Source organism: Bacteroidales bacterium (assembly GCA_031276035.1).
Classification (GTDB): Bacteria; Bacteroidota; Bacteroidia; order Bacteroidales; family BM520; genus RGIG7150.
This window is the reverse complement of the sequence record JAISNV010000010.1, coordinates 1-57671: the sequence shown is the minus strand read 5'-3', so window position 1 is coordinate 57671 and position 57671 is coordinate 1. Positions and strand designations below refer to the sequence as shown.

At 33.1% G+C, this 57671-nt stretch carries 41 protein-coding genes and 2 tRNA genes (1 of these 43 running past the window's edge); 31 read left to right on the top strand and 12 right to left on the bottom strand.

The features are described 5' to 3' along the window. From LBP67_02380 to LBP67_02320, 13 genes are all read left to right on the top strand, one after another. Window positions 1-282: the 3' end of a hypothetical protein gene (locus LBP67_02380; GenBank protein MDR2083826.1), read on the top strand. It extends 387 nt beyond the left edge of the window; 282 of the gene's 669 nt are visible here — the last part of the coding sequence; the start codon falls outside the window, past its left edge; its stop codon occupies window positions 280-282. Then, entirely contained in the window at window positions 275-1717 is a 1443-nt protein-coding gene (locus LBP67_02375; GenBank protein MDR2083825.1) for a phosphotransferase, read from the top strand. The genes LBP67_02380 and LBP67_02375 overlap by 8 nt, the downstream gene beginning before the upstream one ends. Continuing rightward, window positions 1711-2415: an NTP transferase domain-containing protein gene (locus LBP67_02370; protein MDR2083824.1), complete on the top strand. Its 705-nt coding sequence runs from the start codon at window positions 1711-1713 to the stop codon at window positions 2413-2415. Before LBP67_02375 ends, LBP67_02370 begins: the two co-directional genes overlap by 7 nt. Before the next feature lie 2 nt (window positions 2416-2417). Continuing rightward, entirely contained in the window at window positions 2418-5219 is a 2802-nt protein-coding gene (locus LBP67_02365) for a PD-(D/E)XK nuclease family protein (protein ID MDR2083823.1), read from the top strand. A gap of 61 nt (window positions 5220-5280) precedes the next feature. Then, window positions 5281-5355, top strand: a tRNA-Val gene (locus LBP67_02360). Window positions 5356-5796: 441 nt separating this feature from the next. After that, on the top strand, window positions 5797-6243 hold the full coding sequence (locus LBP67_02355; GenBank protein MDR2083822.1) for a hypothetical protein: 447 nt from the start codon (window positions 5797-5799) through the stop codon (window positions 6241-6243). Window positions 6244-6351: 108 nt separating this feature from the next. Continuing rightward, window positions 6352-6762, top strand: coding sequence for a hypothetical protein (locus LBP67_02350; GenBank protein MDR2083821.1), 411 nt, complete (start codon window positions 6352-6354; stop codon window positions 6760-6762). 132 nt (window positions 6763-6894) lie between these two features. Next, window positions 6895-7248, top strand: coding sequence for a hypothetical protein (locus LBP67_02345; GenBank protein MDR2083820.1), 354 nt, complete (start codon window positions 6895-6897; stop codon window positions 7246-7248). Window positions 7249-8061: 813 nt separating this feature from the next. Continuing rightward, a complete protein-coding gene (locus LBP67_02340) occupies window positions 8062-8904 on the top strand; it encodes an aldo/keto reductase (GenBank protein ID MDR2083819.1) in 843 nt (280 codons plus the stop codon). A gap of 19 nt (window positions 8905-8923) precedes the next feature. After that, on the top strand, window positions 8924-9457 hold the full coding sequence (locus tag LBP67_02335) for a flavodoxin family protein (protein MDR2083818.1): 534 nt from the start codon (window positions 8924-8926) through the stop codon (window positions 9455-9457). Window positions 9458-9474: 17 nt separating this feature from the next. Further along, window positions 9475-10017, top strand: a complete 543-nt coding sequence (locus tag LBP67_02330; protein MDR2083817.1) for an NAD(P)H-dependent oxidoreductase — start codon at window positions 9475-9477, stop codon at window positions 10015-10017. 113 nt (window positions 10018-10130) lie between these two features. Next, entirely contained in the window at window positions 10131-10970 is an 840-nt protein-coding gene (locus LBP67_02325) for an AraC family transcriptional regulator (protein MDR2083816.1), read from the top strand. Window positions 10971-11255: 285 nt separating this feature from the next. Then, on the top strand, window positions 11256-11603 hold the full coding sequence (locus LBP67_02320; GenBank protein MDR2083815.1) for a hypothetical protein: 348 nt from the start codon (window positions 11256-11258) through the stop codon (window positions 11601-11603). A gap of 378 nt (window positions 11604-11981) precedes the next feature. Here LBP67_02320 and LBP67_02315 read toward each other — a convergent pair whose 3' ends face one another. Beyond that, window positions 11982-15926: a C25 family cysteine peptidase gene (locus LBP67_02315; GenBank protein MDR2083814.1), complete on the bottom strand. Its 3945-nt coding sequence runs from the start codon at window positions 15924-15926 to the stop codon at window positions 11982-11984. 33 nt (window positions 15927-15959) lie between these two features. After that, on the bottom strand, window positions 15960-17480 hold the full coding sequence (locus tag LBP67_02310; protein MDR2083813.1) for a T9SS type A sorting domain-containing protein: 1521 nt from the start codon (window positions 17478-17480) through the stop codon (window positions 15960-15962). 178 nt (window positions 17481-17658) lie between these two features. Here LBP67_02310 and LBP67_02305 point away from each other — a divergent pair, with 178 nt between their 5' ends. The 11 genes from LBP67_02305 to LBP67_02255 all read left to right on the top strand — a co-directional run bounded on the left by LBP67_02305 (window position 17659) and on the right by LBP67_02255 (window position 32558). Further along, the gene (locus LBP67_02305; GenBank protein ID MDR2083812.1) at window positions 17659-20850 is read left to right on the top strand and encodes a UvrD-helicase domain-containing protein; all 3192 of its coding nucleotides are present in this window, start codon (window positions 17659-17661) and stop codon (window positions 20848-20850) included. A gap of 361 nt (window positions 20851-21211) precedes the next feature. Further along, on the top strand, window positions 21212-21814 hold the full coding sequence (locus LBP67_02300) for a V-type ATP synthase subunit E (protein ID MDR2083811.1): 603 nt from the start codon (window positions 21212-21214) through the stop codon (window positions 21812-21814). An 8-nt stretch (window positions 21815-21822) separates the two neighbouring features. After that, window positions 21823-22638, top strand: coding sequence for a DUF2764 domain-containing protein (locus tag LBP67_02295; GenBank protein MDR2083810.1), 816 nt, complete (start codon window positions 21823-21825; stop codon window positions 22636-22638). A gap of 10 nt (window positions 22639-22648) precedes the next feature. Beyond that, window positions 22649-24427, top strand: a complete 1779-nt coding sequence (locus tag LBP67_02290) for a V-type ATP synthase subunit A (GenBank protein MDR2083809.1) — start codon at window positions 22649-22651, stop codon at window positions 24425-24427. Beyond that, window positions 24417-25736 (top strand): V-type ATP synthase subunit B, encoded by a 1320-nt coding sequence (locus LBP67_02285; GenBank protein ID MDR2083808.1) that lies wholly within the window; start codon window positions 24417-24419, stop codon window positions 25734-25736. Before LBP67_02290 ends, LBP67_02285 begins: the two co-directional genes overlap by 11 nt. Window positions 25737-25738: 2 nt before the next feature. Next, window positions 25739-26344 carry a V-type ATP synthase subunit D gene (locus LBP67_02280; GenBank protein MDR2083807.1) on the top strand — a complete coding sequence of 202 codons (606 nt, stop codon included), beginning with the start codon at window positions 25739-25741 and terminating at the stop codon, window positions 26342-26344. Between the two features lie 8 nt (window positions 26345-26352). Continuing rightward, complete coding sequence (locus LBP67_02275) at window positions 26353-28158, top strand: ATPase (GenBank protein ID MDR2083806.1); 1806 nt, start codon at window positions 26353-26355, stop codon at window positions 28156-28158. A 31-nt stretch (window positions 28159-28189) separates the two neighbouring features. Next, entirely contained in the window at window positions 28190-28642 is a 453-nt protein-coding gene (locus LBP67_02270) for a V-type ATP synthase subunit K (GenBank protein MDR2083805.1), read from the top strand. A gap of 267 nt (window positions 28643-28909) precedes the next feature. Beyond that, the gene (locus LBP67_02265; protein MDR2083804.1) at window positions 28910-29782 is read left to right on the top strand and encodes an electron transfer flavoprotein subunit beta/FixA family protein; all 873 of its coding nucleotides are present in this window, start codon (window positions 28910-28912) and stop codon (window positions 29780-29782) included. 11 nt (window positions 29783-29793) lie between these two features. Continuing rightward, window positions 29794-30816, top strand: a complete 1023-nt coding sequence (locus LBP67_02260; protein ID MDR2083803.1) for an electron transfer flavoprotein subunit alpha/FixB family protein — start codon at window positions 29794-29796, stop codon at window positions 30814-30816. 44 nt (window positions 30817-30860) lie between these two features. Next, on the top strand, window positions 30861-32558 hold the full coding sequence (locus tag LBP67_02255; protein ID MDR2083802.1) for an acyl-CoA dehydrogenase family protein: 1698 nt from the start codon (window positions 30861-30863) through the stop codon (window positions 32556-32558). 457 nt (window positions 32559-33015) lie between these two features. Here the strand turns inward: LBP67_02255 and LBP67_02250 are convergent, their stop codons facing one another. Further along, entirely contained in the window at window positions 33016-33624 is a 609-nt protein-coding gene (locus LBP67_02250) for a DedA family protein (protein MDR2083801.1), read from the bottom strand. A gap of 292 nt (window positions 33625-33916) precedes the next feature. On the opposite strand from LBP67_02250, the gene LBP67_02245 reads away from it, so the two are divergent. Beyond that, window positions 33917-35362, top strand: a complete 1446-nt coding sequence (locus tag LBP67_02245; GenBank protein MDR2083800.1) for a mechanosensitive ion channel family protein — start codon at window positions 33917-33919, stop codon at window positions 35360-35362. 36 nt (window positions 35363-35398) lie between these two features. On the opposite strand, the gene LBP67_02240 is transcribed toward LBP67_02245, so the two are convergent. The 3 genes from LBP67_02240 to LBP67_02230 all read right to left on the bottom strand — a co-directional run bounded on the left by LBP67_02240 (window position 35399) and on the right by LBP67_02230 (window position 36723). After that, window positions 35399-36037, bottom strand: a complete 639-nt coding sequence (locus LBP67_02240) for a ribonuclease H family protein (protein MDR2083799.1) — start codon at window positions 36035-36037, stop codon at window positions 35399-35401. Window positions 36038-36039: 2 nt separating this feature from the next. Beyond that, complete coding sequence (locus LBP67_02235) at window positions 36040-36594, bottom strand: IPExxxVDY family protein (GenBank protein ID MDR2083798.1); 555 nt, start codon at window positions 36592-36594, stop codon at window positions 36040-36042. A gap of 56 nt (window positions 36595-36650) precedes the next feature. Then, a tRNA-Gln gene (locus LBP67_02230) sits at window positions 36651-36723 on the bottom strand. Between the two features lie 264 nt (window positions 36724-36987). Here LBP67_02230 and LBP67_02225 point away from each other — a divergent pair. The 3 genes from LBP67_02225 to LBP67_02215 all read left to right on the top strand — a co-directional run bounded on the left by LBP67_02225 (window position 36988) and on the right by LBP67_02215 (window position 42297). Beyond that, window positions 36988-37404: a hypothetical protein gene (locus LBP67_02225; GenBank protein MDR2083797.1), complete on the top strand. Its 417-nt coding sequence runs from the start codon at window positions 36988-36990 to the stop codon at window positions 37402-37404. Between the two features lie 88 nt (window positions 37405-37492). Next, on the top strand, window positions 37493-39046 hold the full coding sequence (locus tag LBP67_02220) for a T9SS type A sorting domain-containing protein (GenBank protein ID MDR2083796.1): 1554 nt from the start codon (window positions 37493-37495) through the stop codon (window positions 39044-39046). Window positions 39047-39177: 131 nt separating this feature from the next. Then, window positions 39178-42297, top strand: coding sequence for a DUF2723 domain-containing protein (locus LBP67_02215; protein ID MDR2083795.1), 3120 nt, complete (start codon window positions 39178-39180; stop codon window positions 42295-42297). 369 nt (window positions 42298-42666) lie between these two features. Here LBP67_02215 and dprA read toward each other — a convergent pair whose 3' ends face one another. Beyond that, a complete protein-coding gene (gene dprA, locus LBP67_02210) occupies window positions 42667-43767 on the bottom strand; it encodes a DNA-processing protein DprA (GenBank protein ID MDR2083794.1) in 1101 nt (366 codons plus the stop codon). 268 nt (window positions 43768-44035) lie between these two features. Here dprA and lgt point away from each other — a divergent pair, with 268 nt between their 5' ends. Further along, on the top strand, window positions 44036-44845 hold the full coding sequence (gene lgt / locus LBP67_02205; GenBank protein MDR2083793.1) for a prolipoprotein diacylglyceryl transferase: 810 nt from the start codon (window positions 44036-44038) through the stop codon (window positions 44843-44845). 200 nt (window positions 44846-45045) lie between these two features. On the opposite strand, the gene LBP67_02200 is transcribed toward lgt, so the two are convergent. The 4 genes from LBP67_02200 to LBP67_02185 all read right to left on the bottom strand — a co-directional run bounded on the left by LBP67_02200 (window position 45046) and on the right by LBP67_02185 (window position 51394). Beyond that, window positions 45046-46419 (bottom strand): dipeptidase, encoded by a 1374-nt coding sequence (locus LBP67_02200; GenBank protein ID MDR2083792.1) that lies wholly within the window; start codon window positions 46417-46419, stop codon window positions 45046-45048. A gap of 195 nt (window positions 46420-46614) precedes the next feature. After that, window positions 46615-47886, bottom strand: a complete 1272-nt coding sequence (locus LBP67_02195; GenBank protein ID MDR2083791.1) for a hemolysin family protein — start codon at window positions 47884-47886, stop codon at window positions 46615-46617. Between the two features lie 15 nt (window positions 47887-47901). After that, entirely contained in the window at window positions 47902-50043 is a 2142-nt protein-coding gene (locus LBP67_02190; GenBank protein ID MDR2083790.1) for a S9 family peptidase, read from the bottom strand. A 241-nt stretch (window positions 50044-50284) separates the two neighbouring features. After that, window positions 50285-51394, bottom strand: a complete 1110-nt coding sequence (locus LBP67_02185; protein ID MDR2083789.1) for a hypothetical protein — start codon at window positions 51392-51394, stop codon at window positions 50285-50287. A gap of 163 nt (window positions 51395-51557) precedes the next feature. On the opposite strand from LBP67_02185, the gene polA reads away from it, so the two are divergent. Further along, complete coding sequence (polA, locus tag LBP67_02180) at window positions 51558-54404, top strand: DNA polymerase I (protein MDR2083788.1); 2847 nt, start codon at window positions 51558-51560, stop codon at window positions 54402-54404. A 105-nt stretch (window positions 54405-54509) separates the two neighbouring features. After that, window positions 54510-56450 carry a DNA primase gene (gene dnaG / locus LBP67_02175; protein ID MDR2083787.1) on the top strand — a complete coding sequence of 647 codons (1941 nt, stop codon included), beginning with the start codon at window positions 54510-54512 and terminating at the stop codon, window positions 56448-56450. A 2-nt stretch (window positions 56451-56452) separates the two neighbouring features. On the opposite strand, the gene LBP67_02170 is transcribed toward dnaG, so the two are convergent. Further along, a complete protein-coding gene (locus tag LBP67_02170; GenBank protein ID MDR2083786.1) occupies window positions 56453-57406 on the bottom strand; it encodes an NAD-dependent epimerase/dehydratase family protein in 954 nt (317 codons plus the stop codon). Between the last annotated feature and the right edge of the window lie 265 nt (window positions 57407-57671).

Below are 57671 nucleotides of genomic sequence, written 5' to 3'. Positions count from 1 at the left end.
TTATTAGACATCGGCACTGCCAAAGATAATTTTGAAGCTATAGGAAGAGGAAAACTTAATATAGAATTTTTACCCGTTTACAGGGATACGGTAAGCGCAATAGGTAGTCCGACAAGCGATGAAGAAAGAACAAAAATTGATATCGGCACAAAAAATATATTAATCGTAATTAATGCTTATTCTGGAGAAAAAGGTTTAAGCATTGCCGTTGATTTAATGAAAGATATGTTGGAAAAATACTCTGACGCCAATAATTTTAAAATATGGAGAAGCAATGAATAGTAAACTCAAGGAATTTATTAGTAAATACTACAGAAATTGGGGAGCGGAAACCATCTCCAACTCAGGTTCTAATAGAGAATATTATAGAATTTCATATTCTAAAGATAAAACTCTAATAGCAGTGTATTCACCTAATAGTAACGAAACAAAAGCATTTTTGCACTTTACTAAAGTTCTGGAAAATGCCGAGGTAAATGTTCCCCAAATAATATATGCAAATAAAAATGATAATATTTATCTACTTAAAGACCTTGGTGAAATTTCATTATTCGATATAATTTCGACAAAAACAACAAAATATCTTACAAAACATATGCTTGATTTATGTAAGAAAGCCCTAAGCCAGTTAGTTTATATTCAATTCGAAGCCGCAAATAAAATAGATTATGATAAAGCTTATCCTACCAGTAGAATGGATATGCAATCAATTATGTGGGACTTGAATTATTTTAAATATAATTTTCTGAAATTAACCGGAATTGATTTTGATGAAAGAGCTCTCGAAAATGACTTTCTGAATTTTACGGGTATAATTATGCAAATCAAGCCCCAAACTTTCGTGTACAGAGATTTTCAAAGCAGGAATATTATTGTCAACAATGATGAATTGGGGTTTATTGATTATCAAGGAGGAAGAAAAGGCCCCAATGTTTATGATCTGGCATCATTTATCTATCAAGCCAAAGCCAAATTCTCCGATCAAGACAGGGCAAATTTAATTTCCCATTATTTTAATGAAGTAAAAAAATACATTAGCAACTATAATCGAAAAACTTTTAAAAGAGATCTTAAGTTCGTTCGATTATTGAGAGCAATGCAAACACTTGGTGCATACGGATATAGAGGAATAGTTGAAAACAAACCTCATTTCGTTCAAAGTTTGGATTTGGGAATTGAAAATTTTATTCAGGCATTGGATGATTGTAGAAACGAACTTCTGATATTTCCTGAAATGAATAAAATTGTTGATGAAATAAAAAATAAATACCGGACAAAAAACACAGAAACTGATACGGATAATGTAAATGTTGTTAGAGAAACCCCGCTTTTGCTTGAAATATATTCTTTCTCGTATTTAAAAGACGACATTCCCACGCATGAAAAACACGGCGGCGGTTTTGTTTTCGATTGTCGCTGTTTGCCAAATCCGTTCTGGAAAGAAGATCTGAAACATCTCTCAGGACTCGATAAAAACGTAAAATATTATCTGAATTCTAAACAAGAAGTAAATGAATTCGTTAATAATGTGAAAAACATTATTAATCAAGCTGTCAGCGACTACTACGATAGAGGGCATGAAAGTCTCATGATTTCATTCGGATGTACCGGCGGAAAACACAGATCGGTTTATTGTGCGGAAAGAATCGCTGAAATATATAAAAAGTCTGATAAAGTAAAAGTTGTAGTTAAACATCTACAAAGAAAAAGATGGTAATAAATTTATTTATTCCTGCAGCAGGATTAGGCACACGACTATATCCTCTAACCGCCGATAAACCCAAAGCTCTTGTAGAGGTTAACGGCAAACCAATGATTCAACACATATTGGATAAATTCGTAGAAAACAACACTTTTCAAATTAATAAAATAATCGTAAACGTTCATCATTTCGCGGAACAATTAATTGAATATTTACAGAATTATGAGAAATACGATATTGTTATTTCGGATGAAAGAGAAATGCTGCTCGATACCGGCGGCGGATTAAAACAAGTTCTTGAGATTCTTAATGACGAAAAACCTTTGTTAGTGCATAATACAGACATCGAAACAAATTTTGATTTTAAAAATTTATTTGACATTGAATTTGATGATTCGATATTATCAACTCTTGTGGTGAGCGAAAGAGAAACATCAAGATATTTACTTTTTAATGATGAATTGGAATTGTGCGGATGGAAAAATATTAAAACTAATGAAAGCATTATTGTAAATAATAAAGTTGAAATTGCTCACAATTATGCTTTTTCCGGAATTCAATTGGTTAATCCGCAAATCTTGGATTTTTTACCTGATAAAAAAGTTTTTCCGCTTATTCCCGAATATTTGTCTTTAGCAAAAAATCATACCTTTAAAGCTTACCCCGCTAATAATTATTATTTTAATGATCTCGGAAAAAATAATCTAAAATAATTATGTTCCTCAAAAACCTTACAAAAAATATACTTTCTAAGTCTAATGAAAATCTGATTGATATTTGTATTGTTGTTCCGAACAACAGGGCAATTGTACATCTGAGGGAGCAATTTAAAGATGAATTAAGCGACGCAAATTTTCTTCCCGAAATACTGTCTATCCAGGACTTTATACTAAAACTTGCGATTCTGCAGAAACCAACAACAATCTTAAATTCCGTAGATTTACTATTGGAACTTTATAACATTTATAAAACAAGTGAGATTACGCAAAGCGATTTTAAGAATTTTATTTCTTGGGCATCAACAGTTTTAAAAGATTTCAATGAAATTGATCTTTATTTAGCTAATGCCGACGACGTTTTTACATACATCTCCGAAGCACAGGCCATAAAATTTTGGGCTCCTCAATATAATTCCTTGTCCGAATATGAGAAAGATTACTTGAAATTTCTTGAATCTTTAAAAGATCTGTATCATAATTTTAATAAATATCTTAATGATAAAGGTTACTCTTACACGGGACAGCTTTATAAAACAGTCGCAAACAATATTGAAAGCATCTCTAAATCAATTCATTGGAGTAAAATATATTTCGCGGGTTTTAATGCTCTCAGCAAGTGTGAAATAAATATTTTTGATTATTTATACAGGAATAATTTTGCCGAAATTATCTGGGATGTTGATAAATATTATTTCAATGATATAAGGCAAGAATCCGGTATTTTTCTCAGAGAAATGTATAGTAAATGGCCGGAAACTTTTCCCGAAATTTATGAAGACAACTTCTTTTCGGAAAAAAATATTAATATTATTTGCGCCGGCGGAAATATACAACAAGCTAAAATTGTAGGAAATATATTAACAGACAACGATTTTAATCCAAACGAAACAGCAATTGTTCTCGCAGACGAAGGATTATTATTACCGGTATTAAGTTCAATCCCTGAAAAATTTGACAAATTTAATGTAACGATGGGCGTTCCGCTAAACGGAAATTCTATCGGCTCATTAATTACGGATTTATTTACTTTACATTCCAAGTCTGTAATTTCCAATTCCGGCGAAACGGCATTCAGAAACGAACCGTTCAGAAAAGTTGTATTAAATCCTGTTTTTGAAGTAATTTTCGGTGAATACACGCAAGAATATCTGAACTTATTAAATCAGGAATATATTTTTGCATCAACAATAAATAAAATAATTCTTAAAATCGACAAAGACTATTTTGAAAACATTTCTAAAATATTTTTACCTTGGAACAATAACTCTCAATTGGCTTTAGAATCAATATTAATTATTCTTAATAAACTGATTGACAAATTAATCTTTAACTCATATTTCAACTTAGAAAGTGAAATTGCATATGATTTAAGCAAAGTTATTGAACGAATAATACTTCAACTTGAAAAAAATGAAGTAATAAAAAACCTTGAAAATCTGAATTTATTATTAAAATTCTATTTTCAGGAGGTATCTGTAACTTTTTACGGAGAGCCTTTGGAAGGATTGCAAATTTTAGGCGTTCTCGAAACACGGTTGCTTGATTTCAAAAATGTAATTATTACTTCTATGAACGAAGGAATTCTACCTAAGATAATAACATTTTCGAGTTTCCTGACTGGAGAAATGGTTAGAGAATATCAATTGCCGACACCCAAAGCAAAGACAGCAGTTTTCGCATATCATTTTTACCGTCTTATCCAAAGGGCGCAAAATGTTTATTTAATCTACGATTCATCAGATTCTCCCTTAAGAACAAGTGAAAAAAGTAGATATATAATGCAAATTATTAATGAATTGCCTCAATACAATCCGAATATTAAAATTAATTCAGTTGTGTATCAAAGCTCAATCGTTAGCAATAAACAATTAATTCCGCATCCGGTACAAAAAACAGAATACGTTATATCGCGTATAAATGAAATACTTACGGAGAAGGGAATATCCGCTTCCGTATTAAATGAATATTTGATTTGTCAAGTTCGATTTTACTTCAAATATATTTTGAATATCAGCGATATGTATGATACCGAAAGTATTGATCAAAGATTTATCGGAATCATGACACACGAAATATTAAAATTGTTATATCAGGATTATATTGGAAAAACCATTACTCCCGAAAACATAAAAAATATTGAAAAAAATATCGATAATTCCATCAAAATTATTGAAACTGATTATAAAAAGAATAAAGGAATTTCCTTCGATGTAGGAAGAAACTTCTTATTGAGAAATATTGTGAAGAACTACGTAGAAAACGCAATTCAGTCAGATATTAATACCGTAAATAATCTTTCATCCAGCATAAAAATTAAATCTATTGAAGAAAGATATTCCTGCAATAAAGAGTTTCTAATCAATTCATTCGGTGATATTATTGTCAAGTTTAACGGAATTGTGGACAGATTTGATATTTGTGCAGGAAGATACAGGGTTATGGATTATAAAACCGGTAAATGTAAGAAATTACCTGCCGTTGATATTGATAAACTGCGCGATAAACATGACGATAAGCTATTTCAACTATTGATGTATGCCTTGTTGATTTTTAATAATTTCGACGAAATATTGGAGTTGGACGCTGGAATATATGCTTTAAAAGAAAAAGTTTCTAAATCTGAAGGGGCAAAACAGGCGATGATTCCCGACGGTATTGATAGAGAAAACTTATTATCGTTCGAATCTTATTTAAAAGAAATTTTTGACGAGATGTTGAATCCTGATATTGTTTTTACAATCGCAAAAGATGAAAAAACATGTAAGACATGTAGTTATAAGGATTTGTGTATGATTTAAAAAAATATTTTAATCAAATATTTGACATATCAAAAAAAGTATTATCTTTGCACCGCAAATTGGGAGTTTAGCTCAGTTGGTTCAGAGCACCTGCCTTACAAGCAGGGGGTCACTGGTTCGACCCCAGTAACTCCCACAACAAATTAAGCACTAAAAGACAGCAACTTACAAGTTTTTAACTTCAGGTTGCTGTTTTTTTTATGCCTTTATCACGAATATTCTCAAAAAATATGTATATTTGTGACACAAATTTTTACAATATTTTTACAAATTGAAATAGAAGATGCAAAAGTTAATGAAATTTTAAAAGTAATAAAGGATGAAAAATTATATTGTGTATTAAAAATGGAAGAGTAGATATTTAGATAATATAGAAAAAAATATACAAAATATGCAGAGTTTATGAAAAGTTTATTTTTAAGACCCATACACAGATGATATTATTGAAAGATTCGAATCAGAGGTGATGTTAAAAAGGAATATTTAATTCCAAAATATAAAACAGAACAATTCTTTTTACCTAATGAATTGTAAAAATAAATACTCAAAAAAAAACAAATTATAAAAATCAAGAACTATGAGACAATTAAAAGACGAAATTATTATAGATTCTATGGAATCTGTAAAATTAACCAATTATCGCATAGTACAAGAATATGGAAAGTCACATTTTCACTCTATATTTCTTGAAAATATAAGTTCTATACAAACACAATACAAGCACAAACCAATATTATTTTTTTTAGCTATATTGTGTGTAATTGGAGGGGTTGTGCTTTTCTATATATCTTATGAAGATTTTTCTTATCTATTAATATGCGGTCTTGGCCTTATTTTTATTATATGTTACTTTTTTTCACGTAAACATATGTTGTCTATCTCTCCTGATGGAGGTAAATCAATAGATATTACTTTTGGGCGCGTTTCTCACGAAAAATTGCATGATTTTATCACAAATGTACAGGATGCAAAACGTGAAAAAGTTGATGAACTGCGTATAACAACTTGTGATTCTCAAAACTAACTTATTTATCAAAAATATAAAAGATGCCGTGTTTTCGGCATAATAAAAATATTATTAATTTTAAAAAAAATGATTATGAAAAAAACATTTAAAAAATCTATCCTGTTAGTGATAGCATTCACTTTGACGAGTTTGTGCACTTTTGCACAAAGCACCAAAGAACAAAATTTTGATTACGCCTATATTCACTTTGAAAATATGGGCAGCATTCCTATGACTGAACCTGAAATCAGTGCGCAGTGGCTGCATACAGCAAACTACTACAATCCTACTAATTATTACACCTACTATACTTGGAATGCACTTAGTCCCAATGATTTCTATAGAGGAACATACCAGCCTAATTCTTGGATAATATGTAGGGTTACGGTAGTATTTCGTGTGCCCGGAAGCAGCGACGGCGCCTATAAGGCGTCCAAAGAATGGGACTTCACCATTACCGACCATGTAACATTTACAAGAAGCGACTTTACTTTTATCGGCAGTTCAACTTACGAGCCTAGACCTGATCAATATTAGATGATTGCTTTTTAAATAATAAACCGGAATACATAAAATCCGGTTTATTATTTTTCGATATAAATTAAAATATTATTAACTAAAAAAAGAATGATTATGAAAAATTTTAAACTATTAACAGCTTTATTTGTAATGCTGTTTGTATCAACAGCAGCCTTAAGCCAACTACCAGTTTCTTCAACTTTTGTTCGAGACTACCCTATTCAAGTCTCGGTTTATGATCTTAATAGCCCTGTTACTGTTACTCTACAATGGGTTGGTTCAAATGGTCTAATTATGGAAAGAAGCGTACTTTCCACCGTTGCCCAAGTAGGCTCTGGTGTACATGTGTATCAATATGAATTATTTCAATATTCTATTTACCCAATACAATCTACTATTATTACTGTTGTATATGGTAGTGAATATCATATAGGCAGATATAACGGTTTTGTAAGCAATGCAATACGCGCAAATGATCCGGGTAATTGGCAAGTGTATTTTTAGTTATTTTTATGGAACGAAAACGAAACAAACTGTAACAAAAAAAAGTTAAACAATTAATTAACAATAGAATAAAAAGATAAGACACGCCACTAAAAGTCAATGGTTCGCCCCCAGCAACTCCACAAGAGGCGAAGCGGTTATAACAAAAGTTATTAACCGCTTTTTTGTTTTAATACATACATTTTATATCTTTCTTGTCATTTGTAAAAAAATACATTAATAAGATAAACAATCATAAGGACTTCACTAAAGTTATTTACCATAAGGTCGTCTATTGAAAAACGATGAATAATTCAATATTCAGGATTGCTAAATCAAAAAGATGCATCCAATAAAGCATTGAAACAAAGGATAATCAAACTAAATCTTATACTTTCAATTCTTTTAAATCAGCATGTTCAATAGATCTACAAAAAATCGAACAAAAAATAAAAAAACCGATGTAAATTAATGGAAATTGATTTGTCCTAATAAAATTTTTATATGAAAATTATTTTAGATATTTTTAATTTTGGACTTTTCGACAAAACATTTTGAGCCGTAAGGCAAAATGGATTTAAAATTTATGTTTTACTTTTGCATTGTGAATTTTTATCTAAACCGAATAAAAAAGATAAATAGATTGATTTGATAATTCCGTTTTGTATGTAACTAATATTAACGGCATACAACTTAAAACAAAGAATACAATGAAAGTAAATAATTTTTTTCTAAAACGGGGCATTTGAATTTACCTGACGCATGGAGTTTATCCCTTTCGGTAAACCGGAAACATTTTTCACAGAATATTTACAAATAAAAATATAAAATAAGATGAAAACAGTAAAATTAAACAACGGTGTAGAAATGCCTATCCTCGGATTCGGTGTTTATCAGGTTGAACCTAATGAAACGGAAAAAGTAGTAACTGACGCCTTACAAATCGGATATCGCTCCATTGATACGGCAGCAGTTTATATGAATGAAGAAGGTGTTGGACACGCTATCAAACGCAGTGGAATTCCACGCGAAGAATTGTTTATTACAACTAAACTTTGGATTCAGGATGCTGGAGACAAAAATGCAAGGAAAGCTTTTGAAAAATCCATGCAGAAATTACAATTGGATTATTTGGATTTGTATTTGATTCATCAGCCTTTTGGCGATATATACGGTTCTTGGCGTGTAATGGAAGAACTGTACAAAGAAGGTCGAATACGTGCTATCGGAGTCAGTAATTTCTATCCGGACAGAATTCTGGATTTTATATTACATAATGAAATTGTTCCGACTGTAAATCAGATTGAAACACATCCTTTCAATCAACAAATCGCAACGCAAAAATTTCTCGAGAAAAACAAAGTTCAAATCGAATCGTGGGGACCCTTAGCCGAAGGAAAATTCGATATTTTCAACAATAAAATTTTAAAATCCATCGGTGAAAAACATGGAAAAACCATTGCACAAGTTATTATTCGCTGGATGGTACAACGTGATGTGGTAGTTATTCCAAAATCGGTTCGTAAAGAAAGAATGGTAGAAAATTTTGATATTTTTGATTTCGAATTATCTGCTAACGATATGGAAACAATCAAAACCCTTGATACAACACGAAACATTTTATTCGACCACCATGATTTGGAAATGGTAAAATGGCTGGGTACACATAAGTTTTAATATTTAATCGAAAAATTGTATGGACAAAAAAGTTTTAATTATATCGGCAAGTCCCCGCAAAGAAGGAAATTCCGATTATTTGTGCGATGAGTTTATCCGTGGTGCGACAGAAGCAGGCCACGAAACCGAAAAGATTTTCTTTCATAATAAAAAGATAAATTATTGTCTCGGTTGCGGAGCCTGCTACACTACTCATAAATGCGTGCAGAAAGATGATATGGCTGAAATATTGGATAAAATGGTTAATGCGGATGTATTGGTATTCGGCACACCGGTTTACTTTTACACAATGGATGCACAGCTTAAAACCCTTATCGACCGTACTGTTCCGCGTTATACTGAGTTAAAGGGCAAAGCTTATCTTATAGCTACTCTTGCAGATAAAGGCGAAGAAACAATAACGGGAACCATTGCCGCTTTCCGCGGATTTATGGATTGTCTCGACAATGTTGAAGAAGCTGAACATATTATCGGCTATGGAGCCTGGAACAAAGGCGATATTATCGGCAATCCTGCTGTCGAAAAAGCTTATGAAGCAGGAAAAAATGTATAACAATAAAATAAAGAAAAATGAAAACAATCGTTCTATCATTAATTATTATGACAACAGCTATTTCTGCGTTCGGGCAGAACAACAAAACATTGGTAGTGTATTATTCCCGTACAGGAAACACGGAAGCCATGGCTAAACAAATACAAACACTGACAAAAGCGGATATATTTCGCATTGAGACAGTTAATGCTTATCCGGAAGGTTATCATGAAACAACAGACGTTGCGAAAGAAGAAAAAAACAATAATGTTCGTCCCGAAATAAAAGGGAAAGTGGAAAATATAAATCAATACGATACGGTTTTTGTGGGTTTTCCTATCTGGTGGGGAACTTATCCGATGGCGATAGCGACTTTCTTGGATAATTATAATCTTGAAAACAAAACGATTATCCCATTCTGCACACATGGCGGAGGTGGTGTTGATCAAGGATTTATCGATGTTAATAAACTAACTCCGAAATCAAACCACAAAGACGGACTTAGCTTGAGCGGAAGTCGTGCAAACAATTCAAAATCCGAAATTGAAAAATGGCTTCGGGAAATAGAGGTTAATAAATAATTAGTTTTTTTGAGAATATAGGATGCGCCTCGACATTGCCCAAACGAGTTTGGCTTTGTTCTTGGCCTTCACTATATTCTAACAAAATGCTATCTTTGCTGAAAAATAAAGTTATGGAAGCTAAAAACGAGAAATACATTACGTTTAATTATTCGGACATTATTTATAGTTACTATTTCAGTGACGACTGTATGTGTACGAAGATGGTGCGCGACCATTTCCTAGTTTATGTTTATTCCGGTGAATATGTTCTGGAGGAAGGAAAAAAGAAAACTGTAGTTCGTCCGGGCGAATGTGTCTTCTTACGACGGGATAACCGCGTTGAAATGACAAAACAACCGAAGAACGGCGAACCATTTATGGGAATATTTATCTGTTATAAACGCGATTTTCTGCGTAAAGTTTTACAAAAATTCGAAAAAAGAGATTTATCCATCGAAACAACAAAGCACAAACAAAGTGTTATTAAGTTACCCGAAACCCCAGATATTAAAGGACTTTTCCTGTCGATTACTCCATATTTCGATTCATCGATAAAACCATCGGACGATATAATGTGTCTGAAAATGTTGGAAGGCGTCCACTCTTTGCTGAATATTGACGAACGGTTTTATGCTACACTTTTTGATTTTACCGAACCTTGGAAAATAGATATTATTGATTTTTTGGATGAGAATTACATGTATGAATTATCTATTGATGAGATAGCATCTTTTACAGGACGAAGCCTTTCTACATTTAAGCGGGATTTTAAAAAGATAAGCGAGTTGTCTCCGGAAAAATGGATAATTCAAAGGCGGCTCGAAGCAGCATACGAAAAATTGCAGGAAGTTGGGAAATCCGTTTCGGATGTATATATCGAAGTCGGGTTTAAAAATTTATCGCATTTTTCATCAGCATTCAAGAAACAATATGGAGTAACTCCAAGTAGTATGGGACAAATATATTATTAAAATTGTATTACAACGGAAGTAATTACTTTCTCTTCTTATTAATGTAGGCTTCTATGTTGTTATTCACAACATTTACTTCAGTCTAGTTTTCTCTAATAACAATGCCTTGTCCGTAATACTCATGCACAAAAGCACATAATCATTATCCTGTTTTACCAAGAACACAATGAATACCAATAAATTGAATATGGTAATCATAAAATTGCACATAATAAAATGATGTAAAAAATTTATTATATTTGCAGTGACATTATTAAAATTTTATTAACTAAAAAAGAAATGATTATGAAAAAATTGAAAGTACTATTAGTGTTTTTTTCACTATTTATGGTATCGGGCATGGTTTATGGACAGCACAAAGTACAAACAACTGTTGAAATTATTTGTCCGGAATCAACAGAGGTTACTATTACAGTTACATCTGTTGATTCTAATAACCATGTAATTGTTCAAGAAAAAACTATCAATCTGGTAAATGCATCTTTACTTCTTGGTGCTCATGTCGGTTCTGCTTTGTTTAGTATGGATAGCAGTACGAGGATGCTATATATTACCGCATCAACACTTTCCGGACGTTATGGAAGCCAAAGCTATAATCAACATGTAGGAAAAGTAACGTTTGATTTCAGGTAAATTTTAGAAAGGATTAGATTGATTGCTTTTGATAATAAACCGGAATACAAAAATATTCCGGTTTATTATTTTCAATAATTATTTTTCTATAAAAACATAATTTAAATACAGCAAAAAAACTAATAATCAATAAAATTATACGATTAAAAAATGAAATCAAAGTAGATCAGCGGTTCATGTACCGGAACTGAAAAATAACAAATCACTGTGAAAAAATAAAAAATAGCACTAATTAATTAACTATCGAAAAGAATATAAAACAAACTATAGCAACAACAGCTATTCAATTCTAAGAATTTTCAAATTTATGACAACTTTTTTATATCTGTAATCTTAGTTATTAATCTTTTATTACTTTTTTATTATCATTATCAGGTTTTACCTATTCACAACCAATTTTCTTGCATCTGCTTTTTCATTATTTATATACAATACGTAATAATAAATTCCGGTAGAAATATCTGATAATGAAATCTGTGTTTGATAATTTCCTTTATTGAGCTTTCCTTGAATAGAATTTTTTATCAATTGTCCTAACGTATTATAAATTCGAACTTCAACATTACCTTCGGTAAAGATTTCATAATTTATTATTGTACTTCCTGTAGCCGGATTAGGAATATTCTGACTCAAGATTCCTTTGGAGTTATTTTGTTTATTATAATTTTCTGTTTGAGTCTTCTCTATTTTAGGCAAACCGGCTAATAGCACCTCTGTTTTCTCTTTATGTGCTTGAATAGATTCAGGCTTGATTTCGGCTAAACGATAATTATAAATAGCATTTGACTTCAAGCCGGAAGTATCTTCTTCAATTTCCATAATCAAATGGATATCACCAAGGTCAATAACGGCAAAAATGCTGTCGGCATAGCTCGGCGGATTTTCAATTCTATCTTCATACCAATCTATTGCAAGTTGCCATGATTTTTCCTTTATATTGCAGCGTGTTGCCAAAAAATCCGCAACACTAAATAAAGAAGAATCAGAAGGAGATATAGAAGAAAAGTAATCATATAAATTATTATAATCTTTATTTGTTAATTGCTCTAATGCAAAAAGCTCATGCAAGGCGGCAACAGCAAACCGACTTTCCGGATAGCCTTCAATTAATTCCTTAAAGCTTGCTCCGGCATTACCATAATCTTCTATAGCAAAATAAGCTAAACCCGCTTCATAAAGAATTGCCGCTAAATCAGGTTCAGATGATGAAGATTTTCCCGGCTCCCAAATTAAATCGCAACTAAAAGATTTGAAAGGATAAAGATCTTCTTCTCTATCAAAATTCTCTCCCCAGTAATTATTATTAATATCTTGTGCATTTCCTAAGTATGGAGAAATAACATCCCAATAAATCAAGGGATCGTAATAATCATTACCGAGATTATCTTCATCTACTATTTGATTATATTGAAACATAACAGGAAAAGAGTTTGCCGAAGCATATAATTCGAAAGAACTGTTATCTTGGATAATCTGGGCGTTTTGCAGGTAATTATTGAATGTTGTATAACAGTTATTATAGAGTTGTATCCCGAAATTATTCTCGTAAATATTATTGGATCTAAAATCGCCAACAGAATTATAGAGTTCTATTCCGGTTTCACAGCCGGAGATATTATTTTTACGGATAATAACGGATACTCTAACGTTCTGCGACTCAGATAAAGTATTTCCACCGCAACCGCTCAATGAAATCCCGGTTTTATAGCCGCTAATCAAATTATTAGAAATATCATACATTGATAAATTTTTGAGAAGTATTGCTGGACAACTATCATTGTCTGTAAAATTATTATTACTAATCGTTGCTGTTGGTTTAAAATCCGTATCATTAATTGTTGCCGCAGAATAATCCGATAAGAATGCAGTTTCATTAAAAACACAACTATCCAACACAGATACGCTTGCAAATGTTTCGACATTACTGCCGTTATTAAAAATACAGTTAGAAATATTCAGTTTGGTTCCTCTATGCGTAAGTTTAGTGTTATTAAAAGTAACATTTCTCAAGTTATATTGTTTATCTCCATCATACAACCAGGGATTTGATGAACTATTAGTATTTTCCAATAAAATACCGTTGACATTATTAAATGCTACATTATCGCCTACTATGAAACCGCCGCCTTTTACTTGTATTGCAGGGATAGAATCTCCTGCGACACCGTTAATTTGTGCACCGGACTGAATGACTAAATTTCCGTTATTTTCAATAATTAATTTGCCCCCGTTAAGTAAATTCAATGAATGGTTGCTCAGGATTGTTAATGTTGCATTGTTGTGAACACGAACTTTACATGGAATTTCTGCAATATCATCTGTAGTTGCATCCCGTGTTATCTCGAAACCGTGAGCAAAAAGATTAAGCGCCGGATCTCCAAACAGATTTAGTGCATATTTATTTTGCTTTTTATTTAAATTAACACTGCCAGCAACTTTACTTGCAAGCATCAATTCACCTACTATCGAAATATTATTTGCCATAAGATTATACGGCATAAGTTCAAAATAATAACGAATATTTGAGTGATATGGCGGATAATATATAGGAATCGTAATAGTTGTTGAAATAAAACGAGAGGCGCCAATATAACCTACAGCACCTTTATGCGGTGAATAACGGGTAAGAAATTCCCCCAAACATTCCGCATTATCAAAATGACCTGTTTCCGGTGCATAAGCATTGATAAATGTGTAATTACGTTCATTATTAAGTTCATTGGAAAAATCAAGTTGGGTTATATACTCCCAATTATCTATGCCGCCTTTACCAAAATACTGGGTAAAATTGGAATCCCATAAACTAAATAAAAAACTCTCGTTAATCGGTAGTGACCATGTCCAAGTGTTCAAACAATCAAAATACCTAAACCTCCAATAGTTAATATGTCTTAATGAATTTATAAAGTCGCCAAACTCTGCATTATACAAAAGATAACCATAACTACTACTAAGGCTATAATTATTAATGTATGACCCATTTTTAATATAGGCCCTATTAGTAATATCCCTTTCCCTGAAGAAAGTCTTTTCAACCATATTATATAAATGTTCATTATTTTCAACGCTAAACCTACCGATAAACAGATCGCCGACATCATCATATTCTCCTTCTTCATCTTTGGTTATACAACTGTAGTAATAATCTGAAGGCATAATATCATTAGGATTATTATAAACTGCAATATCATGATCGAATGATGTTGGCATACCTGTATTGTTTTCATAAACATCTCCTACAAGCAATACATAAGCCAAATGCCCGTCTAAGGTGTGCTGCGCATTCTTACCTTCGTAAACACAACGAATACAGGTGCGGATACGCTGCTCTTTTTTATATTTACTTTGTGATGGGATGCTATCTTGTCCTTCATAATAAAATCCTACCGCATCAGAAAGTATATCCGCCACATTAAGAATTACTACATCAAAGCCGTTATAAAAAGCCCGGTGTTCTGCTAAACGGGTCAATTGCGAGTTGGGGTCGGAAGGATTAAAGAAGGCAGGATCGGTAATAATCAGATAATCGGCAACAAGTTGGCATGCCTGTGCAGTATCTGTGAGGTTAATATATTGTACATTACCCTGTTCAAAACCGTCTTTTTCAAATGCCTTGTCGTTTACCAAAGCACTAATTCCGTTATCTTCATAATTAATAAAAGTAGTTGCGGCTACTTTATTAAAAATACCTGTATTTTGTCGTATATCGCCTTGAGGATTAGTGAAAGTTAAAATTATTTCTACTCTATCTATTACGGATAATTGATTTGTTAGCGGACAATATTCCACGGGGTGCAACAATAGCTCTGCAAAACGCTGAGAACGAAGTGCTCCGGCCGAAACAACTTCTGCAAAAGGTTCCAGAAATGAAGAACACGGCAGTGAATATGCATCATTATTTATGTAAAACACTTCGGTTTGTACAGGATGCCCATCGCTATCCTGTCCGAAAATAATATCAGGCACAGGATATAATTTATATGAAGTCATTGATTGGCGCGAAATAATCTGATATTCAATATCTATTTCTTCACACACAGGTATAGCCACCTGATACCTAAGAGTAGGAATTTCAGGATAACCAGCAGGATTAACGGCTTCGCCGCCGGGTAAAATCAAACGGCTATAAGATGTACCGTTTACTAATGTATCGGTTTTGTAAATACCCGGAACGGTGAGTTTAAGACTTACAGACTGAGATGTGGAACTTAAAATTTCGAGTTCGGAAACAGAATGTTCAGTGTTTGAAAAACCTATCCAGTTTTGCGACCAAAGCTTTGTTGTGCAAAACAGGATGATTAGTATTAGAGTATGTTTTTTCATTTTAATTAAAAATTAAGAGTTAAAAATTAAGAATTATTTTTTTAGTATTTTCTTATTTACAATACCATTTTCAGTTTGAATTTGAATAAAATAGATTCCTGTTTTAAAATCCGAAATGTCTACTATTATTGTTTTTTCAATATTTTGTTGTTGAAAATAAACGTGTCTTCCAAACACATCAAAAACACAAATATTTTTAATTCTTAATTCTTCATTTTTAATTGTTAACTCTCCGGTTGTCGGATTTGGAAAAACAATAATATTATCTTCAATATATTTGATTCCAAGCTCAATAATCTCTGTTACTTGATTTGAAATCTCCGAAATGCAGCCATTAGTGTAATGTGTAACAACATAATAGTTATAATCGCCTACATCAAGATTTTCATCTAAATAAAAAGTATCGACTATAAATTCTTCATTTAACTCTTCACCATTTCTGTAAATAATATAGCCCGCAACAGGAAGGCTGCATTCGGGTTCTTCCCATGAGAGCAAAACAGAATTATGAGTCGGCTTATAAGATGCAAGATTATTGACCGGTTCGCAAATATCACCGTAATCTTTGGGAAGATCATGACAATACGAAGCTACCAGTGTTTCGCCGTAATCACGGTAATAATCCACACACACTTCTAAATGCCACCCGTAAGGATCATAGTCATATATTTTATTGCGCCTGAGAATATAAAAAACGCCGGATTCTCTATCCGACATAAAAACAGGTTTATAAATATCAACTCCAGGAGTATAAACATCGCTTACATAAACCGTTCGAAAGGTATATCCAGTGTCGGCGCTAAAAGCTATTTTAAAAGTTTGATCCGGGAACCAGGAACTTACATAAACCTCTCCCTCCTTACCGCCTCGGTAAACATCCGGAAAAGTACCGTTAACGTTGCCATACATATATTCACCATCTATTAATGTTTCAGTATACGTATTGTAGCATGTTTGTGTATAAAGCAATGTATTCAAGTCTAATCCAAGAAATTCACACTCACTGTATCCAATATCTCCATCTAAAGTATACCCTGTATTGTCTATCTTCATCCACTCTTCTCCAAAATCCAAACTATAATACATTCCGCCACCACCTCTATACATAATAGACTGGTTATCATGTGTAAAGATTCCGGAATAATACATAGCAAAACTCAACTCCTCTCTAAATGTCCAATTTTTCCCATAATCGAAACTTACCCAGAGTTGGGTATAAGAATAACTGTTTTTGCTGTAAACGCGTTTGTTATACAGTACACCAGTAGTAGCATCAGCCATAAAATATTCCGGCTGCATTACTGAACCGGGTTCGGTATAGTTATCTATAAAATAATCAACATCATATTGTATGCTTATTTTCTTGCCGTTTTCAGTTATGTGATAAACCGCATCCCGGAGTGTTTCATACACAGGATCATCTCCTATACCATACCATATCCCGGAAAGATATAACTCACCCGGCTCGGCTCCTCGTGTAAGAATACGGTTTTGGGAAAGAGATATACTGTTTAATGATAAAAAAATAGTCAAGAAAAGTAATGTTTGTTTCATAGTAGTGTTTGTTTTTAAGCACCTGACAAAGATAAAAAAATAATTATTATTTTAATATTTTTTCGCTTAATATATCTTTTCCTGTGAGAAATTGAATAAAATAGATTCCTGCCCTAAAATGTGAAATATCTATTGCACTTATTTTTTACCTTTGCAAATACTTTCTAAGTTTAAAATTATGTTTAAGATCATTAATGCGTCGGCGGGTTCAGGAAAAACTTATACTCTCGTAAAAGAATATTTAATCCTATTATTCAAAAACACAGATAATTACAAGCATATTCTGGCAATTACTTTTACCCACAAAGCCGCTGCCGAAATGAAAGAACGTATTGTTGACGCATTAGAGCAAATTTCTGAACCGGATAAATACCCGAATAGCAGTATTAATAAAAATATGTTGCCTGAAATTAAAAAGGCTTTACCAAATATTGCCGAAGATAAATTCCCTGTTTTAGCTAAAACATGCTTATCAAAAATTCTGCATAATTATTCCGAATTTTCCGTATCGACAATAGATAGTTTTTCTCATAAAATTATCAGGGCCTTCTCTCACGAAATGAATATTGCTTCGGGATTTAATATTGAATTGGATTTTAAGAAGCTTATCAAAGAAGCTGTTGCAAATATGATAGCAGGAGCCGGAAATGATCGGGAACTAACCGAATTTTTAATTAATTACATCGATCATCTGCATGAGAATGAATCTACAAAAGATTTTGAAAGGCCAATAATAGAATTAGGTGAAGTACTGTCAAATGAAAAAATAAAATCATTAATAGAAAAAAATAACTTTCTAAGTTTTGATATTCCTTTTTTCAAAAAGATTATTAGTGAACTTCATACAATAAAAAATTCATTGGAAAAAGAAATAAAAGGAATTGCTCAGGATTCAATCAATGCGATTAATCAAGCCGGACTGGAGAGCAACGATTTTTATCAGGGTTCAAAGGGTATTTTCAGTTATTTCGGAAAGATTTTAGACAATTTTGATGAGCTAACAGTAGGTAAATATGTAAGTGATAGTATAAATAATTATCATGACGATAGTAAATGGATAGCAAATAAAAAAAATGCAAATCCGAATGTATTGAGCATAAAACCTTTGTTATTCGAAAATTTCAACAAAACACAAGAGCTGTACAAAGAATATATTGATTATAAAATAATCTTGGATAATATTTATACTTACGCCCTACTCAATGAAATCGCCAAAGAAATAGATCTAATAAAATCCGAGCAGAATATTCTGCCTATATCAGAATTCAATACAAAAATCAGTGATATAGTTGCACAATCAGAAGCGCCTTTCATTTACGAACGCATAGGAGAAAAGTATAATTACTTAATGATTGATGAATTTCAAGATACATCAATACTGCAATGGCAGAACGTTATTCCTTTAATAGACAATTCATTATCCAATAATTACAATAACCTTATTGTCGGCGACGGAAAACAGGCGATATATATCTGGCGAAATGGCGAAGTTCGTCAATTTACATCTTTACCAAATATTTATAAATCGGTAAGTCCGAAAGAGATTACCTCAGCGAGAGAAAATTCCTTCGAAAGAAACATCAGTCGGATCAATTTAGATCAAAATTTCAGATCTGCAAAAACTATAGTCAATTTTAACAATCAGCTATTTAAATATTTCTCTGAAAACAATACATATATTTCCGATCCGGCATACAAAAACATTTATGCAAATGATCTTTTTATTCAGAAAGCTAATAATAATTTCGACGGATATGTTGAAGTAATTACTTATGAAGAAGATACGGACATTGAGTACAAAGAATTCAACATTTATAAAACTTACGAAATAATCAAAAAACTTCATGATGAATATAATTATGATTACAGCGATATTGCGATCCTGAGTTACAAATCGGAACAAGGACAACAAATCGGAAGTTTTTTACTCGAAAAAGGTATTGATGTTGTTTCACCGGATTCTCTGTCGATTATTTCGTCGCCAAAAATTATTTTTATCAGTTCAATAATCAATATGCTTACAAAACAAAGCAATGATATCGACCTGAATATTTGCATTAAATTTTTAAGTGAACAAGATAAATATAACAAAACCTATGAATCACTTTCCAAGTCTATAGAAAAAACTTCGTCCAGAATTCAATCATTTACCAATGTATGTAAAAAATTAAATATCAATTTAGACATAGAAAAGCTATCATTATATACAGTTTACGAAGTTTGTGAACATTTGATTGATCTTTTCAAACTGAACAACAACGATATTTTCATCCAAAGATTTTTAAATATATTTCAAGAAAATCCGAAGTTGACTTTAGCCGAGTTTCCGGAATGGTTTAAAAGCAAAGGTGAAAAAACCTACATTTCATCTATAGAAGGAAATGAAGCCGTTAATATTCTCACAATACACAAAAGCAAGGGATTAGAATTTCCTGTTGTTATCTGCGCTTTTGTCGACTATAAAATTCAAAACAATCAAAGCAAGTATTTATATGTTAATAATAAAACTAAATATAAAGAACTTGATTCATACATAATTAAGTATTCAAAAGAGCTTGAGAAAAGTTCATACACAGAAGAATATCAAGAGGAAAAAGAAAGTCAGAATTTAGATAAAATTAATTTACTATATGTGGCTCTAACACGTGCGAAAGATCAATTATATGTGATAACCAAGAGAGATAATTCTTCAGGTGAAGATTTCAGAGCAAACAGATTGATTTGTAATTTTATCGACAGTGATAATTGCAACTATCTAAATCCTAATAAAATTGAGAATAATATCGTATCATTCGGCACTTTAAGCAAAAATATGAAAGATGAAAGTGTTTTACAGGAGTCTGTAAACTTGGAAAGTATATATCACAATTGGAGAACAAGACTAAAAATAGCTTCATCTCTCAGAAATTATAATATCAACGATGATTATGAATATACTTCAGAAGAGATTGAATGGGGAAAGAAATTTCATGCCGGAATTTCATATTTAATGACGGCAAAGGATATTGATAAAGCAATGTATCTGCTTGAAAGTAATGAACCAATTAATAATATTGAAAAAGAGCGGATTCGCCATATTTTTAATATGATTATTGAAGATAATGCTATTAACGAATTACTTTTCGACTATAATAAAGTTTATATTGAAAAAGAAATGATGAATTTTGAAAGTAATTTTTTCAGAGCCGACCGTATTACTATTAAGAACGATGTTTATAATATAATTGATTTTAAAACCGGTAAGGAAAACTCAAAAGATATTAAGCAAATAAAAAACTATTGTGATATTCTTCGGAGCATGGGAATTAACAAAGTTAACGGATATATTATTTATTGTAAATATGATGCTGTGAAATTGATTACATGTTAGTTTTAGGTTCAAGATTTAACAAAAAAAAATCTTCTTTATCCTAAAACACCAAATTATGTGTCGAATTCAAAAATTTTCATAGCCATCATTATAAAAGAATTCAAAAACCTGAAAATTGATTTTATCCAATAAAATTCTAATTCTCAGATTAACAATTCAGCATCTAATTACACATAATCGGATTGTGACCATCAACAATCTAATTATCAAAACAAAACACGCTAAAATCAACCACTCATTTATTTAACTTTTTTTATGTTGTTAACATCATAGTAAAATATTTAATTTTGCAATTCATTCCTTTCATTTTGAAAGAAAACAATATGAATCAAATATTTTTTTAACTAAATACTTCTAATATATGGAAGATACATTGAAAAAACTTACCGACCGAATTTATGAGGAAGGTATTGAAAAAGTTAATAATGAGGCTGATTTAATTATCGCGGAAGCAAAGTCTAAAGCAGATTGTATTTTACACGATGCCAAAAAGAAATCTGAGGAAATTATTTCTAAAGCCGAAAACGACTCGGAAGAACTTAAGAAAAAAGTTAGCTCCGAACTCGAGATGACAGCTAAGCAATCTATTAGCGCTATCAAACAAAGCATTACAGACATTATGTTGGCCGAAGCACTGGATGCTCCGCTTTCTAAAACATTCAAAGATGAAAATTTTATTAAGGAAATGATCACCATAATGCTCAAAAACTGGGATATCAAATCGGAAAATTCCAACTTCGAATTACTTTATCCGGAATCAGCAAAATTAGAATCTTTCTTTAAGGAAAAATTTTCGGAATTGACCGAAAATAAAATTAAATTCATTCCTTCTAAAGATGTTACCGATGGTTTTACAATTCTATCTAAAGCTGAAGGATATAAAATCAGTTTTTCGGAAGAAAGCTTTAATGAGTTCATTAAAAATTACATTCGTCCGAGAACTTTTGAACTTTTATTTAAATAATATCTCTTATGAGTAAAAGTTATTATTATCTAATTGCAGGAATGCCAGAAATCGCTTTTGATCACAAGAAACTTGTGTTCAAACAGGATGAGTTTAAAACATACCTGCAAGAAGAATTGGCTCCGGAAGATTTCGATATTATTCAGAATCTTTATCTGAAATATGATAATGAAAATCTTCTTAAGCTTATTTTTAATAAGGATGATGATACTTTTAATGATTTGGGCGTTTATAAAAAGGATGAATTGATCCAAGCATTGAAAGAACCCGAAGGATTAAATCCTTATTTGATTCAATTTATTTCGGAATATCTGGTTTCGGATAATAAAGACTCCGTAATCTTTTGGGAACACCGCCTTACTACTCTGTACTACGAATATTTGTTTAATATTAAAAATGATTTTCTACGCAATTGGTTTCATTTCGAATTTATGACAAACACTGTAGTAACTGCATACAATTCACGTAAATACGGCTTCCTTGCGGAAGAACAGTTGATCTTAACCGACGAAAATATTCAGGCTGTCGCCAAAAGCGGTGCTAAAGATTTCGGCTTAACCGTAGATTGGCCATCGGTTAATAATATCTTGAATATTTTTGAAATAGAGAATATCTTAAAACGAGAAGAAGCTTTAGACCGATTTAGATGGGATTGGATTGACGAAAAAATGACTTTCGAATACTTTTCTTTTGAAGTTGTAATAAGCATGCTATTAAAACTCAGAATCATTGACAGATGGATCAATGCTGATCCTGAAAACGGTAAAAGACTTTTCAGACAACTTCTCGAAGATATCAAATCAAGTTCTAAAAAAGAAATATAAAAATTCAATTATGGATAATATAAATAAAACTACAGGGCAAGTTGTGGGTGTAATTTCCAATCTTGTTACGGTTAAAGTTGATGGTCCTGTTTCCCAAAACGAAATCTGCTACGTAAAGATCGATAACAGCGAGCTCATGGCAGAAGTCATCAAAATCATAGGAGATACGGCTTATATCCAGGTTTTTGAAAGTACCCGCGGACTCAAAGTCGGTGCAAAAGTTGTGTTTATGCAACATATGCTCGAAGTTACTCTTGGTCCCGGAATCCTATCTAAAAACTACGACGGACTTCAAAATGACCTTGAAAAAATGGATTCCACTTTCCTGAAAAGAGGAGAATATACTTTCCCTCTTGATGAAGATAAAAAATGGGAATTCGAGCCTATCGCCAAACCAAACGACACGGTTGTTGCCGGCAGCTGGATAGGCAATGTTAAAGAAAATTGGATAGACCACAAAATAATGGTTCCTTTTTCATTTGAAGGCGAATATACTGTTAAGGAAGTTGTTCCCGCAGGTGAATACACAATCAAAGACCATATTGCAACAATAATTGATGCAAAAGGTCATGAAATAAAATTAACAATGATCCAAAAATGGGCTATAAAAAAACCCATCAGAGCTTACAAAGATAAACCGATGCCTTCAACAATTCTTAAAACCGGTGTCAGAATTTTTGATACTATGTTTCCAATTGCAGAAGGCGGAACCGGATTTATTCCGGGTCCTTTCGGTTCGGGAAAAACAGTTCTTCAACATGCTATTGCAAAACAAGCGGATGCCGATATCATTATCATGACTGCTTGTGGTGAACGTGCTAATGAGGTTGTGGAAATATTTACCGAATTCCCACGGCTTATTGACCCGCGAACCGGAAGAACTTTAAATGACCGTACTACAATTATTTGTAATACTTCTAATATGCCTGTTGCTGCCCGTGAAGCTTCGGTTTATACCGGAATGACTATTGCCGAGTACTACAGAAGCATGGGATTAAAAGTTTTACTCCTCGCCGACTCTACTTCCCGCTGGGCGCAAGCTCTCCGCGAAATGTCAAACAGATTGGAGGAACTTCCCGGACAAGATGCTTTCCCCGTCGATTTGTCGTCAATTATTTCAAACTTCTACGCACGAGCAGGTTTTGTTAATCTTAACAACGGCGCTACAGGCTCAGTCACATTCCTCGGAACTGTTTCTCCTGCCGGCGGTAACCTTAAAGAACCCGTTACGGAGTCAACAAAGAAAGTTGCAAGATGTTTTTACGCTCTTTCCCAAGACAGAGCCGATAAAAAACGTTATCCCGCAGTTGACCCTATTGATTCATATTCAAAATATCTTGAATACGATCAGGTGGAGAAATATCTTGCAAAAGAAGTTTCGCCTCATTGGGTAGCTCAAATTGCCAAATCTAAAAATTTAATATTAAGAGGTAAAGAAGCGCAGGAACAAATTAATATTCTCGGCGACGACGGAGTTCCTTTGGATTATCATCTCCGTTTCTGGAAAGCCGAACTTATAGACTTTGTTATTTTGCAGCAAGATGCTTTCGATAAAATCGATGCAAATACTCCTCTTGAAAGACAAGACTTTTTATTGACTTATATTTTGAAAATTTGTGATTCCGATTTCGAATTTGACTCTTTCGAAGAAGTTAATCCTTATTTCAAACGCATTATCAATGCATTTAAACAAATGAACTATTCCGAATACAAATCGAATGATTTTAATAAATATGTTACAGAAATTGAACATATCTTAAAAGAAAGGAGCGTAAGGCATGACGACTAAAGCTTTTCAACGTATTTATACGAAAATAACACAGATTACTAAAGCAACTTGTACTTTAAGAGCTACAGGCGTAGGCTATGATGAAATGGCAGTTGTTGCCGGCAGAAAAGCTCAAGTAGTAAAAATACAAGGCGATGAAGTTACTTTACAAGTATTTGCCGGCACCGAAGGAATTCCTACAAATGCCGAAGTTGTATTTTTAGGAAAACCACCAACAGTTAAAGTCGGAAACGCTCTCTCCGGAAGATTCTTCAATGCATACGGCGATCCTATAGACGGTGGTCCGGAAGTTGAAGGCGACGAAAGAGAAATCGGCGGACCTTCGGTTAACCCGGTCAGAAGACAACAGCCGTCAAAACTTATTGCTACCGGTATTGCAGGGATTGACCTAAATAACACAATAGTTTCTGGACAGAAAATTCCGTTTTTCGCAGATCCCGATCAACCGTATAACGAAGTAATGGCTACTGTTGCTCTTAGAGCCGAAGCCGACAAAATTATTCTCGGCGGAATGGGTCTTACTCACGACGATTATCTTTATTATAAAAATACTTTCGATAACGCCGGCGCTTTAGACAGGATCATAAGTTTTGTTAACACAACTGAAAATCCTCCGGTAGAACGACTTCTTATCCCGGATATGGCTCTTACAACTGCGGAATATTTCGCTTATGAGCATAATCAGAAAGTTCTGGTACTATTAACGGATATGACACTTTATGCCGATGCTTTGAGTATAGTTTCCAATCGTATGGATCAGATTCCGTCGAAAGATAGTATGCCGGGTTCTTTATATTCGGATTTGGCAAAGATTTACGAAAAAGCGGTTCAGTTTCCCGAAGGCGGATCAATCACAATTATTGCCGTTACAACATTGAGCGGCGGCGACATAACTCACGCTATTCCCGATAATACAGGTTATATTACCGAAGGACAGCTTTTCCTCAGAAGAGATTCGGATATAGGTAAAGTTATCGTTGATCCATTCAGAAGTTTATCGCGTTTGAAACAATTGGTTATCGGAAAACAAACCCGCGAAGATCATCCTCAGGTTATGAATACTGCAGTACGTCTTTATGCCGATGCCGCAAACGCTAAAACAAAACTTGAAAACGGTTTCGATTTGAGTGATTACGACGAAAGAACTATTGCCTTCGCTTTAGACTATTCCGAAAAATTACTTGCTATAGACGTCAACATCGATATAACCAAAATGCTCGATACGGCTTGGGAGCTTTTCGCTAAACATTTCACCAAGTCTGAAGTAGCTATTAAACAAGAGCTTATAGATAAATACTGGCACAATTAATCATGGCTATAAAATTTCAATATAATAAAACATCCATGCAAGACCTCAACAAACAATTGAGTGTCAGAGTACGAACTTTGCCTACCATTAAAAATAAAGAATCGGCTCTTCGTATGGAAGTTAAAAAAACGAAAGACATAGTCAATGCATTAAATAACGAATATAACATAAAAATAGATTCATATTCGGAAATTTCAAGTTTGTGGGTAGAATTCGATAATTCTTTATTGAGTATTGATGATGTTAGACTGAGTATCAAAAAGATTGCCGGTGTTAACACTCCCGTTCTCAATGAAATAATTTTTAATGTAAAAGACTTTGTTATTTTTGATAAACCTGCCTGGTATCTCGACGGCATTGAAATTTTAAAAGATATTGCAAGAACGGCCATCGAAGCTGAAGTTGCAAACAGAAAAATGGAAATGCTCGAGCATGCAAGAAAAAAAACTACTCAGAAAGTTAATCTTTATGAGAAAGTTCAAATTCCCGGTTTCGAGAGTGCCATATTGAAAATCAAACGTTTTCTTGAAGATGAAGAAAATCTTTCCAAATCATCTCAAAAAATCGTTAAGAACAAGCAACAACAAAGAAAGGAGGTAATAGAATGATTCTCCCAATGAAAAAATATTCTTTTCTTTTATATCATAAAGACTACGAAAATTTCATAAATAAACTATATGAAATCGGTGTGGCACATATAATTGAAAAAGAAGATTTTACCGTTATAAATGAAAAACTCGACGATAAATTATCGTTGATGAAAAAATACACTTCATATATTAAGTTTTTGAAGCAATTTGCCAAAACAAGGGAAATTACCGATCTTTCTCCGGCTCAGGAAAATATTTCTAATGAAGCTCTTATAAAATATGAAGAAATTAAAAAGCACGAAGAAGCTATCAAACATAGATTGGCAACTATCAAAAAAGATATAGTTGCACTAACACCTTGGGGCGATTTCGACTTCAAACGGATTAAGCAATTAGCTGAAAACGGATATTACATTAATTTCTTCACATGCCCTGAAAGGAATTTCTTAAAAGAGTGGCAAGATGAATACAACGCTTTGATAATAAGTGAATCGTCTTCTCAATATTATTTCATCACGGTAACAAAAGAAAAACATGTTAATATCGAGGCCGATACGGTAAAATTACCTAATGAAAGACTTAGTGATTTGTATTCGGAACAGGAAAAATTAGAAAAGGATTTAGATAAAATTCTAATTACTACTGATGAGTATGTTAAGGAATATTTGTTAACTTTAGAAAAAGAGGCTAAACACAATCAAACCGATTTTGATTTCTCTAAGGTAAGATTAGAAACCGAAGATATTGCAGGTGATAAGGTTAAACTTATTGAATGCTGGGTTCCGGAAGAAAAGGAAACTCCTTTACTCGAAGCACTTACCAACGGCGATATTCTTTACACATCACGCGAAGCGGAAGTAGGAGAAAAAGTTCCTATTCTTCTCAAAAACAATAAAATTGCAAGATTGTTTGAACCTATTGGTGAGCTTTATACTTTACCGGAATATGGCGAATTGGATTTAACACCATTTTTCGCTCCTTTCTATATGCTCTTTTTCGGCTTATGTTTAGGTGATGCCGGTTACGGAGTTCTCATGGCGGTTGCCTCATTATTCGCAATAAAGTTCATACCAAAAATGAAAAACATATTCAAGTTAACATTTTGGTTGGGCATTGCTACAATAATATTCGGTACGATTAGCGGAACATTCTTCGGAATCGAACTTCTCAATGTCGACTGGCCCTGGATGACGAATTTAAAGAAAATAATGCTGGATCAAAATCAATTATTTTACAATGCATTAATAATTGGGGTTGTGCAGATTCTCTTTGGAATGTGCTTAAAGGTAGTTAATATGATTAAACATAAAAATTACGGCGGCATGTTTTCCACTCTCGGATGGTTGACTTTGATTTTGGGAATGGGAGGAACATTCCTACTATCAAGTCAAGGAATTGTTACAGCCGGAGTTGCAAAAATAATGTACATAGTATTCGGAGCAATCAGTTTTGTTTTAATATTTGTACTCAACAATTTAAAACGCAATGTTTTTATAAACGTTGGCGCCGGATTATGGGATACATATAATATGGTAACAGGGATTCTCGGTGACGTACTATCCTATATACGATTATTCGCATTAGGAATCTGTGGCGCTGTGATGGGTTTCGTTTTCAACGATTTAGCTATTAATCTTAGTCCTGATATTATTATAGTAAAACAAATTGTCATGATAATAATCTTACTTATTGGTCATGGCATGAATATATTTATGTCTGGTTTATCCGCGTTCGTACATCCTATGCGTTTAACCTTTGTAGAATTTTATAAAAATGCCGGATTTACAGGCGGCGGCAAAAAATATTCGCCTTTTGCAGATAAAAATAAATAAAAAATTATTAACAAATTAAAATAGTAAATTTATGGAACCAATTGTTTTCGCTTACATTGGAATCGGGTTGATGTTAGCTTTGTCCGGAATCGGCAGTGCTTACGGAGTAACCTACGCAGGAAATGCAGCTGTGGGAGCTATGAAGAAAAATCCCGATGCATTCGGTAATTATCTTGTTTTAAGTGCTCTTCCCGGCACACAAGGTTTATATGGATTTTTAGGCTTTTTCCTTTTACAAGGAGCTTTAGTTCCTACCATATCTTGGGGAGCAGCTGCCGGAATTTTTGGAGCCGGTATGGCTTTAGGTCTCGTTGCTCTATTTTCAGCTATCCGTCAGGGTCAACTTTGTGCTAATGGAGTTGCAGGTATAGGCGCCGGATATGACGTATTCGGTAAAACTCTTATCTTAGCGGTATTCCCTGAACTTTATGCTATAGTTTCATTAGCCGCTGTATTTTTAATCAGAGGTTTAATAGGAGCTTAAACTCAATCAATTGATGACTGACAATTGATTATGAAAAAATATGTAATAATCTTAAGACGCAGTACTACTGCGTCTTTTTTGTGTTAAGATAAATTTACCGTAAAAATTACTATCAATATATTTTATTGATTTTTTTCGTTGAAGTGATACATATCACAACACAATAATCAACTCATTATCAACTATCAATTATCAAATATTATTTATTTTTGCACATTTTCATAAAATCTGTGTATCTTTGCAACCAAATTTTAAATTTTAATATTTATGAGTTTTAGAATTGTAGTTCTAGCAAAACAAGTGCCCGATACACGTAACGTCGGTAAAGATGCAATGAAAGCCGACGGAACGGTTAACAGAGCCGCGCTTCCCGCGATATTCAATCCGGAGGATCTCAATGCTCTCGAAATGGCACTACAAATGAAAGACAAAATGAAAGATGCCGAAGTCATTATTGTGACTATGGGTCCTGCCAGAGCATCGGAAATAATAAGAGAAGCTATGTACAGAGGCGCAGACGCAGGTTACCTGCTCACAGACGGTAAATTCGCCGGCTCAGATACACTGGCAACTTCTTACGCTTTATCTCTTGCTGTAAAAAAATTATTTCCTTGTGATGTAATCATAGCAGGACGTCAAGCTATAGACGGCGATACCGCCCAAGTTGGCCCTCAGACGGCAGAAAAGCTTAATATCCCTCAAATTACTTACGCAGAAGAATTATTGGACATAAATAAAAGTAGTCTTACAATAAAACGCCGCCTTGAAGGCGGTACGGAAACTGTAAAATCAAGCTTGCCGGTATTAATAACTGTTCATAGTTCCGCACCCGAATGCAGACCGCGTAATGCCAAACTTACTATGAAATATAAACATGCCAAAACAGTTACCGAATTCCAGAATGAAGACAGTGACTATACTTTGATGCGTGATACTCGTCCTTACCTTTGTATTTCGGAATGGACTGTTGCAAACCTTGATGCTGATGAGAAACTTTTAGGCTTAGGCGGATCTCCTACTAAAGTTAAAAATATCGAAAACGTTGTTCTTACACATAAAGATGCTTCGATTTTATCGTCATCGGATAAAGATATTGATTTATTAATGAAAGAATTGATCGCAAGTCATGTGATCGGCTAAAAATTTTGATTATGAAGAATGTAATTGTATATTGCGAAATAACAGAAGAAGGTCATGTGGCAGATGTTAGCCTTGAACTTCTCAGTAAGGGCCGTAAGTTGGCAAATGAAATTAATACTCAATTAGATGCAGTAATAATCGGTAATAATTTAAAAGAAATTGAAAAAGAAGTTTTTCCTTTCGGCGTTGATAATATTTATATTGCTGAGGACAAACGTCTTTTTCCTTTCAGTACATTACCGCATTCAAATATTGTTATCAATCTTTTTAAAGAAATTGAACCGGAAATAGCTCTTTTCGGAGCTACATCCGTTGGAAGAGATCTTGCACCGAGAGTAGCTTCCGCACTTCGTTGCGGATTAACTGCCGACTGTACAAGTCTTGAAATCGGTTCTTATGAAGACAATAAATCGGGACAAAAATATGATAAGCTTCTCTATCAAATTCGCCCGGCTTTTGGTGGAAATATAATTGCAACAATTATCAATCCTAAAACCCGCCCTCAAATGGCAACTGTTCGCGAAGGCGTTATGAAAAAGGAAATTGTAGCAACCAGTTATAAAGGTAAAGTTATAACTTTAGATATAAAAAAATATTTTGTCGATACCGATTTCGTCGTAGAAATAATAGATCGTCAAATTGAAGCACAGAAAGTCAATATTAAAGGTGCACAAATCATTGTTGCTGGCGGTTACGGTATTGGAAGTAAAGAAAATTTTAATGCTCTTTACGAATTTGCCGATGCAATCGGTGCTGAAGTAGGTGCTACCAGAGCTGCGGTTGATGCAGGATTTGCACCGCACGAACGTCAGGTCGGGCAAACCGGTGTTACCGTTCGTCCCAAACTTTACATTGCCTGCGGTATCTCAGGCGCCGTACAACATAGAGCCGGAATGGATCAATCCTCAAAAATTATTTCCATCAATACAGATCCCGAAGCTCCTATCAATGCAATTGCCGATTATGTAATTATCGGAAATGTTATGGAAGTTCTGCCGAAAATGTTGAACTTTTATAGAAAAAATAGTAAATAACTTACTGTAAGAAAGTGTTTTTGAAATAATTTAATAAAAAGATCATGGAAAATTATTATTCGGATAATCCGAGTTTAAAACATCATTTAAATAATCCTGAAATGAAGCGTATTGTTGATCTTAAAGAAAACAATTACGTCGAAAAAGATAAATTTGATTTTGCTCCCATCGATTTTGAAGATGCAATGGACAGCTATGATAAGGTTGTGGAAATTATCGGTGAAATTTGTGCCGAAACATTGGCTCCTACAGCTGAGGCTAACGATCATGACGGACCGCAACTTATAGATAATGAAGTACATTATGCAAAAGGAACCGCCGACAGCTTAAAAAAACTTAATGATGCCGGAATGCTTGGTATCTCTTTACCCAGAAAATACGGCGGACTGAATTTCAGTTTTGTACCTTATGTTATGGCGGCCGAACTTGTTTCTCGTGCGGATGCCGGTTTCTCAAACATATGGGGACTTCAAGACTGTGCCGAAACTATTATTGAGTTCGGTAACGAAGATCAAAAGGAAAGATTTATTCCGAGAGTTTGTGCAGGTGAAACAATGGCGATGGATTTAACCGAGCCCGATGCCGGTTCCGACCTACAAGCCGTTCAACTTAAAGCTACTCAGAACGAAAAAGGCGAATGGATTTTAAATGGAGTAAAACGTTTTATTACAAACGGAGACGCTCATATTGCCCTTGTTCTTGCCCGTTCGGAAGAAGGTACAAAAGATGCCCGCGGCTTATCTCTTTTCATTTACGACAGAAATAGCAATGCAGTAAAAATAAGAAGAATTGAGAACAAACTCGGGATTAAGGGCTCTCCTACTTGCGAGTTGGTTTTCACAAATGCTCCGGCAGAATTGCTCGGCGACAGAAAGATGGGTCTCATCAAATACGTTATGTCATTGATGAACGGCGCTCGTCTTGGTGTTGGTGCACAATCGGTTGGTATTTGCGAAGCGGCATATCGCGAAGCTTTAAAATATGCTCATGAACGCGAACAGTTCGGCAAAGCTATTATTCAGTTCCCTGCTGTTTATGAAATGTTGTCTATCATGCAAGCTAAAACAGAGGCCTCACGTACCTTATTGTACGAAACTGCGCGTGCCGTTGACATTTACAAATGTTACAATGCCATCGAAGAAGAACGCAAACTTGAACCCGAAGAACGTAATATACAAAGATCTTACAATAAAAAATCCGATATCCTCACTCCTATCCTCAAATTGATGTCGAGTGAATACAGCAATCAGAATGCATACGATGCTATTCAGGTTTTCGGCGGAACAGGTTTTATGAAAGACTTTCCTGTTGAAAGAATTTACAGGGATGCCCGTATTACCACCATTTATGAAGGAACTTCGCAGTTGCAAGTTGTTGCGGCTATTCGTGGAGTAGGAAACGGATTGCTCCTTAACATGATTAAGGAATATGATGCAAGAGAAATTCCTACCGAGTTTTCTTCGCTTCGCGATAAATTAATTGCAATGACTGAGCAATATGTTAAGAGTGTTGAAACTGCTCAAGCTTTGAACAATACGGAATCGTGGGATTTCTTAGGCAGAAGGATGGTTGAAATGGCCGGAAATATTATTATGGGATATCTTCTCATCTTCGACGCGGCTCGCAATGAGTACTTTGTTAATATAGCAAAGGTTTTCATTAAAATGATTGAAGAGCAAAACAACGGCAAGGCAAAATTTATTGCCGACTTTAAAGTTGATGACTTGGATTTATATCGTTAATGTTATAATTGATTGATGTGATGATGTGGAATTAGTTGAATTTTTATGCTATAATTCAATTCACAATACTTAATTCCAATACATTATTATCATAAACACATTTTAATTATCATTGTCACATCAATCTGTTCTTTTTATAAAATCTTTATAAAATCAAAGAGTAATCTTATCAATAACTTATTTTCTCTCCGGAAAATAGTAGTTTACACTGAAATTGCAGTCGCAGCCGATACATATTTTATATGTGAAATTGGTTTTGTGTTTCCATACAAATTCTAAAGGGGTGATTTTCAACCGGTGCATTGTCATCCTGAGATTCAACTTGCACATAATAGGAATATCAATTTGCAATAAATGATTTATTGGCGGTATAGCAAACCTTGTCTGTTATTTTGTATAATTAATTTGTTACGATGCGGATAAGCCTTAAAAAGAAAATTGAAAATATTAAATATTTTTAATTTTCGACGTTGTCATTTGTAACGGTTTTCTTTTTCTTCAATCCGTTATAAACCAAATAAATAACAAACAAACATCCCAAAACTATCAAAGCAATAGATAATTCATTATAATATTTATGTAGCAATTCCTTCTGAGAGTATAGAAAATATCCTATTATGGCTAAGATTATATTCCATATTCCCGCTCCAATACAAGTGAATAAAATGAATGATCCGAGTTTCATTTTTGCCATTCCGGCAGGAACAGATATAAGCTGTCTGATACCCGGCACTAATCGTCCGACTAAAGTAGATGATTTGCCGTGTTTTACAAAATATTGTTCGGCCTTTTCTATCTTAGATCTATCAATGAGAAAAAAATGCGCCAAACGAGTGTCGGCTAATTTGTAAATTATCAACCTTCCAAGAGATAGACCTAAATAATAATTAATTAACGCTCCGATTAATGCTCCTAAGGTTGCGAAGAATACTACAAGAAAAATATTCATTTCGCCTTGCGCAGCTTTCCATGCAGCAGGCGGAACAACAACTTCGGATGGAAAAGGAATGAAAGAACTTTCTATTGTCATTAAAACAGTTAAGGTAAAATAATTCAAATTATCCATGTACCAATCAATAATCTTAGTATAAAATTTTGAATCATTTTCCGTTTCATCGGGAGCAATTTCTTGTTGAATTTCGATATTATCAGGGTTTACTTCGGTTTGTGATAAAGCTTTTATAGGATTATATAAAATCGAAATTAAAAATACAGAAGATATTGCAATTAAGATAAATTTCTTCATTAAAGCGTTATTTAATATTAGATTGATTTAAAAGAACAGAATTGCAAAGATAGTCCTTTTTTCTATTTATAAAAATGCTTACTTTTGCAAAGTCAATATTAAATTATTTATTATGATACTCAAGTTCGAAGAATTATTAAAAAGATGGTTCACAAATTTACACTTTAAAGAACAACATATTGATAATTATGCAGCATGGGCAACATTATTAATTGTTATAATTGTTGCTATACTTATTTATTTTTTAACGCTCTTTATTTTTAGAAAGTTAGGTGTAAAACTTATTAAGAGAAGTAAAAATAAGTTTGATGATGAATTATATAGCGGTAAATTTTTCAACCAATTATCTTATTTAATTCCTTTAGGAATAATAGATAATTGCGTTAATGTTTTGATAGAATCACACAATCTGCAACTTGATTTTATTAACAGAATTGTTGATGTATTTTATGTTATAATATTTCTCGGGATTATTTCATCGCTTCTAAACGTGTGGAATATAGTTTATTCAAAAAAATTCAAGGAAGGCCGTTCAATTAAAAGTTTGCTGCAGGCAACAAAAATGATACTGACCATAATAAGTGTTATTATCATTATTACCATATTGTTTAATCTAAAAACCGGAACTGTTGTAGGTTGGTTAGGAGGCGCCTCAGCAGTGTTAATGCTGGTCTTTAAAGACACTATTCTTGGATTTGTGGGAAGTATTCAGTTGGCGAACAACAGAATGGTATTACTTGGTGATTGGATTGAGATGCCGCAATATGGTGCCGACGGTAATGTAATTGATATTTCGCTTGTTACCGTTAAAGTCAGAAACTGGGATAATACCGTCACAACAATTCCTACTTACGCATTAATAACCAATTCGGTAAAGAATTGGCGCGCAATGTCGGAATCCGGCAGAAGACGTATTAAAAGGTCTGTATATATTGACATGACCAGTGTTAAATTTGTTGATAAAGATTTATTGAAAAGGCTTAATAAGATTCAAAATATTAAAAATTATTTAGATTCAAAAGATAAAGAAATTGTGGATTATAATAAGAAAAACCAGATTGATGAAAGCATTTCTTTAAACGGCCGCCACCAAACAAATCTGGGAATTTTTCGTGCATATATCGTTCATTATCTTGAAAATCATCCTATGATTGATCATACGACATCAACATTCCTGATACGACAATTACAACCTACAGATATGGGTATTCCAATAGAAATTTATGTATTTACAAGCACCGCCCAATGGGTTGCTTACGAAAATATTCAATCCGATATCTTCGATCATATTTTGGCAAGTATTGAATATTTTGACCTGCATGTTTATCAAAGACCTTCTTGGAACGACTACAGAACTAAAGAATTATTTAGTATGAAAATGTCTCAAGAAAAAGCAGATAAAGAAAAGGAAGCAAATAAAAAGAATGTTGTAAAAGCTCAGGTTTTGGACATTGATGACAGCAGCTTATCGGATACTGAACATGAAGTTGAATCGCCTATACCCGCTCAGTTTGAGGATGCTGAAGAACAGATGAATAAAGAAAATGACGGAAATTGATTTGATAATGTAATATTTATCTACTTCGTCAAGACTTTATTTTCTTCCAAAATCAGCCGGAATCTCGCCCCAATTTTCCGTATCCCATTTTAAAACCGGATTCGGATATTCATTATTTTTCAACCAAGATATAGCTCTGTCAACAATCTCAAACAGTTTAGCATTCTTCTCGGAACGTTCTAATTTTGTATTAATCTTTTTCTCTTTTATCCATTTAATAGCATTATAAGAATCCGAATAAACCGGCCATTTACAGTTGCTCTTTTTTAACAAAGCCAAAGCCCAAGCAATGGCAAGAAACTCTCCAATATTATTTGTACCTTCCTCATAAGGACCTTTTTTGAAAAACAAGGCTCCAGTTTCTGTTTCAACTCCTTGAAATTCCATAATACCCGGATTTTTCGAACATGCGGCATCAACACAAATACTGGGTAATATCGGTCTATTTCCATCAAGCATATTCATAAAACCTTTATTATTTGTAATTTCTGTTTTCTTTCCGATATAATTCTCCGGACATTCGCGAAATGCTAAAGTTGCTGCTTCTAATGTTTCAAAAGATTTATATTTAGCTCCGTAATAATTCTCCACAGAAGATTTACATTCCTCCCAATTATCAAAGATTCCTGTTTGATTTCCTTCCCAAACTACATAATATTTTATTCTTTTTGCCATAATTAATTAACATTTACTAAGTCTTCCTCTTCATTACTTATTGGATCATCATCATTAAGACCAATTAAATGTTCTTCGATTTCCTCAAGTAATTCGCCATAACTATCTCTATATTCAATTTTATAAGAAGCAGTCACACCTTGGATTTTATTAATTTCGTTAAAGAATTTTTCTAAAGGAAAGTCATAGTTATTAAAAAGAATAAACAAATAATCCGCATTATTTTTATCCTTAATTAAAAAATTTCCTTTAGAATTATTTTTTAACATTAAGAAAATCAATTTATACAAATCATCCTCGTAATAATATGCCGGAAAAGAACTGCTATCATCTTGTAAATCCTGAGTTTCGAAAAGTTCAAATGATTGTTCAATATTATCCTTTTTTGATTCCATAAACAAAACGAAATCATCAATACGAACAAGATCAAGGTTTAAAACATTATTCAGAAAATAAGCTAATCTATAATCTTCCATAAGTGATTTTATACCTATAATGGAACATATTGAGTAATCGCAATTGATTTTTCTTAGTTTATGTTTTTTTATGGAAGTCATTAGTGGTGTTGAATTTAGATTATACAAAAAAACCTCCCAATCTCCGGGAGGTTTAGTTGTCCGACTAGGAATCGAACCTAGACTCTTCTGAACCAAAATCAGACGTGTTGCCAATTACACCATCGGACACCTCAATTTTGCGTTGCAAAAGTAACATATTTTTTTTAATCACAAAACTTTTTATGATTTTTTTTATAGATTTTTTATTATTACATTTGCAGAAATATTACATTTATACACATGTGGCCAACTATTTTACACAATGTATGGTTTTTATGTAAGACAAATTTGGAAATAATGGGATCACAGTAATGAAGACCAATATCCTAACACACTTTCATCTGTTACTGTGATCTGAAATTTATATTAATAAATAATAAAAATTTAAATAATATGAAAAAAAGATTCTCCAAATTAATAATATTGATAGGATTAATTTATCTATCAACAGGTGCATTTTCCCAAAATACATCTATTATATTTGAAACATTTCCAAATATTCCAAAATATACATCAATTTGTGATATAAAAGCCACTACAACAATTATATGGCATCTTAGCACAGGAGAGAGTATACAAAGATGGATAATAGTATTTAGTTCATCCTTACCAACATTTCTTCCATTTCCTTTTCCCGGAACCGATCAACAATACCAACAGGTAACACATACTCAGGTTATTGTAGATTTTAATGATGGAGTCTGCGGAGCAAGTAATATCTTCCCGGGTTTTAAATTCACTATAATTTGTCCGGATGATTTGCCCGCTACAAAATGGTGGTATAGAGATTCGGACGGAATAATTTATTAAACATAAAATTGTGTGCAAAAAGTATTTTCGATTTTTTGCACACATTACGTTCTTTATATTTTTAATAATCATTCAAAAATCTATTATCATGATTTCAAAAAAAAATTATATTACAATCATCTTTATTTTCTCTTGTATTTGTTTACAAGCGCAAGAATTATTTGACAACGCTATGAGTCATAGAAAAATTAATTATTTTCTTCCACAAGTAATAGCAAGCAAAGATTTTAACACAACTCATGAAAAAGAGATATTAATGCCGCTCAACAAATCTTATTTAAAAACGAGTAATGGATGGTATCCTAAAAAAGGAGAATTTTATTTTCAATCCGAAACAGAAATTGCAGGATATTTATATTTTGAAATAGGGGAAGACGGTTTTTTAGACAAAAAAATTTCTGTGTGTAATAATCAAAATTTGTATGACTCTACGGTTATAGTTATGAACCAGACTCCATATTCTAAAGGAAAAGACCTATATGATACGGTTTACAACTACCGAAAAAGTTCGAACGATTCTTATATATTGGATAAAAGGGTAATACACTCATACCACTATTTTGACCATTTTGATAATGACTCATTGTTTTATGAAATAATTACACAATACTGGGATGGTTTAAACAAACAATGGATTAATTATCATAGGATTAAATTCGGATATCATGACACTTTAGTTCAATTTAATAACCGTTTGGAAGAATACACAGGCGGAGAAGATAATACTTGGGCATTATATATATACATTTACGACTCAATAACATATAATGATAAAGGTTATGTTGATTCGTTATACAGAAATTATAACTATGGCGATGGTTATAAATGTATATCAAAAGTCGGCTTTACCAATGACGAACAAGGGCGATATACACAAGCAAATTATTACACTAAAAAAGATGATAATTGGAAACGAACAAGAATAGACTATGATATTACATGGACAGAATGGAACGGCTTTATGTTCGGAAGGGAAGTAATTATCGGAAGGGAATTGATTACGCCATATAAACGCACAAAAATAAATTCATATTATATATCCGATATAGCATTTTATCAGAAACTGTGGGATATTAACGGTACTTTATCTAATAGCGATGCCCAGTATCAACTAATAGACGGGCAGTTATATATATTAGATGTAACAGGAAATTACTACAATGAATACGATGATTATATTGAATGGAGAAATGAATATTATTCATTACCCAATGAAGATGAAGATCCTGAATTAATAGGACTCAGCGCAATACATAACAAGTTTACCTACGATGAAATATATGGAAAAACCGGATATATGCAATATATTATTAATTTAAATGATAATGGCATAATTGATTCCGCATTTTACTTTGGAGAAAAATTTACCGATTTTGCATATTATGCATCTATTCCGGAATATCCGCAAAGTCCAAAACAGACTTTAATTATCGCACCTAATCCTACTTCCGGTATTGTAAATATCTCGGCATCGGCAGAAATAAAACAATTAAATATTTTCAGTACCACCGGAAAATTAGTAAATAAACTATTCCCTGCAACAAACCAAGTTACTTTTAATACAGGTTTACCAAAAGGTATTTATACTATTCAAGCAATATTTGAAAAAAATATCCAGAATGTAAAATTAGTTGTTGAATAAATGTAATCCAATAATTATTGAAGGAAGCATTTCTATAATGTAAAAACCAATATATAACTTGTTAAAAAACTTTATACTCTTCAACTATTTATTATCTTTGCTGATTATTTAAGTTGAAAAAATATTGATATATGAAAAATTATAAATTTTGGAATAATACTTTAGGTTGGTTGGTTTTCCTTATTGCTACAATAACTTATTTCTGTACTATTGAACCTACAGCCAGCTGGTGGGATTGCGGAGAATATATTTCAACTGCTTATAAATTACAAGTCGGTCATCCTCCTGGAGCTCCTACTTTTCAGTTAATCGGCAGATTTTTCTCCCTATTTGCTTTCGGTAATGTCCAAAATGTTGCTATGATGGTAAACGTAATGTCGGCCTTATGTAGCAGTTTTACAATATTATTTCTATTTTGGTCTATTACAATGCTCGCTAGAAAAGTCGTTGCTCCGAAATCAGAATTAAACTTTAATGTAAAAGAAAATATAAATAAATCATTTATTATTTTTGGTGCCGGAATTATTGGTGCACTTGCTTACACATTCTCAGACACTTTCTGGTTCTCTGCTGTTGAAGGCGAAGTTTACGCTATGTCTTCTCTTTGTACGGCTATCGTATTCTGGGCAATTTTAAAATGGGAAGAACAGAGTGACGAGGTTGATGCTGCAAAATGGTTGATATTTATTGCTTATATAATCGGATTATCTATCGGAGTGCATTTGTTAAACTTATTGGCAATTGTTGCAATAGCTTTAGTTATATATTACAAAAAATACAAACCTTCTATTAAGGGTTTCATCATCACTATTTTAACATCATTCCTCATAATCGGTGGAATTCTATATATTTTAGTTCCTATGGTTGTTAAACTCGCGGGATGGTTCGAGTTGTTTTTTGTAAATACTTTAGGAACCCCGTTCAACGTGGGAACTATAGTGTACTTTGCTTTGTTAATTGCCCTACTGGTTTTCTTCTGGAGATGGTCGGTGAAAAAAGGAAAATTAATCTGGAACACAATTGCTATTTCTTTGGTTTATATACTGATAGGATATTCTACTTTTTTCATACTGGTTATAAGAGCAAATACAAATACGCCTATTAATGAGGGTTCGCCTTCGGATGCTATCAGCATGTTATCATACCTGAACAGAGAACAATACGGTGAAACTCCTTTACTCTACGGACCTTATTATTACGGACCTTATTCTTATACTCCTTATGATATCGACACTCAAAAAAGAGATTTTGTAAGAAAGAAAGGACCGGTAATTTATGTAAAAGACAAAACTGCCGGAAAATATATTATTACAGATGATGGTTTACCGGGTATTCCGCAATATGAGAAAAACTTTATGACTGTCTTCCCAAGAATGTGGAACGGCTCAAAGCAACATTATGTTGATGCATATAAAGCTTGGGGAGGAGTTGATGAAAAGCCCAATATGAGAACCCAGTATTCAGGAGAAGCTGTCCGTAAACCTACCTTCTCAGAAAACTTGAGATATTTCTTTTCGTATCAAATCAATCACATGTACACCAGATATTTTATGTGGAATTTCGTCGGAAGGCAAAATGATATTGAAGGTCACGGCGGATATAGTGACGGGAACTGGAAATCGGGGATTAATTTTATTGACGGTGTGAGACTGGGTGATCAGAAAGACTTACCGGATACTTTAAAAAATAATCCGGCCAATAACAGTTTTTATTTTCTGCCGCTTATACTGGGATTAATAGGATTATTCTATCATTTTAAGAAAAGTCCGCAGGGCGGTTCTATAGTTATGGCAATATTCATAATGACAGGCCTTGCTATTATTGTCTATCTCAATCAGCAACCATATCAACCGCGCGAGCGCGATTATGCTTACGCCGGCTCATTTTATGCTTTCTCAATATGGATAGGATTCGGATTAATTCAAGTAGTAAATTGGTTGAAAAAATTACTGAAAAAAGAAAAGGCGGCAATTGCATGTTCTTTCGTTATCTGTATGATTGTTCCTATTATTATGGCTGCACAAGGATGGGATGACCATAATCGCAGTAAAAAATATGCCGCGAGAGATTTTGCGGAAAATTACCTTAGAGGATGCCTGCCGAATTCCGTTGTAATATCAAACGGCGATAACGATACTTTCCCGCTTTGGTATGTACAGGAAGTTGAGGGTTTTAGAACCGATATAAGAGTTATGAATTATATGCTTTCGGCAAGCGATTGGTACGCACATCAAATGATGCGCAAGGTTTATGATTCAGAAAGAATTCCTTTAACACTTCATGAAAAGGATTATTATAAAGGAGTTAATGACGTAATTTATTTTAACGACAGGAATCTTTCTCAACCACTTGATGTTAAAGAATTTATTAAATTCTTAGGCGAAGGCAAACTTCAAATGAAAACTCAAAACGGAAAAACGGCAAATTACGTACCTACTAAAACTTTTAAGTTAAAAGTTAATAAAGAAAAAGTTCTCGCAAACGGAATTGTACCGCCCGAATTAGCAGATAAGATTGTTGATGAAATAGTTTGGACTATTAATCAAGGATATCTTGGTAAAAACGATATTTTATTCTTCGACTTTCTTGCAAGTTTTGATTGGGACAGACCTTTGTATTTTACTAATCCGAACATAGTTAAGGACGTGTTTAATGTAGATAAATATTGCTATTTGGATGGTATTGTATATAAATTTGTTCCTGTTGCCTCTGAGGATTATGTTAGAAATCTCGGTGGAATAAACATTGCTGATTCTTATGATATTTTGGTAAATCAATGTGTTTGGGGAAATCTCAATGATCCAAGGGTAACTCCCGATAGAGAAAGCATCAGAAATACTTCTATCATGCGTCAAAATTATTACAGAGTTGCCGACGCTCTGGTTAAAGCCGGACGTTTGGATTCAGCCGAAATAGTTATTGACAAAGCTATCGAATTTTTCCCTAATTCTCAGATACAATTCGAACATGCAACCGTTGGTTTCGCTGAGGTTTATCTGCGTTGCGGAGAAATTGAAAAAGCTCAAGAAGTCATACGCATTATTCATGATAAATATTATAATGAAACTATATATTATATAGGATTGAAGACTAAGTTTTTTGACTACTATGAATCTGAAATTCAATATAATGTAAGCGCTTTATATCGTTTATATTCACTATGCAACGAATACAGGATGACCGATATGGCATCACAATATAAAGAAGAATTAACGCCTTTGATAAAAATGCTTTATAATTCGGAATTGTAATAAAAATCGATAAAACCGATAATTTTGATTAATTGTATTGATTTCTCAAAACGCAAATCATCGAATTTTAGTCCTATTTATGAATTATATATTAATGAATGTAACTTTAATATTGACCTTAAAGTTACATTCACTTTCAGCAGTAAAACCTGAGCTCAAAATTATATTTTAGAAGCTGTACATCCGAAGTTGTATATTGAGATAATTCTTATATTTCTATTATTTTTATAATCATTAAGTTAATATGTATCGTAAATTTTGATTACTCCAATATTATTATGAACAAAACTTCAGAAATGTTTCTATTAATATTTGGCATATAATCAATATAAAATCAGAATATTTCAGAATATAATTATTTGTACATAATTACATCATCTTATAAACTTTTCCCGGCAGACAATGAAGAACTCCTTTCAATTCCAAGTCAAGAAGTTCGCATGAAAGCCTGCCAATAGGAATATTTAACTTATCGGAAATATTATCTATATCACAACCCGATGAGTTATTACGCATAAATTCAACAATTTCATTCTGTATTTCATTAAGTTCATAAAACAAATTTTGCTGAATGACTCTTTTACTGATTTTGTTATCCCAGTTCATATTTTCAATTATATCCGAACCTGAAAGGATCATGCAAGCTTGCTGATTTTTAATTAACTTATTACATCCCGTAGAATATTTATCATTAACTCTTCCCGGAACGGCAAAAACATCTTTGTTGTAACTTCCTGCAATCTCAACGGTTATCAAAGCTCCTCCTTTTTCTGCAGCTTCTATTATTAACACAGCATCGCAAAGCCCGGCAATAATTCTATTACGCTGAGGAAAGTTTTCCCTATCCGGCTTGGTTTCCGAAATAAACTCGCTTATCAAAGATCCGTATGATTCTATATTTCTTGCCAGATTAAGGTTTTTTGCAGGATAAACAGTTTGTAACCCATGTCCCAAAACTGCAAAAGTATCCAAGCCGTATTTCAAACTATTTCTATGTGCTTCTGTATCAATTCCGTAAGCCAACCCACTGATAATTCCTATATCATAATCGGATATTTCAAAAATAATTTTTTCACATATCCGATTACCGTAATCACTTGCATTTCGTGTTCCTACAACAGTTAGCATTCTTTCTTTTTCTGGAAGAATATTACCGCGAACATACAATATAACCGGACTATCAATGCATCTTTTTAATCGAACCGGATAATTGGAATCAAAATAACTAATTGCACGAACAGAATTCTTTTCCATAAAACGCATTTCTCTTTCGGCACGAAAAAAAATTTCCTTATTATTCATCCCGTCAATTATTCCATTGCTAATTCCCTGTATCTTTAACAGACTGTTTTTCTTTTCCTTAAATACATCTTTAGCACATCCGCAATGAGAAATTAATCTCTTCCCATTAATAGCACCCACATTCGGCAGAAGTGTCACAGCAATAGTATATAATGTTTCTTCATTCATAAAATTTAATTCTGAGTTCAGATTTTAGGATTTAGGGTTATGTATAACTTTGCTCGACATAGTCATTGTTTCTTAGCATATTATAAAGCTTAGATAGTTTTTGCTAATATTCTTTAAATCCTCAAAAAATTTTGCTACTGATATATCTTGTTTTTAATTTTATAAATAGTTCTGATCTCGGAATCCCGAAATCATAAACTTATATATTAATCCGGAAAACTTGAAAATGTCTCAAGAAAAATTATAAATTTGCATAAATTTTTTCAAGATGATTTTAGAATATATTAGATGGAATTTTAATCCTCAGGTTTTTCCAAATACTTCAATACATATTGCTTGGTACGGAGTACTTTTTGCATTAGGTATTTATTTGTGTTACTTGATTCTAGGATATACTTTTAAAAGAGAAGGCATCAGTCAGAAAGTTTTTGATAAAACTGCATTATGGCTGCTTATTGCTTTAGTTATCGGTGCGCGTTTGGGACATTGTATCTTTTACGAACCGGCATATTATTTCAGTAATCCGTTAAGAATTTTAAAAGTCTGGGAGGGCGGACTGGCAAGTCACGGCGCCGCAATTGCACTTCCGATAACAGTTTGGATACTTGCAAGAAAATATAAATACGATCCTATTTGGTGTCTCGACAGATTAGTCATAGGTGTTGCAATTGCAGGTGCATTAATCAGAATAGGAAATTTCTGTAATTCTGAGATTTATGGAATTGAGACTACTCTTCCTTGGGGTGTTATTTTTGAAAGAAACGGCGAAACTGTTCCAAAACATCCTACTCAATTATATGAAGCCTTATCATGTATAATTACATTCTTAATTCTTTTCTTTATCTATAAAAAGAAGGGAAAAGACACGCCGAACGGATTATTATTCGGATTATTTCTAGTATTAATATTTACATTTAGATTTTTTGTGGAATTTATTAAAAATCCGCAAGTTGCTTTTGAAGCAGGAATGAAATTAGATATGGGACAAATACTTTCTATACCATTTATTCTGCTTGGAATTTTCTTTTTAATAAGAAGTTATTGGAAAGTTCGAAAAGTACACAATAAAAATGCATAAAAATGCATTATAATGATACGGGTGTTTTTAGTTCTTTTAATACCCTAATTTATTAATTAGTTTTTTTAGTTCTATTGTTGAAGGAGCCGATATTTTGTACCGGCTCCTTTTATTTTTACCTACAAACCTCTAATGAGACTTTAATATCACTTAAAAATTATTGACCTGTTTTACAGGCAAGTATTTTTTTTAGGGCAGAATTATTTTTTCATAATTTCTGCATATTCAAGGTAGAAATTGCTGATAGTTTCAATACCTTTATAAAAATTATATAAAGGATAATTTTCATTCGGAGAATGAATCGCATCACTACTCAAACCAAAGCCCATCAATACACTTTTAACACCGAGTATAGATTCAAAGCCGGCAATGATAGGGATTGAACCGCCACTGCGAACAGGTATCGGAGTTTTACCATAAACTTTTTCGAAAGCTTTTTCCGCAGCTTCATATGCCGGTAATGTAATCGGACAATTATAAGCTTGACCGCCGTGCATTTCCGTAACTGAAACTTTAACGGATTTCGGCGCAACTTTTTCAAAATATTCTTTAACCAGTTTTGAAATCTTATGATTATCTTGATCCGGTACTAAACGACAAGAAATCTTTGCATAAGCTTTAGATGGAATAACAGTTTTTGAACCTTCGCCTTGATATCCGCCCCAAATTCCGCAAACATCAAAAGTAGGTCTTATCCATGTACGTTCATTAGTGGTATAACCTTTCTCGCCCCAGAGAGAGTTAACATCAAGAGCTTTTTTATATTCCGCTTTATCGAAAGGAGCTTCTCCCATCATTTTTCTTTCCTTAGGAGAAACTTCAATAACATCATCATAAAATCCGGGTATTGTAATATGATTATCTTCATCAAAAACATCGGAAATCATTTTACATAATATATTTATCGGATTCGCAACAGCTCCGCCAAAAAGTCCGGAATGTAAATCTTTGTTAGGACCGGTAACTTCTATCTGCCAATAAGCCAAGCCTCTTAATCCGGCAGTAATTGAAGGAACATCCTGAGCAATCATACTTGTATCCGAAACAAGGAAAACATCAGCCTTTAGCATATCTTTATGGTCTTCGCAAAATTTGTAAAGATTTGTTGACCCGATTTCTTCTTCTCCTTCTATCAAGAATTTCACATTACAAGGCAATTTGCCTGATTTCACAAGTAATTCAAAAGCTTTTGCATGCATATATCCCTGGCCTTTATCGTCATCCGCACCACGGCCATAAATGATTCCGTCTTTAACAACAGGTTCAAAAGGTTGAGTATTCCATAATTCCACAGGATCAACAGGCATAACATCCATGTGACCGTAAACTAAAACGGTAGGAAGTTTCGGATCAATAATTTTTTCTCCGTAAGTGACAGGATTGCCCGGAGTATCAAAAACCTCAGCTTTATCTGCACCGGCTTTTATAATTGCGTTTTTCCAATATTCTGCAGCACGGTACATGTCAGGTTTATTTTCCGCTATCGAACTTATCGACGGAATTCGCATAAGTTCGAATAATTCCTCCAGAAAACGATCTTTGTTTTCTTCAATGTAATTTTTAATAAAATCCATAATATTTATATTTAATTAATATTTTTCGGGGTTTGCGATTTTAATACCAATGACATTTATCTTTTACATACTATCCTTTTAGAAAGAATTATATAATTTTCAAAATTTACATTAATATTTGTTACAAGTAATACATTACAATGTTTATATTTTCACTTCAAATATTTTACTTGAACTCATTTATTTCATCAATTTTTAACTATCAATTAATTTCGTAACCATAACCTTATCGATTCTTGCGGCGTCCATATCAACAATTTGAAATTCAAAACCATTCCATTGAAATTTATCACCTGCTTTGGGAATTTTTTCCAAAACATCAAGAATCAAACCGCTTAAGGTTACAAAGTTATTATCATTATAAAGGTCTTCCATATCAAAATATTCGAGGAAATCGTAAAACGGACATTGCCCGTCAACCAGCACAGACCCATTTTCCAAAGGAATAATTTCCTGTTCTTCACCAATTTCCGGAATACTGCCGAGTAGAGCTTCAACTATATCTTTCACGGTTACAATTCCCAATACACTACCGAATTCGTCAATAACAATACTCGAGCGCAACCGTCCGACCTGCAAATGGTTCAATGCATCATAAACACTGAGATTATGAGGTAAATATTGCGGCTCACTAATGACATCCCTTAAATTAAAATTTTCATTATCAATTTTCCCGAAAAGATCTTTAAGGTATATAATCCCTAATATTTCATCCAATTCCTCATCACAAACCGGATACATATTAAAAAGATTATCCTTTATCTTATCACTGTTAATTTCATTACTGTCATTAATATCAAGCCAAACAATCTCACTCCGGTGAGTCATAATAGAACTGATATTCCTATCGCCGAGATTAAAAACTCTTTCCACAATATCTTGTTCAACCTCTTGGATTTCACCATCTTCAGTACCTTCCTGAATTATCGCCTTGATTTCATCCTCAGTAATTTTTGATTCATCAGTAGATATATTGAAAAGTTTCGTAAAAAATCTGGTACTTTTAGATAATATCCAAACGAAAGGTTTACATATTATCGACAAAGAGTTCATCGGCTTGGCAATAAGCTTCGCAATTTTTTCAGGATTACTCATTGCCAAACGTTTCGGGACAAGCTCGCCGAAAATCAATGTCAGATAAGTTACAATTATTACAATTAATACTTGTGCAATTGTATGTGCGCTGCTTTCCAGAAATTTTATTTTTGCGATAAGCGGAGCCAATAGGTCTGCAAAGGCAGCACCTGAGAAGATACCGGTTAAAATACCGATAAGTGTAATCCCGATTTGTACTGTGGATAAAAAGTTATCCGGGTTTTTAATTAGTTTTATAGCAGTTTTGGCGCTACTACTTCCTTCTTTAACATCTTTTTCTAATCGGGCCTTTCGGGATGAAACCACTGCAATCTCGCTCATGGAGAGAAATCCGTTAAGCAAGATCAGCCCGATAATTATAAATACTTCCATTTTGTAGGTTAAAAATTATTTTAAATTATCATCAATATAGTTTTCTATTTTTTCATATAAATGTGCTCTGTCTATTCCTCTTACATTATGTTCATGACCGGGATATACAAAATAATCAACTTGTTTTTTTGCTTTAATACAAGATTCAATAAAGCTAAGGCTATGTTGCCAAACTACAACAGGGTCAGTAGTACAATGAATCAGCATTAATTTTCCATTCAGATTTTCAACATAATTTGTTAAATTTCCGTTTTTATATCCGTCTGGATTATCTTCCGGAGTATCCATATATCTTTCGCCGTACATTATCTCATAATATTCCCATTTGATAACCGGTCCGCCGGCAACACCAACCTTGAAAACATCAGGTTGCTTCAACATCAAAGATATAGTCATAAACCCGCCGTAACTCCAACCGTCCACAGACATTCTATCGGAATCAACATAAGGAAGCGAACAAAGATATTCAACACCTTTCATTTGATCTTCCACTTCGAGAACTCCGAGATTGCGATGAATACACTGTTCAAAATCAGCGCCTCTGTTAGGAGTTCCTCTGTTATCCATTGAAAAAACAATGTAATCACGCTGTGCCCAGCGAAGATCCCAAAAACCTGCGCCCGCATTCCACGAATCGGTTATCATTTGCATGTGCGGCCCACCGTAAACATAGAAAAATACAGGATATTTTTTATTCGGATCAAAATCAGGCGGTAATATCATCCTGTAATACAAATCATCATTATTATTACTCTTTAAAGTACCTAACTCTATCTTGCATTTTGCATAATCTTTCAAAGGATCCGCATCCTCTTGTAAAGTCTTGACTATTTTTCCATTAATATCTACAACATTAATAATTCTTGTAATTTCGGTATTACTGTATGAATCAATAAAATAATCTTTGTTCGGAGATAAATTACAATAATGAGTACCGTGAACATCGGTTAATCTTTTAACACTTTGATCTTTTATTTTTACTGAGTAAAGATTTGTTTCGACAGGACTATCGTAAGTTCCGCAAACATAAATTGCATCTTCATTTTTATTAAAGCCCGCAACTTCAGTAACTTCCCAATTTCCTTTAGTAAGTTGTTTGATTAAGTTTCCATCAGTATTATAAAGATAAAGGTGATTCCAACCGTCTCTGCGCGATTGCCAGATGAATTTACTTTTATCTTTCGAAATAAAAAGAAGCGGATTTAAAGGCTCAACGTATTCTTTATCTGTTTCTTCAAACAAAGTTTTCACAAGATCACCGGTTCCGATATCGTATTTATTTAATTTAAGATGATTCTGATCGCGATTTAAAATTGCAATATAAATATATTTTTCTGAAGGATCCCAAGTTACGGACGTCAGGTATTGATCAGCCGGATCACCGATTTTCATATAAACGGTTTTTCCGGTTTCTAAATCATAAACTCCCAAAGTTACCTCGTGACTTGACATTCCTGCCATAGGATATTTGATATTTCCGACAGTTGCAATTCTTGTTGAAATATCAACAAGCGGATAATCTGCAACCATGCTTTCATCCAAACGATAAAAAGCAAGATAATTATCATTTGGCGACCAGAATGTTCCTTTACTTATGCCGAATTCACTTCTATGTACTCCTTCGGCACCGTACGACACACCATCTTTTTCAGATTTTGCGATACATGTATTTTCCCTGTTTTTAGAAATATATAAATCTCCGCCGTCAGTGAAAGCATATATATACGAATTATTTCCTTTATCAAGATTTTCGCCTTCAGGACGAGTTGCAAGATGCATAATCTTTTTATCAATCAGATTATAAGAATAAATATCATTTTTTATTGAAAACCGGAAAGAATTTTTATCAGTCCAACTGATTGCGGGAAATCGGTTTGAAAAAGCAACTTCATTCTCACTATTTTCAACAGCAGCGGATAATTCTTTTAAACTAAGTAATGTTTTCTCTTTATCGGATTTTGCATTGCCGGTAATCAACGTACTATCTTTTATAAAAGAATAATCCGAGGTTCCGGGAATCCATTGAAGATTTTGTATGCTTTTGGGAAACAAATCACGGTTCATATAAATACAATCTTCGAGCGTAAAAGTCTTCTCTTGACAAAATATCAGCAGAGAAGAGAATAATAAAACAATAAAAGTTGATAATTTTCTCATAATTAATAAATCATTTTTTGCAAAGATAGTTTTTTCAATTGACAATTTATTATTGGCAATTGACAATTTTTATTAATTGATTATGAGCAGTTGAGAATTATATATTCCGTATTCAATAATTTAATGATTTAAGATTAGAAAATTATTTCTATAGGCTTACCTTTTAATCCTTTCAATATCAATAAATAATTATCAGATAAATAATTGTTTAACACTTGAAATGAAATATAAATCTTCAAATCTATAAATTTTCAAACCTTAATTTATTCTCAATGTTGTATAATTCATTCCTTACAGTCTGAGTAATATCATACTCTTTTTCCTGAACTGATTTTTTTTGTCGAAATCTTAAATACTGAAGTATTTTTAAAGCATCAACTTTTACCATACAAGCGTGAATAAATCTTTCCGGCAATTTGTAATTTTTGCGTAAAGGACTCCATAAATCTTCGGTTTTAAATGAAGAACGAAGAAATTCACTCATCGGAGTTTCAATATCTTCTTCAAATAAATTTTTGAAAAGCGAATATGTCTCTTCAACTTCATTGAAAAATTTCTCATTATAAAACGGATACGAATTCCAGTCGCCACTAATTCCCTTTATCATAGCCGGACCTGTTCCAAATGCAACCCTATCGGAAAACCGGGCCTGCGGGTAAACATGCTCTTCGTTCCACAAAACAATTCTACCGGTTTTTCTTAGAGATTGCAAAAGATAAAAATCTTCGCCCGATTTTCGCGGTACAATTCCTCCAATCTTTCTGTAAGCCCATACAGGCAAAGCAATTGCGGAGCCAAGCGCAGTAAAAGCATACGGATTATTGATTTTCAACATATTAATCATATAATGCCGCATATAAATTTCATAGCGTAAAATACAATTATTTTGTTCTTCATTATTTGTAAGCGGATGATAATAAGGAATTGAGAGTGCCAAAGCATCTTCATTTCTTTCAAAATTATTTCTAATCGACAAGAAATAATCTTCATTAAAATGAGTATCGCCGTCAAGACTGATTATAATGTCTTCTCCTGAAGCAATTTCCGAGATTCTATCCATTAAAACTCTACGAGCCATACCTACGCCCGCATTTTTAATATCGAACCCATTTCCTTCGGAAGATTTATCAATTACTTCAATATCAAGATTATTTATATCTCTTAATATTTCCAAAGTTCTCTTATTATCAATAATATCATTCTGTTTTTCAGGATTATTATGCCATTCTTCCGGATTATTTACGCAAAATAAAACCTTGAAATCGAATAATGATTGATTTCCAAGATCACTTAAGAGACTTTCTAAGTTTTCGGATTCTCTCAGAAGCGGTATTGCGATAAATAATTTCATTCGGCAAAGATAACAAGAATAGCAAATTGAATATTTTTATAATTTTTCATTCAAGATAAAAAAATACCACTCTCCTACTTTTCATCTGAAAAATTGTCAACAGTCAATTCTCAATTGTCGATTGAATAATTTATCTTTGCACAATTATTAATCAATCATTTTTATGAGCAAATCAAAACTATACCTTTTCGATGCGATGGCATTGATTTACAGAGCTTATTTCGCATTTCAAAAAAATCCCAGAATAACTTCAACAAATATTAATACTTCCGCAGCTTTCGGATTTACCACATATCTTTATGAATTGATAAAGAAAGAACACCCTACTCATTTAGCCGTTTGTTTCGATTCTCAAAAGCCAACTTTTCGTCATGAAAAATACGAACAATATAAAGCAAACCGAAGCGCTATGCCGGAAGATATAGCCTCCAACATTCCATATATAAAGGAAATTCTCACGGCTTTTAATATTCCTATTGTTGTGTGCGAAGGATATGAAGCTGATGATATCATCGGGACAATCGCAACAAAAGCCTGTAAAGAAGGTTATGAGGTTTTTATGGTAACACCCGATAAAGATTTCGGTCAGCTTGTAAATGACTGCATAAAAATGTACAAACCAGCTTATGGAAAAAATCCGACGGAAATACTAGGAGAAAAAGAAGTTTGTGAAAAATTCGGATTGAAAAACACTCGTCAAATGATTGATTATCTCGGACTTGTCGGAGATTCATCAGATAATATTCCGGGAGTTCCCGGAGTTGGTCCCGTAGGCGCAAAAAAACTTTTAGACGAATTCGATAACATAGAGAATATCCTCGAAAATACCGATAAAATAAAAAACCAAACACTAAAACAGAAGATCGTTGATAATAAAGAACTTGCAATCGAATCCAAACATCTTGCAACAATTGTTACCGATACACCTTGCCATTCGGATATCGATTCTTTTATTCTTTCAAAACCAAATGCAAAAGAATTGAAAGAAATATTTGAAAAATTGGAATTCAGAACATTAGGAAAAAGAATATTTACAGATTTATCTTTGGATGAGCAATCGAATAAAACCGGTGAAGCTGACAAAATAGATAAAATCGATAAATTGGATAAAATCGATAAAGCCAAAGCAGATAAAAAAGATTCGGGATTCGGAGGTTTATTCGGTGATAGTGAAGCCGGTCTTTTTACTGATATTTATGAGAACATCAAAACCGTTAAGCATGAATATATTCTTCTTCAGGAGGAAAAAGAAATTGATGATTTGATTAAAATTTTACAGGATAAAAAGGAGTTTGCTTTTGATGTTGAAACAACGGGGCTTGATGCCAATAACTGTGAACTTGTCGGATTCTCAATTGCTTTCGAAAAGCATAAAGCTTATTACATTACCTGTCCGAATAATTTTGATGAAACCTGTCAAATTATTTCAAAATTCAAAACTTTTTTTAATGATCCGGAAATGCTAATAATAGGACAAAATCTTAAGTTCGATTTTTTGGTTTTGAAATGGTATGATATAAATGTTAAAGCAAGGATTTTTGATACGATGATTGCACATTATTTGATAAATCCGGAAACAAAACATAATATGGATTATCTTGCCCAGGTATATTTGAATTATAATCCGGTTTCTATTGAAAGCTTAATTGGTAAGAAAGGTGCAAATCAGGGTAATATGCGGAATGTTGATCTTGAGATTTTAAAAGAATATGCCGCTGAAGATGCTGATATTACCTATCAATTATATTTAATTTTAAATGAAGAATTAAAGAAAACCAACAATATCAAGCTTTTTGAAATGATAGAAATGCCTTTGGTGAAAGTTTTAACGAGTATGGAGTTTGAAGGTGTGAGAATTGATCCCAATGCACTTAATTCTTTCTCAGAAGAATTAAGCAAGGATATTTATAAACTGGAAGAAAATATTTATGATTATGCCGGTGAGATTTTTAATATTAATTCGCCGAAACAGTTGGGAGAGATATTATTCGATAAATTGAAGATTGCGCAAAAACCGAAGAAAACAAAGACCGGACAATATTCTACCGGGGAAGATATTCTTTCCAAACTACAATTTATTCATCCCATTGTAGATGATATTCTCTCTTATCGTTCATTAACAAAGCTTAAATCAACATACGTGGAACCGCTTCCACAATTGATAAATCCAAGAACAGGAAGAATACATACCACTTACAATCAGGCTGTTGTTGCAACTGGAAGATTAAGTTCCAACAATCCTAATTTACAGAATATTCCTATTAGAACCGAACGCGGAAAAGAAATCAGGAAAGCATTTGTTCCGCGTAACAATGATTTTATCTTTCTGTCTGCCGATTATTCACAGATAGAATTACGACTAATAGCGCATATTTCCAAAGATAAAGGCATGATAAACGCTTTCAAAGAAGGTAAAGATATTCATACTGCAACTGCTGCCGCTGTTTTCGGGATTCCTGAAAAGGAAGTTACTGCCGATATGAGACGAATGGCAAAAACAGTAAACTTCGGCATAATATACGGAATATCAACTTTCGGTTTGTCGGAGCGACTTCATATTCCACGTAAAAGAGCCGCTGAATTAATTGAGCAATACTTTATAAGTTATCCGAATATTAAAAAGTATATGGAAGATATTGTTGTATTTGCCAAAGAACATGAATATGTTGAAACCATTTTGGGCAGGAAGCGCTTTATCAAAGATATAAATTCAAGAAACAATGTTACACGCGGTTATGCCGAACGTTTCGCTATAAACGCCCCCATTCAGGGTTCTTCCGCCGATATGATAAAAATTGCAATGATCAATATTGAAAAAGAAATTGAGGATAAAAATCTTAAATCCAGAATGATTTTGCAGGTTCATGATGAGTTGATTTTTGATACTCATAAATCCGAAACCGAACTTTTGAGTAAAATAGTTCAAGATAAAATGAGTACCACAATAGAATTAAGTGTTCCTATTGATGTATCTGTCGGAATTGGTAATAACTGGCTCGAAGCACATTAGATAGTGCTGATTGAAATACATCATCGACAATTACTCATAATCAACTAATAAAAATTGTCAACTGCCAATTATAAATTGTCAACTGAAAAAACTATCTTTGCATTTATGATAAAACGGGATATTGTTAATACCATAATTGATTCTGCTCGAATTGAAGAGGTTGTCGGCGACTTTGTTACCTTAAAGAAACGCGGTGCCAACCTTCTTGGTTTATGCCCGTTTCATAATGAAAAAACTCCTTCATTCGTAGTATCGCCCGCCAAGGGTATTTTCAAATGTTTCGGTTGCGGAAAAGCCGGTAACTCTGTGCATTTTATAATGGAACACGAGCATTGTTCATATCCGGAAGCTCTAAAATATCTTGCGGCAAAATACAATATCACAATTGAAGAAACCGAACGCACCGCTGAGGAAATCCTGCGTGACGACATTAAAGACAGATTGTTTAATATCAATGTTTTCGCACAGAAATATTTCTCCGAAACTCTTTTTAATACTAAAGCCGGAAAAGATATAGGCTTATCGTATTTTAAAGAACGCGGATTTATTGAAGATACGATAAAAACTTTCCAGCTCGGTTATGGTTTGGATGAATTTGAAGCTTTTTATAAAAACGCAAAAGAAAACGGTTACAAGGATGATATTCTCGAAAAATCAGGATTAGTAAGTATTCATGATGACGGTAAGAAATTCGACAGATTTCGCGGAAGAATAATTTTCCCCATACATAATTTATCGGGAAGAGTTGTTGGTTTCGGAGGCAGGATAATGAGTGCCGATAAGAATAAGGCAAAGTACATTAACAGTCCGGAAACAGAAATTTACCACAAAAGTGAAACGCTATACGGAGTCTTTTTTGCTAAATCTGCAATTATGTCGCACGACCTGTGTTACCTTGTTGAAGGTTATACAGATGTGATCAGCATGTATCAAGCTGGATTTAAAAACGTTGTTGCTTCTTCCGGAACTTCTTTAACAATCGAACAAATTAGATTGATAAAAAGATTTACGCAAAATGTGACAATCATTTACGATGGAGATCAAGCCGGAATAAAAGCTTCTTTACGCGGAATAGACATGATTCTTGAAGAAGGTTTGAATGTGAGAATTATCCCCTTACCTGAAAATGAAGACCCGGATTCTTTTGTTCGTAAAAATCAATCATCGGAAGTAATCAATTATTTCAAAAATAATTCTAAGGATTTTATTAGTTTCAAAACCGAATTGCTTTTAAGAGATACGAATAATGATCCTATAAAAAAAGCGGAAGTAATTAAGGATGTTGTAAATTCTATTTCATTGATTCCGGATGCTATCAATCGCTCCGTTTATGTTCAGGAATGCGGCAAACTACTTGATATTAAGGAACAAACTCTGATTATTGAAATTAACAAATTAATCAGGAAAAGAAATTACAAAAAAGACAAACCGGATATTGACGAGCCTGTTGATATTGAACCGCAAGATAAGGGTCAAAGTTACAACAAAGAATTAGTTGAAGATGACGGTTATGAATATTTAGAAAAAAGCATTATTGAAAAGTTGCTTTTATACGGTGCTCAGAAAGCAGATTTTTATAATGCCGGTGATGAGCATGGAATGGCAACAACTGCTGAATTTATTATTTCGGAGATTTCTTTAGATGAAGTTACTTTCACGAATAATCTCTACAAAAAGATTTTCGATATTTTTTCTGAAGAATTTACAAAAGAAAATATTCCCGACGAAAAATATTTCATTAATCATCCCGACTCTGAAATTTCAAAATGTGCAATCGGTATTTTGGCAAGTCCTTATTCGATAAGTGAAAACTGGAAAGAATACAAAGTTCATATACGTAAAGAAAGTGATAATATTCATAACACTATTCTTAGAACCGTATATGCTTTAAAAGCCGGTTACATCAAAAAATTAAGAACTGAAATTCAGGAGAAATTAAAACTTACAACCGATCATTCGGAAATAGAACTATTAATTAACGAAGATAAAGAATTAAAGGGAATTGAAGCTAAGTTAAATCTCGAATTAAAAAGAATAATTACTTAATTCTATTTGGAGTATTTATCTCTAATAACTTTAATCATATCTTCGGTCATAGTTTCCAGGTTCCATACAGGACTCCACCCCCATTCACGGCGTGCGCAGGAATCATCCATACTATCCGGCCATGAATCCGCTATTGATTGTTTCATCGGCTCAACTTCGTAGAACAATTCAAATTCCGGGATATGTTTTTGTATAGCCTTCTTAAGTATTTCCGGATCGAAACTCATAGCTGTAACATTGAACCCGTTGTGATGTATTAGTTTTGACGGATCTGCTTCCATAACATCAATACAAGCTTTAATAGCATCCGGCATATACATCATATCAAGGAAAGTTCCGGCTTTAAGCGGACAAGTATATTTGCCGTTTTTCACAGCTTCATAGTAAATTTCAACGGCATAATCTGTTGTTCCGCCACCCGGAAGAGTAACGTTTGAGATAATTCCCGGGAATCTGACGCCACGGGAATCAACGCCGTATTTTTTATTGTAATAATCGCCGAGTAATTCTGCGGAAACTTTTGTTACGCCATACATAGTAGTAGGTCTCTGGATTGTATCCTGAGGAGTATTTTGATGAGGTGTTGAAGGACCGAAAGAGCCTATCGAACTTGGAAAGAATACGGAACATTTATATTCACGAGCGACTTCAAGAGTATTATAATGACCTATCAAGCCTACTTCCCAAGCCAATTGCGGTTTTGCTTCCGCAACAGCAGATAATAACGCAGCAAGATTATAAATTGTATCAATCTTATACTTCTTAACCAAATCGATAAGTCGGGGAGTATCAGAAATATTCAATACTTCGGAAGGACCTTCTGCCAGATTACCTTTAATCTTATCCAAAGATACATCAGTCCCAACCACGTTATTTACTCCGTATCTTTTTCTCAATTCGGGCACCAATTCCGAACCAATTTGTCCGGCACAACCTATTACCAATATGTTTTTCATATATTTATAATTTATTACACATTAATTTTTTTCGATGCAAATATAAAACAATTAATTATTAGGAAACAATAATTAGTAATTATTTTAACATTAGATCATCGATTGAGATTAACATTGTCTTTTTTAACTAATTTGATAAATTTCATAATTGATAATAAAATTAAATCTATTAATTCTATCTTCTATAATGATTTTTTTTACGATTTTTGTACCGCATATTATTTTTTAGATTAGTTTATATTCCAAAATAACACATTTATATTTA

Excerpts from the sequence above, each read along its gene's own strand:
- LBP67_02375 (MDR2083825.1), top strand. The coding sequence starts at position 275 with ATGAATAGTAAACTCAAGGAATTTATTAGTAAATACTACAGAAATTGG.
- LBP67_02370 (MDR2083824.1), top strand. The coding sequence starts at position 1,711 with ATGGTAATAAATTTATTTATTCCTGCAGCAGGATTAGGCACACGACTA.
- LBP67_02365 (MDR2083823.1), top strand. The coding sequence starts at position 2,418 with ATGTTCCTCAAAAACCTTACAAAAAATATACTTTCTAAGTCTAATGAA.
- LBP67_02355 (MDR2083822.1), top strand. The coding sequence starts at position 5,797 with ATGAGACAATTAAAAGACGAAATTATTATAGATTCTATGGAATCTGTA.
- LBP67_02345 (MDR2083820.1), top strand. The coding sequence starts at position 6,895 with ATGCTGTTTGTATCAACAGCAGCCTTAAGCCAACTACCAGTTTCTTCA.
- LBP67_02340 (MDR2083819.1), top strand. The coding sequence starts at position 8,062 with ATGAAAACAGTAAAATTAAACAACGGTGTAGAAATGCCTATCCTCGGA.
- LBP67_02335 (MDR2083818.1), top strand. The coding sequence starts at position 8,924 with ATGGACAAAAAAGTTTTAATTATATCGGCAAGTCCCCGCAAAGAAGGA.
- LBP67_02330 (MDR2083817.1), top strand. The coding sequence starts at position 9,475 with ATGAAAACAATCGTTCTATCATTAATTATTATGACAACAGCTATTTCT.
- LBP67_02325 (MDR2083816.1), top strand. The coding sequence starts at position 10,131 with ATGGAAGCTAAAAACGAGAAATACATTACGTTTAATTATTCGGACATT.
- LBP67_02320 (MDR2083815.1), top strand. The coding sequence starts at position 11,256 with ATGAAAAAATTGAAAGTACTATTAGTGTTTTTTTCACTATTTATGGTA.
- LBP67_02315 (MDR2083814.1), bottom strand. The coding sequence starts at position 15,926 with ATGAAAAAACATACTCTAATACTAATCATCCTGTTTTGCACAACAAAG.
- LBP67_02310 (MDR2083813.1), bottom strand. The coding sequence starts at position 17,480 with ATGAAACAAACATTACTTTTCTTGACTATTTTTTTATCATTAAACAGT.
- LBP67_02305 (MDR2083812.1), top strand. The coding sequence starts at position 17,659 with ATGTTTAAGATCATTAATGCGTCGGCGGGTTCAGGAAAAACTTATACT.
- LBP67_02300 (MDR2083811.1), top strand. The coding sequence starts at position 21,212 with ATGGAAGATACATTGAAAAAACTTACCGACCGAATTTATGAGGAAGGT.
- LBP67_02295 (MDR2083810.1), top strand. The coding sequence starts at position 21,823 with ATGAGTAAAAGTTATTATTATCTAATTGCAGGAATGCCAGAAATCGCT.
- LBP67_02290 (MDR2083809.1), top strand. The coding sequence starts at position 22,649 with ATGGATAATATAAATAAAACTACAGGGCAAGTTGTGGGTGTAATTTCC.
- LBP67_02285 (MDR2083808.1), top strand. The coding sequence starts at position 24,417 with ATGACGACTAAAGCTTTTCAACGTATTTATACGAAAATAACACAGATT.
- LBP67_02280 (MDR2083807.1), top strand. The coding sequence starts at position 25,739 with ATGGCTATAAAATTTCAATATAATAAAACATCCATGCAAGACCTCAAC.
- LBP67_02275 (MDR2083806.1), top strand. The coding sequence starts at position 26,353 with ATGAAAAAATATTCTTTTCTTTTATATCATAAAGACTACGAAAATTTC.
- LBP67_02270 (MDR2083805.1), top strand. The coding sequence starts at position 28,190 with ATGGAACCAATTGTTTTCGCTTACATTGGAATCGGGTTGATGTTAGCT.
- LBP67_02265 (MDR2083804.1), top strand. The coding sequence starts at position 28,910 with ATGAGTTTTAGAATTGTAGTTCTAGCAAAACAAGTGCCCGATACACGT.
- LBP67_02260 (MDR2083803.1), top strand. The coding sequence starts at position 29,794 with ATGAAGAATGTAATTGTATATTGCGAAATAACAGAAGAAGGTCATGTG.
- LBP67_02255 (MDR2083802.1), top strand. The coding sequence starts at position 30,861 with ATGGAAAATTATTATTCGGATAATCCGAGTTTAAAACATCATTTAAAT.
- LBP67_02250 (MDR2083801.1), bottom strand. The coding sequence starts at position 33,624 with ATGGATAATTTGAATTATTTTACCTTAACTGTTTTAATGACAATAGAA.
- LBP67_02245 (MDR2083800.1), top strand. The coding sequence starts at position 33,917 with ATGATACTCAAGTTCGAAGAATTATTAAAAAGATGGTTCACAAATTTA.
- LBP67_02240 (MDR2083799.1), bottom strand. The coding sequence starts at position 36,037 with ATGGCAAAAAGAATAAAATATTATGTAGTTTGGGAAGGAAATCAAACA.
- LBP67_02235 (MDR2083798.1), bottom strand. The coding sequence starts at position 36,594 with ATGACTTCCATAAAAAAACATAAACTAAGAAAAATCAATTGCGATTAC.
- LBP67_02225 (MDR2083797.1), top strand. The coding sequence starts at position 36,988 with ATGAAAAAAAGATTCTCCAAATTAATAATATTGATAGGATTAATTTAT.
- LBP67_02220 (MDR2083796.1), top strand. The coding sequence starts at position 37,493 with ATGATTTCAAAAAAAAATTATATTACAATCATCTTTATTTTCTCTTGT.
- LBP67_02215 (MDR2083795.1), top strand. The coding sequence starts at position 39,178 with ATGAAAAATTATAAATTTTGGAATAATACTTTAGGTTGGTTGGTTTTC.
- dprA (MDR2083794.1), bottom strand. The coding sequence starts at position 43,767 with ATGAATGAAGAAACATTATATACTATTGCTGTGACACTTCTGCCGAAT.
- lgt (MDR2083793.1), top strand. The coding sequence starts at position 44,036 with ATGATTTTAGAATATATTAGATGGAATTTTAATCCTCAGGTTTTTCCA.
- LBP67_02200 (MDR2083792.1), bottom strand. The coding sequence starts at position 46,419 with ATGGATTTTATTAAAAATTACATTGAAGAAAACAAAGATCGTTTTCTG.
- LBP67_02195 (MDR2083791.1), bottom strand. The coding sequence starts at position 47,886 with ATGGAAGTATTTATAATTATCGGGCTGATCTTGCTTAACGGATTTCTC.
- LBP67_02190 (MDR2083790.1), bottom strand. The coding sequence starts at position 50,043 with ATGAGAAAATTATCAACTTTTATTGTTTTATTATTCTCTTCTCTGCTG.
- LBP67_02185 (MDR2083789.1), bottom strand. The coding sequence starts at position 51,394 with ATGAAATTATTTATCGCAATACCGCTTCTGAGAGAATCCGAAAACTTA.
- polA (MDR2083788.1), top strand. The coding sequence starts at position 51,558 with ATGAGCAAATCAAAACTATACCTTTTCGATGCGATGGCATTGATTTAC.
- dnaG (MDR2083787.1), top strand. The coding sequence starts at position 54,510 with ATGATAAAACGGGATATTGTTAATACCATAATTGATTCTGCTCGAATT.
- LBP67_02170 (MDR2083786.1), bottom strand. The coding sequence starts at position 57,406 with ATGAAAAACATATTGGTAATAGGTTGTGCCGGACAAATTGGTTCGGAA.